Here is a 57,056-nt window from a genome sequence, read left to right on the forward strand (position 1 = left end):
TCACGACGAAGCCCGTAACATCTTTCTGACCTTGCGCGAGAGTTCATCAAGGGTCGCCATAAGCCGGCTCATCTGTGAGATCGAGGCCGTCAGGTCTGGTCGATACCGGATGACGAGATACTCTCTGTTTGAGGAGAGACTGGCCAGGTGCTCCGCCGTGCGCCTGCGCAGAACGAGGCCGGCGTCTACTGCTCTTCGTGTCCGCTCGCCAAGATCGAGCTGCAAGCCATTTACGGTGTCGCGATCGAGGCCCTTGGCAAGCAGGAGAGCATTCAGATGGAGCTCAATGGAATGGAGAGCGAGAAGGCGTCGCGGCGGGTGGCCGGACTTGGACACGCCCTCACCGAGCGTGACGGCCGCGTCTCGGTACTGCGTCGCCAAGGCCAGAATGTCTCGAACCTTTGCTGATTGATCAGGATAGGCCAGGTCCATTCAGCTTGCCTCCAGGCTCGAGCGACAAGCCCGTGTCTCGCCGGCCCGTTCTTCCATGCGCATAAGATCCCTCAGCATGGTCCGCAGCTCTGGCCAGGGTGCCTCTTCGAGCTTTAAGCCCGGATCGTGTGTCACGATCAGGCAATGGAACTTCGCGGTGATTTCGATCAGGCAGGACGGCCTCGTGATCCACATGACACGGCCCAATATTCCGAGATGTCGCGCGAGCTCTTGTTCCAGGGTAACAGCGTCGCTGTAGCCCAGGTGCTTGTCGGCCTTTTTCCATTGTTTCCGGCGCTGACGAAGTTCAGTCCTTGCCCGAGACAGTTGGTCGGTATCCACCTGGTAAGCCAGGCGATTGAGCTCGGCGAAAGAGTGCACCACCACCGGCTGGTCGCTTCCAACAATCTGCAGTTCGGCAACCGGAAAACCGCCGGCCTGCTCCAGCATTTCTGCTTCTAGCTTTTGTCTGAAGCGCGTCGCCTCCAACAGTTGCTTATGACGGGCATACCATCGTGGCCACATTTCGCGGACAGGCGTTGGACCGCTCGCTCTTCGCGGGCCGTTCGGATCGGCAATACGGGCGCTCAGAAAGCGCGCCGCGACCGGCAGAAGGTTTCGGCGGTCGATCACGTACGGCAGCTTTTCGATCGCGCCGTTCTCAAAATTTTCTTCTCTACGGGTGATTGCAGGCAAAGTTCTGCTATTCTCAGAATCAGCCATGATCCGAGCTCCAGCTAGCTAGGTTGTGGTTAGGCTGGCCTCGGTGGTACGAACACCAAGGCCAGCCGATTACAGCTTATAAGGGTACAAGCGGTGACGAAAATGAGCAAGTTAAATCACAACCGTGTTGTGAAATGAACGCTATCCAGTGCAGGCTTGCCCGCGTTGCATTAGGCTGGGGAGTGCGGGAACTGGCTGTCGCGGCAAATGTTTCAACCCAGACAATTAGCCGTTTGGAGAGAGGTGACCAGCTGCGAAGCGGCACTGTTGACGGCATAAGACATGTGCTTGAAGATGCAGGCATCGAGTTCATCCCAGAAAATGGTGGTGGCGTCGGCGTTCGCTTTTCCAAACCAAGAGATTGAGCAAGCGGCATCCACGCAAGCGCCCTGCATCGTCTCAATGAGGATCCAACGGCCGCCAGAGACGGGTATGATCGATACGGAGGTTTCGGTGGTCAGGTCGGGCAAGTGAGGGCAGGGCGCTTTTCAATTGGAGCGGCTTGCCGGGCCTAGGCTTCCCGGATCCCGGCGTTGGCCGTCGCGATGCTGATCCTCCGAGACGAGGCTTTTTNAAGCGGCATCCACGCAAGCGCCCTGCATCGTCTCAATGAGGATCCAACGGCCGCCAGAGACGGGTATGATCGATACGGAGGTTTCGGTGGTCAGGTCGGGCAAGTGAGGGCAGGGCGCTTTTCAATTGGAGCGGCTTGCCGGGCCTAGGCTTCCCGGATCCCGGCGTTGGCCGTCGCGATGCTGATCCTCCGAGACGAGGCTTTTTAACCGGTCAAACCGCGCGCGAACGGGCTCTGTCAGCTGCGCTGCTGGCGCTTCGTACGCTCATTCTTGTTGGTGGCTCGAAGCCGACTAGCTTTTTCGGCCAGATATGCGCGGGGTAAATAGCGCCACCACTCGAACCCAAAGTGCCGCTCTCGTGATTTAGCGCGGCGGATTGCTCCCATTGAGCAGCGTCGCCTGGATCATGTCAGCAGCTCGCGTATCGCACGATCTCTGCGAAGCATCCAGGCGGACTCGCGCGCATTGACGTAGTCGTGAACACAAAAGATCCCATTCCGCACCCATTTCGTTCTTTACAACAGGGCTCTCTGGTCGCTGAAACATATCAGTCTGCCACATCCTGTTCAGCATGCCGCCGCAAAGCCGACGGGTTGGTAACGATTATTGAGCGATAACCGGTTTCAATCCAACCGGCCTCGACGAAACGTTGGATGGCGCTGTTGACTTGCTTGCGGGATGTGTTCGTCAAGATACCGAGATTTTCCTGGGAAACGGAAATAGGAGCATCTGTCGACCAGGACATGCGATGCAGAACTGACGCAATTCTTGAGCTGACACTCTTCTTCTGCAGATCATGTACGATTCTAAGTAGTTTATCCGCCGCCAAGATAGAAATAACGCCGAAAGCCCGAATGTTGTTCGGGTCAGATGCGGCCATCTGCTCCATCGTCTCCAGCGGGACGTGCATCACCCAGGTTTCGCTCCGCGCGAACAGCTCGATCCGTCTTGGCTTGCCGGTCATGAAGCTGTCTTCGCCGGTCCATCCGCCGGGTACGGCGATGTGGATCAGGCGCGGCGTTGAGTCGAGAGGCGCGGTGTCCACGGTCACAGTCCCTGAAACAAGACCATAAATGCCCCCGGCCGGGTCGCCCGGACGGAATATGACCTGACCTGCGTCAAATTTCAGAAGTAGCGCATTTTGCAGCAAGCGTACCCTGAAGGCTTCAGGCATTTGAGCCAGCCACCCAGCCTCGCACATGATGCGTTCCGCATGCGCCCGTGACATACGCGCCATTTTCTTCTCCAGATTGTGCGGTTCGACACAATGTGCCGTTCAAAAGCTCTGTATCAACTTTATGGCGAGAAGAAAGAGGCCGCGACGATCAGGGGTAAGCCGGCTTCTCTACGTGTTTACGGCTGATGCCTGCCCACATCCCCATCGAATTGTTCGGCCACGCGTATGTGGTCGTCTCGAGATCGCATATCCAGGAGCTCTTGCATGCTATCGAAGATCTATCAATTGGCCTTGTGCTCGGTCATCGCACTTGCCGGCCAAGGCATAGAACCGGCCGCGGCAGAAACCGCCGCAAAGCCAGAGATTACGGATCCACATTTCCAGTTGGCTTCGGGCTATCTCAAGCAAAAGGATCTGCCCGATAGCCTTGTGCTGCTTGCCCCGCCGCCGGCCGACGGTACTGCGACGCTTGCGCGTGACGAAGAGTTGAGAGCCGCAACCATACCTCTGCGCGGTACGCCGCGCTGGGATCTGGCGCGCGCAGACGCTGATCTGCAATTCCCGCAGCCGGCGAAAAACTTCTCCTGCGCAATGGGCGTCGATATTGATGAAGAAAAGACCCCTCACCTATATCGCTTGATGCAGAAGGTCCTGACTGATGCAGGCCTGTCGACGTATGGCGTGAAGAACACCTACAATCGCACTCGTCCTTTCGTGGTCCATAACGAAGGCACCTGCTATCCCGATCAGGAGCCGCTGCTGCGAACCGACGGCTCGTATCCTTCAGGCCATACCGCGGCTGGCTGGGCCTGGGCGCTGGTGTTGAGCGAAATCAGCCCGGAACGCGCCGATTTCCTGATGAAACGCGGCATAGAATTCGGCCAGAGCCGCGTAATTTGTGATGCACATTGGCAGAGCGACGTCGATGCGGGACGCATTATGGGTGCGGCGACGGTCGCAAAACTGCATAACAATGCAGAGTTCCTCTCGGATGTCGCGGCGGCACGCGACGAATTGAAGACTGCGGGGGCGGCCGAGGCATCAAGCTGCGTTGCGGAAGAAGCCGCTCTGTCGGCACGATAATATTCTCGGGCTTCTGTACAATTTTCAAGTATTCCACGAGCCGGTTGATCTAGCGTCCGGCTCTGCCCTCAGCAAACAACCGCGACACGGTGGTCCCCCATGCGAGCGAGAAAGCGCCTCCTGCCTCCTCCTGGCTGCAGCGTTTGGAAACCCTCTTCTGCGGGCGGGCTACGCTCACCGGAGAAAGGCGTGCTCTGTGACCGCTACATGTGCGCCGACAATACGGGTGTTTCGCGCCGGTTGACGCAAAAGCACCTTGGTAAGAAGGCTGCAATCAAACGGTTTTCACAGGGTGATTTCGACCAAGCGGAGTTCACTTTCGCCAATGGCATCTTCCGCGACGTCAAAGAGCGGCTATGCCGCGAAGACAGATACTTCGATGCGGACGGCAAGCGAAGTGCCACAATCACCAGGACGTACACGCGTCTCCTATTTCACCGGTAAACATTCCCTCGCCGGCGGACGTCCGAATTTTCGGAGGATGCAGCAAAGTGCGCGGCGGGGATCTGGAAAGCCAACCGACAGAAAATCCCAAAGCTAGGGATTTAAGTAACCTATTGCATTATCGAGGAGATTTTATGCCGTATTTGCCTGTAATCTGCGTTGTCGCCGCGTCTGTGGCGACGCTTGGGAGTGCGAACGCACAGACCCCCTCCACCACCGCAACCCCCGTCGGCGTCGAGAATTTCGTCCGCGCCGAGTCCGACTTGTACATAGGCAAGACGGTGAAGGACGGCGGCTTCGGCCAGTTCGTCCATAGCCGCGAACCGGTCTCCATCGACAACCAGAACGTCATCCGCATGAATCGTGACACGCTCTATTCGGAGGCGGTTTTCGATCTCGACGCCGGCCCCGTCACGGTCACGCTACCCGATGCGGGCCAGCGCTTCATGTCGATGCAGGTAGTCAGCGAGGACCACTATGTGCCGTCGGTCTTCTACGGCGCCGGCAGCTATACGCTGACGAAGGAGAATGTCGGCACGCGTTACGTGTTTGTCGCGATTCGCACGCTGGTCGATCCTGCCGATCCGAAGGACGTAGACCAGGTTCATGAGCTTCAGGACGCGATCAAGGTCAGCTTGGCAGGCGCCGGAAATTTCGAGGTGCCGAACTGGGATCAAGCAAGCCAGACGAAGATGCGCGAAGCCCTGCTCGTGCTCGGTTCGACGATCCCCGACTACAACAACGCCTTCGGCACAAAGGAAGCCATCGATCCGATCCGGCACCTGATCGGCACCGCGACCGGCTGGGGCGGAAATCCCGCCAAAGATGCGACCTACCTCAGCGGGGACGCGCCCAAGAACGATGGAGCTACCGTCTATACGCTCAAGGTTGGAGACGTTCCGGTCGATAGTTTCTGGTCGGTCAGCGTCTACAACGCCGAGGGCTACTTCGAGAAGAACCCATACAACGCCTATTCGCTGAACAACCTGACGGCAAAGAAGAGCGACGATGGCTCGATCACCATCCAGTTCGGCGGCTGCGACGGCAACATCGTCAACTGCCTGCCGACCGTGCCTGGCTGGAATTATACGGTGAGGCTCTATCAGCCGCGTGCCGAGATATTGAGCGGCGAATGGAGTTTCCCGCAGCCACAACCCTTGCCGTAAGACGGCTCATGCGGGCGGGCGGATCGGATTTCGCCCGCACGCGTATCCGGAGTGCCATTCGCTGCGCGGCCTTTTCTGAAACGGAAGCCGTTATCGAGGGGAAAATGAAGTTTTTTTCAGTATGCTCAACTGCATTCGCATCGGTTTTGACGCTTTCGCTTTCGGCGAAGGCTGCGGATAAGCAGTTTCTGCCATTCCAACCCGAAGCCGGCAGCGAGACCTCGTCTGGCTGGCAGTTAAATGCCAGCCCGTATTTCTGGGCTGCTGGCATCGACGGCACCGTCGGGCAGTTTGGCCATCCGCCGGCGAGCTTGAAGTCCGACTTCGGCGATATACTCAAGGATCTGGATTTCGCATTTATGGGCGTGGCAGAGGGTAGATATGACCGTTTCAGCGTTTTCAGCGACGTAATCTACACAAAGCTTTCTGTAAGTGGCCACAGCCCCGCCAGGGTTTTGACGAACAAGATCAGTGTGACGTCCGAGACGTTTTCGGGTCTGGTTGGAGGCGGCTACAGCCTGCTGACGAATGGCCGGGACCATCTGGACGTGATTGCCGGGGCGCGCCTCTGGTACGCGAGCACCAAGGTATCTTTCAGCGGCGGCCTCCTAGATGGCATAAGCCGCGAAGACAGCGCTACCTGGCTCGACGCCGTCGCAGGTTTCCGTGGAACGTATTTCCTCACGGATCAATTCTACCTCACGGGTTGGGGGAATGTCGGCGCCGGGCAAGCCGATCTTGATTGGGATGTCGCAGGTGCCATCGGCTACCAAATCAAGGATAGCATTTCGGCAGTGGCTGGATATCGCGCGATGGGTGTCGATTACAGCTCCGGCGGCTTTGACTATGACGTTGTGCAGAAAGGCCCGATGCTGGGGTTGGTTTTCCATTTCTAGTCGCAACGCAACGACGTCTGCGTGCGAGAACGCATGTCGGTCATCCGGTCGGGATGATGGAACCCGTCGCTCTGGCGGCATCAACACCAAAGACAACGCAGGTCGACATACTTTTGCCGACGACGCATCAGCCGTCCGGGGATCCGGCAACCTTGTTCAAACGCGAGCGCAATCAGGAACTCTCCTTCGCGGAAGTCGCGGTCTCGATCCCGTCGGAACGCGACGCCGGAACTGTGCAAGGCCGAAACGTCTGCCAGCCAACCCCGCCACGGATTTCGCTGGTTCGCGGTCGTCAGTGGAAACGGTCTCGGTGCTGTGGCGGGCCGCAGATTCAATGACACGACCTTGCCCAAGCAAAAGGGCTGAGTCCGGCCTGCGGCAGAACTGATGGCTTCATACCATCATTTGATGTCGAGCGGGCTCTCGGCAAGGAAATCGGGAGTACGACAGCCTATGCCTCATGCGTCGATAAACAAAACGTCAAAAGACGTGGAACAAGCAGCGCCCGCGCGCGCAGATGCTACTAACCGTGGCGATATTTATGCGGACGATCCGCAATCCTCTCAAGCTACAGGTTCCGAAGCCGACCAGACGCCCTGGGATTTCCTCGCGTCGCATGGCGGACCTTTCTACGAGCTTCAACGTCGGTTGAAGCTGCTGCACACACTCGCGCTCAACGCGGGTCGCCGTGCGGTGTTTTTCATCACGATTGCTTGGGCAATTCCGTTCTTTTTGGCTTTGCCCGGTAGCCTGTCAGTCAGCGATGCAGGAGCTTATCTCCGAGATCTCGGCGTTTGGGCCACTTTTTTCGTCGCTATCGGGACGTTCGTTCTTGCCGAGCGACAGGTCGAAGACGGTCTACGCACCAAGCTCCAGCATTTCCTTAGAGCACCGATCATTGCGCCCGTTTCGATGCAGAGCGCCGCGGAGGCGGTCCTTGTGGCGCTCAAACAGCGCGATTCCGGATTGGCCGAGATCATATGCGTGGCGTTGGCGGTCTTTGGCGGACTGTTCTACTGCGCACTTCTCCATCATGCTCCGTTGACGTCCTGGGCCGTCGAGCTTGCGCCGAACGGTAGTGCCATTAGCTTGGCGGGCTGGTGGTCCGTGGCGGTAAGCGTGCCTCTTTTCTGGTTCCTGATGCTGCGTGGGCTGTGGCGTCACTTCGTCTGGTCGCAATTGCTTAGGAAGCTGGCGAGGCTGGAACTGAAGCTGGTCGCAACACATCCCGACGGACAGGGCGGGCTCGCCTTCATCTCCGAATATCCCAATGCCTATATGATGTATATTTTCGGTGTCAGCGCACCTGTGGCGGTAACCCTCGGCAGGCATTTCGATATGGAAACCCTCAATGCGGCCAGCCTTACCGCTACCATGGCCGTATGGCTGGTGCTGGTGCTTGCATTGTTTGCCTACTCACTTTCTGCTTTCTGGAAACCCCTTGCCGACCTGAAGGCCGCCACGATTCTCGCGCTCTCCGTGCAAGCTACCCATTATCAGCGGCTTGCCGAACGCAAGGTTCTTGGCCGTAATGTGGCTGCCCACTGCGATGAGAGATCGGAGAGAAAGGAAGACATCGCCGATCCCTCCAAGCACCACGAGTTGGCGAAAAAGCTTTCGACAGTGCTTCTTAGCCGTAAGGCGGTTTTACCGGTCGGTGCGGCGGCACTCCTGCCATTCGCCATCGAGGGAGCGACCCGGTTGCCCCTGAAGGATGTTCTTTCGATCCTGAAAAAAATGCTGTTGCTCTAGGTTCTGGTGAGGATCGAACGTTTATGGGCATGAACGCTAGCGAAGGTTGCCGTGCGCACTCACCTCGTTAACTTGATGCAGTTTGTGACGATCTCTTCTACCCAGTGTCTTTTCACCGTCACGACAGCAGCCGATTCATCGCGCCGAACTCGTCATGTTCGACCCCGATGAAATTCAGGGCACGGTCAGCCATGTCACTGCCTCCCCGCTGAGACGTTGCAAAAGGCCCTTTCGGGACCGCTTGATCACGATGAAAATTGGACGCTGATGCCGTGCTGCCGTTGTGCCGCGGGCTCCAGCAAATGCATCGCTGGTTTCTCGAACATGTCCTTGTCGAATCCGAGCGGGTCGCTGTAGCCAGTCCAGGGTTGGATGCAGAGAAACGGCGCATCGGTCTTGGCCCAGAGGGCCAGATGCGAGAAGTTTTGCCAGGAAAGTTCGATGGATGATCCAACGGGCGAAACATAGGAGGCCGATGTGCAATCCAGATCGAGCAGGCACAGGGCCCCAGCATAAAAAAGCTCTTCGGTGAGCGCCAGGCGACCGTCTGCTAGGGGGACCTCGTAACGAGCGGGGTCCATCAAGCCGGCCGAGGTCAGCCTAGAACCAGACACCTTTTCCCTCGTGGGCAGGGCCAGGCTGTAGCCGTCTTTGTCACCCTGCGCGAAGGGCCACCGGAAACCCGGGTGGAACCCGATTGCGTATGGCAGTGCATCTTCTCCCGTGTTGATCACGTCGAACGTGATCTGAAGACCTCCAGCCGCCAGGAAATAAGTGACCTTCAGAACGAAGCGGAATGGATAGGATCGCAGGCTCTCGTCATTCTCCGCCCTCACGAGGACGACCTGGTCAGACGCCCGTTTCTCGATTGTAAACTTTGCCTGTCTGGCGAAACCGTGCGGCGGCATGTGATATGGCTTCCCGGCAATCCGAACGACCCCATCGTTCACGCGACCGATGACAGGGAAAAGGATCGGGCTCGTGCCGCTCCAGGAGGCCGCGTCTGCCTCCCACAATAGCTCATGCCCGCCGAGACGTAAGGACAGCAGTTCCGCGCCGAGGAGCGCGATTTCCGCCCGCATGGCGCCAGAAGTGATTGTAACGGTGTCATCCATTGATCCGACTCCTCAAGACGCCGCGTGTTGAAAGATTGCCTGTGCGCCCTTGATGGCCATGTCCCGGCCGGCAGAGACGAGCCTGGCGCCGAAGGCTTCGACAACCACCTCGTAGACATCGACCAGATGGTCATCACCGACGACCGCGATCGGGTCGCCGGGGGAAAACCAGTTCTGCTCGCGCGCTTCCCTGAATTCCCAGCCGACGACCAGTCCCCAGAGGCGGCTGCGCATGTCCTGCTGCTCCAGCTCCCCGGCAAGCCAGGCAGTGCGCAATGAAAACAGACGGGTCAGCAGTCCGCCGGCCCTGCCGCTGTCGTCCATCGCGAGCTTCACGCCATCAAGAAATGCCTGCCCGGTCGCGCTCGCCTCTCCCTTTGCCGCTTTCATCAAAAAGGAATGGTGGGCGACCGTGTTGAACACCTCACTCGTGACGAAGGTGCGGAACCGATGAATTTGGCCGCCGCGCAGCTCCGCCCATTTGGTATGTGTGCCGGGCAGGACGACGACGATGTCGCGCTCCAGTCCAAAACCAACCAGCTGCGTCTCCTCGCCTCGCATGACGTCAGAATGGGGATGGGCCGTGCGGTCGGTCAGGCCGGGCAGCAGGGTGAGTGTGTCGCCATGCGGCAGTTCGATCGTCCGTGCGGCCGCAGCCAGGTCCGCGGCGCTGGCCGGTGTCGGCACATAGGGCATCTCGATCCATCCGTTGCGACTACCGATCATTCCCGACGCGATGATCGACAGTCCGCCGCACCGCGCGCGCCAATCTGCCAGCTCACCGGACAGAACCTTTTCATGCTCGCCATTCGGGACCGATTGAATTCCCAAATCGCCCGTCTTCACCTCGCGAACGCCGCCGCTCTCGTCGAGCAGCGCGGCGGAAAATCCCGTCGTGCCCCAATCGAGGACGACCGTGTGCCGGTATGTCCGATCGCTCACAGCAAACTCCTTCCTACTTCATTGCCGATTGACACCGCTTAACATTTCCGCATAAGGTCCACAATGCAAATTATAAGTCTCACAATATGGACCAAAAGATGCGACTGAGTGGAATATTGCCGGTACTGCCCACACCCTTCGCCGATGATGGCGTCGATCTCGATGCGATGCGTCGGCTTGTACGATTTGCCTTGGAGGGGGGTGTCGACGGCGTCGTCTTTCCGGGCTTCGCAAGCGAGGTCGAGGCGCTGAGTGCAGAGGAGCGGGTAGCCCTCCTGGCAGCCGTGGTGGCTGAGGTCGCCGGCCGGATCCCCGTCGTCGCCGGCGCAAGCGGGGGCACCGTGGCGGAGGTCGTCGCCCATGCGCACCAAGCGGCGGCCCTCGGCATCGATTTGCTGATGATCCAGCCGCCGAAGTCGATTGGCGCGGGTGCCGAGGCCGTCGCGGCATTTCTCGGCGCGGTCGCAGCCCAGGTGCCGAACGCTGAGATCATCCTTCAGAATGCCCCGGCGCCACGCGGATCCGACCTCTCGCCGGAAGCCGTCGTTCATGTCGTCCGCTCGGTTCCGTCGGTGCGTTACGTGAAGGAAGAGACGCTGCCCGCGGGTCCGGCAATCACGGCCATCCTCGCCGAGGCGCCGGAACACCTGCGCGGGGTCATCGGCGGGGGCGGTGCCCGCTACATTCTCGACGAATACGAGCGAGGTGCCTGTGCGGCCATGCCGGCTCTGGAAATCGCGGACCTGCATGTGTCGCTCGATCGCGCTTTCCGCGACGGCCGGAAAAGCGAAGCCCGTGCCCTCTATATCCGTTCGCTGCCGCTTCTTGTTCTGCAGGCCGTCTACCGTATGCGGTTGACCAAGCATATCCTGATGCTGCGTGGTGTCGCCGACAACCGCATCGTGCGCGCGCCGACCCCTGAAATCGACGCACTTGCTCTTCGAGACATCGACGCATCCTATGCGGAATGTGGGCTGGGACGTCCCGGCGAGGGAGAAAACGCATGATCGATCGGGTCAAGTCTGTCGAAACCTTCACGCTGACCATTCCGCGCGAGCGCCCGTACCTTGGAAAGGCGCGCAGCGGAGAGGAGCCGAGCGCACGTGGCTATCTCGTGCGCAAGGGCAACAGGACGGTGTATCCCGTCTTCGATCGCAGCGTCCTGGTGCGCATCGAAACCGTGAATGGCGCAGTCGGCTGGGGGGAAACCTACGGGCTCGTCGCCCCGAAGGCGACGATGGAGATTATCGACGATCTCCTGGCAGACTTCACGATCGGCCGGGATGTCTTCGACGCTGCCGCAATTCACGATGACCTCTATGACCTCATGCGGGTGCGCGGTTATACCGGCGGCTTCTACCTGGATGCGCTGGCGGCCGTCGACATCGCGCTTTGGGATCTGGCGGGCAAGCTCGCGCAACTGCCGCTCTGCAAACTGCTCGGCGGCCAGCGCCGCGAGCGCATCGACGCATATGTCTCCGGATTGCCGGAAGACACGCGCGAAAAGCGGGCCGAGCTGGCGCTTCACTGGCGCGAGAAGGGGTTTTCGTCCTTCAAGTTTGCAGCACCGGTGGCCGACGACGGCGTCGCCCGCGAAATCGAGACATTGAGAGCGCGGCTGGGGCCATCAGCGCGTATCGCCTGCGACATGCACTGGACGCATACGGCCAGCGAGGCGATCGCGCTGATCAAGGCAATGGAACCTCATGGCCTCTGGTTTGCTGAGGCGCCGGTTCGCACGGAGGACATCGATGGTCTGGCGCGCGTGGCAAATGCCGTCGCAAGCGCCATCGCCGTCGGCGAGGAATGGCGAACGGTCCATGACATGGTGCCGAGAGTTGCTGTCCGGGCGATGGCAATCGTCCAGCCCGAGATGGGGCACAAGGGTGTGACCGAGTTCATGCGCATCGGACAATACGCCCAGGCCCATCACATCAAGGTTATTCCGCATGCGACCATCGGCGCCGGCATCTTCCTGGCGGCAAGTCTTCAGGCGAGTGCTGCGCTTGCAATGGTGGATTGTCACGAATTTCAGCATTCGATCTTCGAGCCCAATCGCCGGCTGCTCGAAACGGACATGGATTGCGTGGCGGGAGAATACGTCCTGCCGACGGGAGCCGGCCTCGGGGTGGAGCTCTCACGAGAGGCTTTGTCGCTTCTGAAGAAGCAGTGAATGAACAACGGAGGAGTGGAGGAATGATGAAGAGGATCAAGGACCGGATCGCCGCGGCGACCGTTGCGGGCCTGCTGGCCGGATTTGCGCTGCCCCAGACGGCCGGCGCTGAAACGCTCAAGTTCGTCTCCTGGCAGAAAGACGAACGGGGTATCGGGGACTGGTGGGGCACGGTCATCAAGGAATGGGAGGCGAAGCATCCGGGTGACACCATCGAATGGACGAAGGTGGAGCGAAATGCCTATGCCGATACGATGACAACCCTGTTTGCCGGCGGAACGCCGCCGGACATCGTCCATCTCGCCTCGTTCGAGTTCCAGACCTTCGCGAACAACGGCTGGCTGGAGGATCTCGGCCCCTGGATCGAGAAGGCCGGACTCGATCTGAACGGCTGGAGCGGGCAGAACACCTGCCAGTTCCAGGGCACGACCGTCTGCGTCATGATGCTCTATTACGGCGTTATCTTCGGATACAACGAAGACATGCTCAAGCAAGCGGGCGTGGCGGTACCGAAGAACTACGAAGAGTTCCTCGCCGCTGCACGCGCCACCACCAAGGACCTCAACGGCGACGGTATTCTCGACCAGTTCGGAACCGGCCACGAGACGAGAGGCGGCAGCGGCCAGTACCTGGCGGAAATGGCGAGCTACCTCTTCGATACTGGCGCACGTTTCACTGATGCCGAAGGCAACGTCACGATCGACACGCCCGAGATGGTCGAAGGCCTCAAGCGCTGGAAGACGGTCGTGACGGAAAACCTGACACCGCGCGACCTTTCCGCCGGCGAGGTGCGCAAACTCTTCGCGGACGGCAAGATAGCCCTCAAGATCGACGGCCCCTGGATCTATCAGATCATGCAGGACGGGACAGCGAAGGATAAACTGAAGCTCGCCAGTGTGCCCTTCGATCCGCCTCTCGGCGGCTCCTCGAACGTCCTGGCGATGCCGAGCGAAATCCCGGACGAGAAGAAGCAGCTGGTCTGGGACTTCATAGCCATAGCGACGTCGCACAAATTCCAGGGGAGTTTCGCGACGATGGCCGCCTCGACGCCGCCGGATCCGAATGCTGATCTGACAGAGGCGAAAGCCAAGCTGCCACACTTCGAACTCATGCTTGAATCGCAGCGGGCGGCTGCCAAGAACCGGATCGATCGCATTCCTGTGGGCCTCGAGGTCCAGTTCAACGAGTTTTCGAAGATGGTCCAGGAAGAGGCGCAGCGGATGATCATCGAGGATCTCGATCCGGCTGTCGTTGCGAAGACGATGCAGGAAAAGGCCGAAGCGCTCAACTAGCGCGAGCCTCTCGCCCTAGAGACACACGAACGTCCAGGCGCCCGACGGCGCTTGGCGCTCCCAACCTGAAAGCAACGCCATGAGCCTACGCTTCTTAGACCTGGCAAGGCCCAGCCGTCAGCATTATCTCGGCTATCTGCTACTGCTGCCGGCCGTCGCACTGGTCGCGCTGATTATCATCTATCCCCTGTTCGTCTCCCTGGATCTGTCGTTTCAGAAGGTCGGGATGGCGACGCTCAGCGCGCCGCGAAAGCCGTTTACTCTTCAGAACTACGAGAAGCTGTTCACATCGCCGGAGTTCTGGACAGCCTGCTGGGTGACGATCAAGCTCGTTGTCGTGGTGACGGTCGCCTGCTTTGCCGTGGGGCTTGCAACAGCCCTTCTGGTCAACAATCGCTTCAGGGGACGCAGCCTTGCGAGGCTCTTCGTCGCCTTGCCTTGGGCGGTTCCCGAGGTCATCGCGGTCGTCATCTTTTCCTGGATCTTCGATTCCTCCTTCGGTCTGATGAACTGGCTCCTCATCAAGCTCGGCCTGACCAGCGGCATGATCAACTGGTTCTCTGATCCGACAGCAGCCTTCTGGGTCGTCGCCGTCACGATGATCTGGAAGGGCTATCCGTTCGTCTCGATCATGACGCTCGCCGGTCTTCAGTCTATACCGGACGACTTCTACAATGCCGCGAAGGTCGACGGAGCCAACGCCTTCCAGCGCTTCCGCTACATCACCGTCCCCGTGCTCATGCCGGTACTGGGCGTGACGCTTGTGCTGGTCGTGCTGTGGGTGTTTCGCGATTTCTCCATCATCAAGGTGCTCACGGATGGCGGACCCCTGAAGTCCACGACGACGCTGTCGATCATGACGTACGACCAGGCCTTCGGCTTCTTCAACATGGGTTACGCATCGGCCATCGGCATCGTGACGCTCATCCTTTGCGTAGTGGTCAGCCTATTGATGCTCGGCCGCAAATCGCAAGCAATGTACTAGGGGGCCATCATGAAACGCACAGGGCTACAATCCCTTGCTCTCTATGCCGGTGTAATCGCCGTCTGTGGGATTCTGCTTTTTCCGATCTACTGGCTCTTCGTCACCGCCTTGTCGACGCTTTCCGAAATTCGGTCGTTGCCCCCGTCTTTCTGGCCGGCCGAGCCGCAGTGGAGCACGTTCGCCAAGGTGGCCTCCGAGCGACCGATCCTCTTGTGGCTGATGAACTCGACGCTGGCGGCCGCCGGCTCCGTAGCGCTATCGATGATCGTCTCGGTCTTTGCTGGCTACAGTCTTTCGCGCTTCAGCGTGAAGGGCAGCCGGCCCCTCGGCTTGTTCATCCTCACGGCGAAGATGCTGCCTGCAACGCTTCTTGTGATACCGCTGTTCGGGATCTTCCGGTCGATGGGGCTGATCGGCAGCCTTTGGTCGCTGGTTCTGGCACATTCGACGCTCATCATCCCCTTCACCACATGGATGCTGAAAGGCTATTTCGACACCATTCCGCGCGAACTTGAGCAGGCCGCCATGGTCGACGGCTGCTCGCCGCTCGGTGCGTTGTTCCGGGTCGTGCTTCCCGTGGCAACACCGGGCCTGGCGGCGACGGCACTCTATGCCTTCGTTCTTTCCTGGGCGGATTACGCCTACGCGCGGACGTTCCTGACCAACGCTCAGGGCAACTGGACGGCCAATCTCGGCATCACCACGATGAAGGGCGAATACGTCACGGATTGGAACGAAATCTCGGCCGCCGCCGTGTTTGTGGCCCTGCCCATCGTCGTCATCTACCTATTCCTCGAACGTTACTTAGTCGGTGGGCTCACCGCCGGCGCGGAGAAGTGAAATGGCTGGAATAAGCATTCAAGGCGTGCACAAGAGCTACGGCGCGCTCAACGTATTGAAAGAATTCTCGCTCGAGATCACGGACGGCGAATTCGTTGTGTTGGTCGGCCCGTCCGGCTGCGGCAAGTCGACTATGCTCAAGATTCTCGCGGGGCTCGAGGCTGCAAGCGGAGGCAAGATCCTGATCGGCGACAGGGATGTCACCGATCTCGCACCGGGCGACCGCGATATCGCCATGGTCTTCCAGAACTACGCGCTCTATCCGCATCTGACCGTCGGACAGAACATCGGCTTCGGCCTCAAGATGCGCGGCATGGCAAAGACCGAGATCGACAAGCGCGTGCAGGCGGCAGCCCGAATTCTGGCGGTCGACCATCTGCTTGATCGCCGGCCGAAAGCCCTGTCGGGCGGCCAGCGGCAGCGTGTGGCGCTCGGGCGCGCCATTGTGCGCGAACCCCGCGCCTTTCTGATGGATGAACCGCTGTCGAACCTCGATGCCAAGCTGCGTGTTCACACCCGCGCCGAAATCAGCGCGCTCCACAAGCGCATTGGGGTCACCACCGTCTACGTCACTCATGACCAGATCGAAGCGATGACGATGGCGGATCGGGTGGTCATCATGCGCGACGGCCTCGTCCAGCAGATCGCCGATCCGGATACGCTGTTTCAGAAGCCGATAAATCTCTTCGTTGCCAGTTTCATCGGCTCCCCGGGCATGAATTTCCTTCGAACTCGCATCACGGGCGGACACATCGAGCTGTTCGGCCAGACCTTCGCCGCTCGGCCGGGGGTCGCTGACGGGGAGGTGATTGTCGGCATTCGTCCCGAGCACCTCTCGCTGGGGCAGGGCGGCGTCACCTTCCAGGTGAAGCCGGTGCTCGTCGAAAGCCTGGGATCCGAAAAATACGTCTACTTCGAACCAGGCCAGTACGCCTTCCACCAGGGCCGTGAGGACGAGCGCGGCAAGGGGTTGATCGCCCGCGTTCCCTATTCCGGCACGATCCGGGAGGGCGAAGAGCTCTCGCTGTCTTTCGACCCCTCTCACATCCACCTCTTTGACGCACAAACTGAAAAGGCAATCGACAGATGAAAGTGCTTGTAACTGGCTCGGCGGGCAGAGTCGGATCGTTCGTCATACGGGATTTGCTGGCCGCCGGCCATCGCGTCAGGGGGTTCGATCTGCGACCCGCCGGCATCGAGCAGGACGGCTTTGACGAAGTGGTCGGAGCCTTCGACGACGAAGAAGCGGCGCGCCGCGCTTGCTCGGACATGGACGCCGTATTGCACCTCGGTGCCTTCATGTCGTGGTTGCCGGATGACCGGGAGAAGCTGTTCCGCGCCAACGTGGAGGGCACGCGGGTTGTGCTGGAAGCAGCAGTGGCTGAAAAGGTCGGCCGGTTCGTTTTCGCGAGTTCCGGCGAGGTTTATCCGGAAAACAAGCCGGAGTTCCAGCCGATAACCGAGGCGAATGGCACAAACCCGTTGTCGCCCTACGGGCTGACCAAGCTGCTCGGCGAGGAACTGGTGCGGTTTCAGGGTCGTGTCTCGTCCATGGAAACCGTGATCCTGCGTTTCTCGCACACGCAGAACGCCTCCGAACTCCTGGATGCGACGAGTTTCTTTTCAGGCCCGCGCTTCTTCCTGCAGCCGAAGATCCGCCAGCAGGAAGGTTTCGGCAACAGGGCGGCGGTCGAGGTGCTGCGGGCAGCGGACCCCGGCCGCCCCGCATTGATCCTGTCTCGGAACGAAAACGGGCGCCCCTTCCGCATGCACATCACGGACACGCGCGACATGGCCCAGGGCGTTCTACTAGCGTTGACGCATGAAAAGGCGCCGGGCGGCACGTTCAACCTCGGCTCCAGCGATCCCGTTGACTTTGCTGACGTTCTACCGGTAATGGCGCAAAGGACCGGTTTGCCACTCGTCACCGTGGACCTGCCCGGCCCCGGTGTGTGGTATCACACCTCCAACCAGCATATATGCGACACGCTTGGCTTCGCGCCGCAATGGCCGATCATGCGGATGCTAGATGAGGCGGTAGAAGCATGGAAGAAAATGCCAGCGTAGGCCTGGAGGATCGCGGGGCACCGGCGGGCGCTGCAGCGCTCGCCAAGGGCCTCGCCCTGCTCGACCTCATCGCGGAAGCCACGAAGCCGCTTCGGTTTGCCGATCTGCAAAGGCAGAGCGGCGTCCCGAAGCCGACCCTGGCGCGTATGCTCAAAACCCTGATGGTCTATCGCCTGGTTCGCCAGGATGATGAAAGCGGTGCCTATCTGCTGGGCAACCGCTTTCTCGAACTATCCCATCGCGTCTGGGACAAGTTCGACCTGTTGAGCGCCGCTCTGCCTGAGCTCCAACGGCTGTCCATCGATCTGGGAGAAACCGTCGCGCTATGCCGTCTCGATGGTTCGCGCGTCGTCTATCTGGAGGAGCGGTCGAGCGGCGGACTTGGCGTCCTGATCGAAGTCGGGCGCAGGGTTGCGATCCATTGCTCGGCGGCGGGCAAGGCACTCCTGGCGTTCCAGGAGCCGACGTTTGCACGCAGCCTGATGGCGCAGCTGTCCTACGACCGCTTCACCCCGAAAACGATAACCGATGCGCAGTCGCTCGAGGCGGATCTGGTGCTGACGCGGGCACGGGGATATGCCGTCTCTTACGAGGAGCATCTGGTCGGTGTGAATTCCGTTGCTGCGCCGATTGCCGGGCGGGACGGCGTACCCATCGGTGCTCTCGTCGTCCTCGCCCCGGCCTCGCGCCTCGACAGTTCCGGAATTCACCCGGTGGGCCGGGAGCTCATCGCCTCCGCCCGCCGCATCACCGGAACGGCCGGAACTGTCGCGATCAGTTCGGGCCCGCGGCCGCGAGAGCGGACGTCCACATCCAGTTTTGTGCACTGCGTGCTGCCGTGGGGCGCTCAGCTGGGCGAGGCACCCGTCTGGATCGAGCGGGAAAAGCGGCTGTACTGGGTCGATATTCTTCATCCCGCCGTCCACCGCTTCGACCCGGTGACCGGCAAGAACGAGACCTGCAACGTTTCCAAACTTGTCAGCGCCGTGCTGCCTGCTATCGATGGAAGGCTCGTCGTTGCATCCCAGGACGGAGTGGAGTTTCTGGATTTCGACCGCGGCACCTTCACCCTCTTTGCCGAACCCGAGCCCGGCATGCCGGAAAACCGCCTGAACGACGCAAAGACCGACGCGCGCGGGCGGCTTTGGGTCGGCTCCATGCGCCTCGATGTCAGCCGGCCGACCGGGAACCTCTACCGGATTTCCGGCAGCGGAGAGGTTCACCGGGCCGCGGCCGGATTGACAGTCGCAAACGGGCTTGCATGGAGCTCCGACGGCCGGATCTTCTACTTCGTCGATACAGTGCCGGGCATCATCTACGCGTATGAATTCGACATTGGGGAAGGCCTCATCGGCAATCGCCGGGTGTTCGCCCGAATCCCGGAATCCGAAGGCCGGCCCGATGGCCTGACGGTCGACGCTGAGGGCGGCGTCTGGTGCGCGATTTGGGACGGATGGCGCGTGGTGCGCTACCATCCCGACGGCAAGATCGATCGTGTCGTGGACCTGCCAGTGCCGCGTCCGACGAGTGTCGCCTTCGGCGGCGACGATCTAGCAACCCTTTTCATAACGAGCGCCCGCACGCGTCTGCCCGCTTCGACGCTCACCGAAGCACCGCTATCGGGGGGCATTTTCGCATGTACGCCTGGAGTGCGTGGCTTACCCGCAAACCTCTTTGGTGGATGAAAGGACTTTGATGACATACCAGGACATGTTCTCGATGAAGGGGCGGACGGCACTCGTCACCGGTTCCAGCCGCGGCATCGGTGCGGCAATCGCAAAAGGGTTTGCCGCCTATGGCGCCCGCGTCGTTGTCCATGGACAAACGGAAGGTGCAGCAGCCGACGTCGAGCGTTCCATTCGGGAGGCCGGGGGACAAGCCGTCTCCGTTTACTGTGATCTGTCTAGCAAACGGGCTGGACGCATGCTCATCGAGCGCGCCGAGGCTGCGGCTGGTCCCCTCGACATTTTGGTGATCAACGCGTCCGCACAGATCAATGGCACCTTTGAGGATGTCAAACCCGAGGACCTTGATCTGCAGATCGATGTAAATTTGCGGTCGACCGTCGACATGCTGCAAGCGGTGCTTCCGTCAATGGCGGAACGCGGCTGGGGTCGCGTCATCAACGTCGGTAGCATCAATCAGATACGGCCAAAGGCGATCGTCTCGATCTACGCCGCCACGAAGGCGGCTCAACACAATCTCGTCCAGAGCCTGGCGCGAGACTACGCCGGCAGGGGTGTGCTTCTCAACACACTGGCCCCGGGCTTGATCGATACCGACAGGAATGCGGACAGACGTGACTCGGATCCTGAAGCGTGGGCGGACTACGTCCGCAAGCTGAACTGGATGGGTCGGGCAGGACGACCTGACGAAATGGTTGGTGCGGCGCTATTTCTGGCGTCTGAGGCGAGCAGTTTTGTAACCGGCGAGACACTCATTCTTTCCGGTGGATATTGAGTTAAAGCGCCCTACGGCTAGGGTGACGTCGAGGCCCTAGACCGCCAGTTTGAGGCCGAGCGACCAAAGCAGACGATAGGGGCAGACTCCTTATCCAGCCGCCATCGAGAATGACTAGCCCAGCCAGTTCCATGCGCCATGTTCTGACCAGCCGTTGCATCATTCTGAGGTTCTTTTGCTTGAAGCGAGCTGGATCAATCTCTGCCAGGCGTTGCTGGCCTCTGCAGGAGTCCACTGCGGCGCTTTTCTATAGCTGTCGCCACGGATCGTGATGACATGGCTGTGACGAGCATTGGCACCCATTTCATAGCGCCGGACACGAGCTGGAAGAGCAGATGGGTTGTATTGAGTTTCAACGGAAGATAGCCAAGCTCGTCGATGATGAGCAGCTTGGGAATTGAGATTGCCAGCCGAGCCGACATTCGCCGACTGACGGCGCTTGTGAAAAAAAAGCGAGGGGCAAAGGCCCCTCGCTGCCAGGATAGAGTTCTGCCGGTCTGTTTACCAGCAGACTGTCCCGCTTAACGCGCGGTTGACACGACGCCGCCGCTTTCAGTGCCGCCGCCGCTTTCAGTGCCGCCGCCGCTTTCGCTGCCGCCGCCGCTTTCRCTGCCGCCGCCGCTTTCGCTGCCGCCGCCGCTTTCGCTGCCGCCGCCGCTTTCGCTGCCGCCGCCGCTTTCASTGCCGCCGCCGCTTTCACTGCCACCGCCGCTTTCACTGCCGCCGCCACCTTCACTGCCGCCGCTGCCGCCGTCTCCACCGCCGCTGCTGCCGTTGTCTCCACCGCCGCCGCTACCGCTGTCTCCACCACCGCCGCTGCCGCTATCAGCGCCCGTTCCGCTCGCACCGTCGCTTTTGCCGCCAATTTCGCCGGCTCCGCCGATTTTGCCGCCGTCAGCGAATGCTGGCGCCGTGTAACCCGCCGCAACGATGGCGCAGATAGCAACTGTTTGAAGATACTTTTTCATGCTGGTCTCCCAATGTTGATTCAAGTATTTGCCCAGCCGCCGAGCAATAACTCACTCCTCAACAACGAGGCTAGGCATGTCCTTCCGTGACCTCCACTAAGCATAGGTTGCGTGCACCGCATCCAGAGCCGGAGTTTTGCTGAGGCCGTAACAGAACAAATATCCCGGGACGAAGATAACCCCCTCCGGTGCCACGTTTTTTTCGGGGTCGTCGGAGCCGTCAATTAATCGCTTCGGAAAGCCAATGTTTTTTTCACATTTACTAATAAAATTGCGGGTGACATGACCAAAGCTGCACATTTGAAGCCGATTTCGAACCATAGCGTGTGCAAATAACCCCACCGACGGCGCTGATCCCTGCGAAGCTACAGCATCACCTGAGTGCGTTTCTCGCTTGGCGAAATCATGCGCGGCATTCCCCTGAAACAGGAATCGGATCCAAAAACTGTCGCGCACCTCACCGAATGGTTGTGCGGGCTGCGCCACGACTATGGCGACCGGATGCGTTGAGGGAGGGCACGGCATCGACACGCCATTGGAGCGACAAGGAACTGCAGGCAGCCGGGTGCTCCCGATCGGGTCAATTATCTTCCGGTAATTCATTGGATGCTCCCGTACGGGGCATGGCCAAAACCGGGCCAACGGAAAAGTACCGCCATGGGCCGGGGATTCCGGGCAGGTCGAGCTCCCCGCGTGGATCAAAGGAGAGGTTTGTACCGATGGCGAGATCGCGCACGGTGCGGGAGGCGATGATATCGCCCGGTCTCGCGCAGCCCGCAAGTCCCGCTGCAAGCTGCAGGACCGGGCCGGCATGGCCGTGGTGTCTTCCGCACTCGCCGATGTGGATGGCTGCTTGCACATTCAGGCCGATTTGATTCAGGCGGCTCCGAAGATCGAATGCACAGGCGATCGCCTGGCTGGGTTGCCGGAACACGGCGACAAGCCCGAAATCGTGGAGGTCGATCGCCTCACCGTCGGCAGCATGGGCTGCTGGCCCGGGACACGGCAATGGTCTTCTGTAAGGCTCGGCTGGTGGAGAAGGGTATTCCACCTGAGCAGACATCGTAGTAAGTTGGACTTGGCAATGCGATTATGGCCTCTATTACGGGGGCCGTTTTTTTGACGGGTGCAGCCGCCCCACAGTTAAGCGCGTCGTGCTCGCGAAGCGAGCTGCTATCTGTGAGAAAAGTTTATTCCAGGCGGCCGACAGATGGAGGGAACGACCGCCTGGTCGTCTAGGGGCGCGTAGAGGAACTCTCGACTAGTGCCCACGATTAGATTTTCCCACTGCTCCGAGCTCGGCGACCTTTCGATCGAGGTCGATTTTGTATGGTCCGAATTTCTCAAACAGTTCACGTGCGACAAGGGGCATAAGCCGGTGCGCGCGGATGAACTCTTCCAGGTCGTACCGCTGATTCCAGCCGTGAACCACCTTGCTATACTGTTGTCTGGTGTCTTCGTGTTGCATGGCCGTTTTCTCGACGTTGGCTGTTTCGCAGCGTGACCGGGCTGGCTTAATCAGCAAAAATCGCCTCTCGTGAAAAAAGTTCCAGAGATTCGTGATGTCACTGTGCGTCCTCGGCTATCGGCTTCAATGCATGGTGGCCGCACGCGGCGATTCATTCCAAATCGAGCGACTGCTTCAGTTCGTCGATCTTCTTGGATGCTTCCGCCTTGGTCAGATCCTCAGCATAGGCCTCGGGCTGATGCGCCTGCTCCGACAGGGTCTTCAGATAGGACCGCTGCGCACCGGTCATCGGCTCGTCGCCGCTGACCCAATCGTCGGGGTCTTTCTGTGTGTTGGAAGAAGGATCGGTTTTCGGATTGACAGTCATAACACCCTCCTGAATTCGTTCTCTAAACGTTCCAGGGCGCGTGCGGGTTCCAACCATCTGTCGATCGTCGCCTGTATCGTCGGCCCTTCATTAGAAGTGAGCGCCGCACCCGGTAGAGAGCCCGTTCAGAGTATACCGGCGACCATTAGATGATCCGCACGCGGCGACCAGGTCCTGGGCTCCTCTCTCAGCCAAACGGTTCACGATCTGCAAGCGTGAACGATTTAGGCTGCCCGCCGTCCGGTATGGCAGTCGGAGATCGAAAGCCGGATCTCGACGGAAGTTGTCGTCCGCTCGCCACATCGATTTGCGGAATCGATCGCAGCGTTTCCGCCTGGCGAGAGAAAGCGCATCGCCGGGGCCCTCGTAAGCATGCGCCCTGCATCGTCTCAATGATGATCCAGCGGCCGCCAGAGACGGGTATCATCGATACGCAGGTTTGCTGGTCAGGTCGGGCAGGTGAAGGCAGGGCGCTTTTCAATTGGAGCGGCTTGCCGGGCCTAGGCTTCCCGGATCCCGGCGTTGGCCGTCGCGATGCTGATCCTCCGAGACGAGGCTTTTTAGCTGCGCTGCCGGCGCCTGGTACGCTCATTCTCGCTGGCGCTCGAAGCCGACTACCTTCATCGGCACGCGCGGCGACTAAGACATTTTCCGCGGGCGAGCAGCCGCTGCTGCTCGATGCCGCTCGCCCTGATTTAACCCGGCGGATTGTCCCGATTGAACAGAGCAGCGCGGGATCATGTCAGCCTTCGAAAGTGGGATGGATCGGACAACCGCAGGTGCCGCTGCCTTTCGGGCTTCATCGCGCTTTCTCAAGCTTTCAATTTTTTGCTCGGCCGCCAGCCCGTCTGTGTCCGATACTAGGCCTATCGCTGTGCCGTTTATATCGTGGCGGACGGAGCCTAGCTGCGCGATCGCTAGATGGTATCTCTTTGAGTGGAGAAAGGTTCCGGTCGCGCGGCGCAGGGTCGAGACGCTAAGGCCAGGCCGCAGAAGGGGTCTGATTTCAGGCCAGAGTCCGAGCCCGAAGGGTCGGATTGGATCGCCGGGCTTCATGGGAAGAATGGCAATCGGCTGTGTGAGTAGCGCATTGATTGCCTGCGCTTTCAACACATCCGTGTCCCGTGCAGCAACTGGGCCAAGTTTGTCTCTCGACGATTTGCTCATGGAAGGTTTCTCATGCGTTATTTCAAATACCGTTGGCCTGTAGCAACTCATGCCTGATCAAAGGCGCCTCTGAATCCCGGATCGTGCATTTTCGTCTCAGTTAGGCTGAGGGAATACCGCGTATGGCGACGTTCGCCGGTTCGCACAAGTGCGCCTTTTTCCACCAAGTCGTGAAGATCACGAGTGGCGGTCGCTCGCGAGGTTTGTGTGATCGCGATGTAGTTCTCGGCGCTCAGCCCGCCTCTAAATCCCGAAGGGCCTTCACGGAACATGCGGGCGACCGCCTTTTCCTGCCGCTCGTTGAACTGCCCGCGAAACCTATCATAGAATTGCGCCTTGTCGAGGTAAAAGTCGATCCGACGCAATGTCGTCTGTTGCGCTTCCAGGATGGTCTGCGCGAAGTAGATCAGCCATTCGGTGATATCCAACGTGCGCTGGTTTTTCTCCAACTGGCTGTAGTATTCCTTTCGGGCAAGCTCAATCGTGAAGGCGAGTGCAATGAGACTTGGTTGTCCAATATTCTGTGCAAGTGATTTTTCGGAAATCGCTCGACCGAGCCTACCGTTGCCATCTTCGAAAGGATGGATGCTCTCGAAATAAATATGGCCGATACCAGCACGTGTCAAAGCGGGGAGGGGGGCTTCACCGTGAGTTGCGGATTTGTTGAACCAATCCACGTAGGCGGCCATCTCGTCCGGTATTCGTACTGACGGTGGCGCTTCAAAGTGGATGATAGGTTTATCGTGGCGACCAGATACGATCTGCATGGCATCTTCGTGTATTCGGTATGTACCAATCGTTCCCATATGACGGTTTCCCGTCATCAACATTCCATGCCACCGAAAGAGCGTTTCATGGTCCAGAGGCCGCGACCAAGTGCCATAGACGTCGGCCATCATTTCTGCGATCCCGCGTTCCTGCGGCTTGATCGGCCGGCTGTCTGCTTCTAGACCGAACTGTCGGCGCAAAGAGGATTGGACGCTCAAACGATCGAGCATTTCTCCCTCGATTTGCGATGTCTTCACCGCCTCTTCGCTGATCAACTCTATGCGTAGTTGATCGCGTTCATTGTCGCTGACGTGGCGGATTGCGCCGATGACCTCACCAGATGACAAAAGGAATTGCCGTTCAAGCGGCTCAAGCCGGGAAGCGTCAAAACTGAATTCGGGCCAGCCTTGCTGTGTCCAGTTCCATTTCATGAGCTATAGACTTCCTTTTCTATACCTCATTTTTGCCGGAAATCATGAGCGATAGCAACCGCGCCTATAACCCAATCCGGCCAAGTGGGCCTATCGGAGCCCCAAGGCCGATTCCATCTCTCTGCCTTGGGTGGCAGGGAGGAGGGGCGTTAAAGGGACGGTCCTCAAATCAGCGCGATCGCCCATTTTGAGAGGCGGTTGATATCGGACCGAACGGAGGATGGCATTGCCGAGGCGGGCCCGCGCTGTATGAGCGGGTCGAGGGTCTGGGCAGTAACGTTTCTGGCGAGACCTGTGATCTCCACGAGTTGCGCAAGCGTGGTCGGCGATCCGGTGGCATGCAGCTTTTCGACCACAATCACGGTCATGGGGCAACCTGTTTGAGGCGATCGTGGTGAGCAGGGCAGGTTCAAGCTCCATCGAACGCTCCCTTGAATTCTGGGTCAGCATAATAGGCGAGCTTTGCGGCGACGACCGGTCGCTGGCCTGCAAGAAACAGCAACTGAGCATGGCCGGGAAGGTTTCGTACCTCGTCTGGCGTGAGCAGTGGGCGGCCGTGTGCTGCTGGCTGTAGGAGATCCCCGACTTCTCGGAATCAAGCGCGCGGGCCATAGTCTGGAAGACGACAGTTTCCTGTCCGAGCAGATCAGAGACGAGGCGCGCGCTGTCGTGGTCGTTGACGCCGAACACCTGCAGCACGCCGGCATTCGAGAGGAAGGTTCCGGCGCGCTGTCCGTAGGTCGCACGAAGCTGGTGGAGATCCTGCAGGATCGGCCAGAGCTGGACACCGTAACCCGCCATCATCAGCCCTCAGCCACTGACGAGGTGCAGCGAAGCGGACAAGGTGTGGAGAGGCCGGCGGAAAAAGTTGAGCCGCTTGTGCCGGCGCTGACAAAACATTCTCGCACCATCGAGGACGTCGCTCGTTAGAAGGCGAAACCCGACCTCGAGCGGGCCATGGCAACGGTGCGTTCCGTAGGCTGCAATGTCTATGTCGATCCGGAGGGTGTCGCCTTTAAGGTCAAGGTCGCCTTAGTGGACAAGGGTATAGACGGTGAGGCTTTGGCGAGGTCGGTCGCTGAACGCCCGAAACGTTCGCGGAGCTGCGCGGCAAGGCTGGCTGTTCGGCGACAACAAGGAGCGCAAGGTCGCCCGCCATTACGCCAGGGCGCTCAGCCATCACGGCGCATCGGCCGGCCGTAGGTGGTGCCGGCGACTTGAAGCAGAGCGTCAGTCGGAGAGTTGGACGCGCGAGAAGCAGGATGTGATCGTGGTTCCCGGGGCGCGTCGCCGTTGCGCGCGCGCTGACAGGGGAAACTTGTTTTGACCTTAGATCGGCTGTCCCCGGTGTTCCTGTCGAACACCAACCGCGAGGGTGCGGCTCGATTAGCGTTATGATCCGCTCGATAGACATCGGCCGAAGCAGACTCCTCCTTATCCGGCCGGTCGAGAACATCGGTCCGTTCGGCTGCCACTCAAGATCGCATAATCAATCGTGAGGGTACTAGCTTCGATTGTTGACGGTCCATTGCTGGATCATCCACTTGCGGCGGTGCTGGCGGAAAGGCTCAATCGGCGCAAGCGCGCCGTCACCGGCAGATGGGTGCTCTAATATCTCTGGCAACCTGCAATTTGTGTCATTGACCAAACCGATTGGTCGGCTGCCCACAAACACCTGCCCGCATCCCGAACACAGCTCCCTCGTACGGATTGTCGGCAAGGTGCGCGTCGGTCATCGTGAAGCGTGCTGAGGTAACGAACAGCGTTTCAAGTCCAGGCCCGCCAAAAGCACAGCTGGTTGGCCACGAACAGGGCAGATCGACAATGCGATCTATTATACCGCTCGGCGTGAAACGAACCACGCAACCGCCACCGGCGACGCGACAATTCCAGATGAAACCTTCCGCATCGACGCAAGATCCGTCTGGAAGACCACGACTGAAGCCAGAAAGGATCCTCCGCCGGTCATGAAGAGACCAGGATTTGTTATCCAAGGCGTAACTGTAGATCGTGTTGTCTTCGGTGTCGGCCGTAATGAGCCGATCGTCTTCAGTCCATATCAGTGTGTTGGTGATGCCAAAGTGGTCATCCGAAACCGAGCATAGCTCTCCGCCCGCATAACGATACAGCCTTCCCGTCTTTGCCGTTATCGCCTGCGGCGTGCCATCGAGACCGATATTGTCCTGCATGGTGCCAACCCAGAATGCGCCATCTGGCCCGACAACGCCTTCGTTCAGGCGATTTCGCGGAAGCTCCGATTCAACCTCTGCTATGGCGCGGAGTTGGCCGCCGAAGTCCCATAGCGCAATTGACTTCCTCAATCCGACAATGGCGCCTCCGTCCTTACGAAGGCCAATTGAAGTCACGAGATCATGGAAGTTCCACTTTTCGTGCTTGCCCGAGTTCGGGCGTAAGCGATGGATCGATTTCCCGACGATGTCGACCCAGCATAGCGCATGTTCTCGTTCGTCCCATACGGCACTTTCTCCGACGACGTTTTTCGCGGCGAGAACAACGTCAACCTCAACTCCCATGGAATTCCCCTTTTGGTCTTCGAATTCAATCTTGACATACAGCTTATGCGTAAACTATGAATCGGATCAAGTAAACCTGTCCGACAGGTTTTGGCATTTCGGGAGGCGATGTATGAATCTGCGGCCAGTTGAAGATGAGCAACATATAGCCGGCAGCCTGGTCGGCACCGCGATCGGCGCGATCACCCAGCACATCCGGACAAATGAACTCGGCCCCGGCGATCGGCTGCCGAGTGAGGCAACCTTATCGAAGGAACTCAGCGTATCTCGATCGGTGGTCCGCGAGGCGTTCAGGTCGCTCGCCACGATGCGCTTGATTGATCTCAGTGCGGGTAAGCGCGCCACCGTGGCGCAGCTCGATCACGGAGCAATGTCCTTGATGATCGAGCACGGCGTACACACTGCCCAGATCAACATCAATCAGGTCTACGACGTGCGCCGAACCATAGAGACCCGTACAGCGACGCTCGCCGCACTGAGGCGGACGGACGCGGAAGCGCGCACCATTCTCGGACTTGCGAAGGCAATGGAGGACAATTTTGTAGACGCGGAGAAAGTAATGGAGAGCGACCTCGCGTTTCATCTCGAGATCGCCCGCGCTTCAAAGAATCCGATCTTCTCGATGATTGTCGGCGCCTTCCAGGGCGTGTCGCGGCAGACTTGGCCGATCGGTTGGCGTAGCCGCGCCTCGGACGCAGAGCGGCACGCAATGAACGCAATCCATATCGAGTTGGCGCAAGCGATTGCTGCGGGCGATCCGCAAGCAGCCAGTCAGCTCATGGCCCGGCATTTCGACGAGAGCGTCAAGGCGCTTCTTGCCGCCGGCATCGCATAGGAAGCAGCCTTATGAAAATAACGAAACTGGAAACGGTCCGCGTCGCGGAGCGCCCGAACCTTCTCTGGCTCCTGGTCCATACGGATGAGGGGCTGACCGGGCTCGGGGAGACGTTCTTCGGCGCCGAGACCGTCGAAACCTATATTCATGAATATGTCGCGCCTCGGGTCATCGGCCGCGACCCCTTGCAGATCGACCTCCTCGCCGCCGATCTCGTGGGGTACCTCGGGTTTCGCTCCTCCGGAGCTGAAGTGCGAGGCAACTCGGCCTTTGACATCGCGCTGTGGGACATCTTCGGCAAGGCAACGAACCAGCCGATCGCCCAGTTGCTCGGCGGTTTCAGTCGCAAGGAAATCCGGACCTACAACACATGCGCGGGCACTGAGTACATCAAGAAGGCGACCGGCCAGACGACAGCGAACTATGATCTGTCCTCGTCGTCCGCGCGCAATTACGACGACCTCAATGGCTTCCTGAACAGCGCCGACGAACTTGCCCATTCCCTGCTTGAAGAGGGCATCACGGCGATGAAGATCTGGCCGTTCGATATCTCTGCGGAAAAGACGCGCGGCCAATATATCTCACTGCCCGATCTTAAGTCGGCGCTTAAGCCCTTCGAGAAGATCCGTTCGGCGGTCGGCGACCGGATGGATATCATGGTCGAGTTCCATTCGATGTGGCAGCTGTTGCCAGCAATGCAGATCGCCAAAGCACTCGCGCCATACCAAACATTCTGGCACGAGGATCCCATCAAAATGGACAGCCTCTCGAGCCTCAAGCGCTACGCGGCCGTCTCGCCGGCACCGATCTCAGCCTCGGAAACGTTGGGCTCGCGCTGGGCCTTTCGCGACCTTCTGGAAACCGACGCTGCCGGCGTGGTCATGCTCGACATCAGCTGGTGCGGCGGATTGTCGGAAGCACGCAAGATCGCCGCTATGGCGGAGGCATGGCACTTGCCCGTCGCGCCGCATGACTGCACTGGCCCGGTCGTCCTTTGCGCATCGACGCATCTGTCGCTAAACGCGCCCAATGCGCTGGTGCAGGAGAGCGTCCGCGCCTTCTACAAGACCTGGTACCGCGACCTCGTTACGGCGTTGCCCGAAGTCAAGAACGGCATGATCACGGTACCGCCAGGCGCCGGACTGGGCATGGAACTCAATCCGGACCTCGATAAGGCATTCACCGTATTTCGCCGCAGCTCGGATACGAACTGACACGGACCTTCAGCTGCAATCAAAATGAACCAAGGGAGGAGTAAGCATGAGAAGGTTTTTGACTGGGTGCGCTTTGAGCATAGCGCTTTTGGGCTCCACAGCGCTCGGGGCATCCGCGGAGCCGCTAAACATCGTCTTCACGCACCATTCGTCGGCGTCGAATACGTTTTGGCAGGCGGTGAAGAAGGGCTTTGACGACGCCTGCGAGAAGATCGCAGCCAACTGCCAGATGGTCTTTACGCAGAACGAAGGCTCCGTCGAGCAGCAGCTTTCAAACATGGAAGCGGCCCTAGCGCGCAAGCCTGATGCCCTTCTAACTTCGATCGTCGACGACAAGGCGTTCGACGACGTCATCGCCCGCGCCACGAAGGACAACGTCGTCGTGATCGGGGTCAACGTGGATGACAGTCAGGGCGCACAAGGAAACATGCGCGCTGCTTTTGTCGGCCAGGGATTCCGACCAGCCGGCCACTCGCTCGGTCAGGCCATGGCGCAGAATTTCCCGAAGGAGGGGCCGATTAAGGTACTGGTCGGAGTTTCGGCTCCAGGCCAGAACTGGTCTGAGGCACGCGGGCAGGGCGTCATGGATTTCCTGGAGGAATACAAGGCCGCCAATCCCAACCGAGAGGTTTCTTGGGAGCGAATCGATAGCGGCACTGATCTTGCGATTACGGCCGATCGTGTTGGCGCCTATCTTAATGCCCACCCCGACACCACGGCCTATTTCGACACTGGCTTTTGGCATGCTGCGGTCGCACGGGTGCTGAAGGATCGCGGCGTCGAGCCGGGCAAGGTGCTGCTAGGCGGCTTCGACCTCGTGCCGGAAGTCGTCCAGCAGATGCAGACCGGCTACGTCCAGGTTCAGGTCGATCAGCAGCCGTACATGCAGGGCTTCATGCCAGTCATGCAAGTCTATCTCGCCAAGACTTTCGGACTTGCCCCGTCCGACATTGACACGGGGCAGGGCATTGTTCGCCCGGCCGATGCCGAGACGATCATGGAGTTCTCCGCCAAGGGGCTTCGCTAACGCACGTCCCCGGGGGGCCGGAGCGAAGAGACAAACTAGCCTGTTCAGGGCGTTAGAGTGTGCTTTGCGCGTTAAGTTGAACGCGCAGAGCGCCAAATTTGGCCGAGAGGGTACGGCGAGCACATCGCCGCCCTCTCGCACTGGAGCCGCATGCAATGAAACGTTTTTTGAAAATCTACATGGATAAGCCCGAACTGGCCGCGCTTATCCTTCTCCTGCTTCTCATGGGTATCTTCCAGAGCCAGTCTGAAGGCGTGTTCTTGAGTCTTGACAATTTGCGCGGCGTTTTGGGGATCCTGCCCGAGATGGCATTGGTCGCGATTGGTGTGACGGTTCTCATGATCTGCGGTGAATTCGACCTTTCAGTGGGAGCCGTATTCGCCCTGATGCCGATGTCGATGGCGGTGCTGATGGTTACAGGGATTTCGTTCCCACTGGCACTGATCGCCGGCCTTCTTGTGTGCGTCGCTATCGGTCTTTTGAACGGCTTTCTGACCATTCGCTTCGCAATACCAAGTTTCATCACCACGCTTGGCATGATGTTTGTCGCCAGATCCCTGACTGTCGTGATCTCCGGCGGATTTCCGCCGCTTCTACCGGCCGATCTCCCCACGTGGCTCTTCACTAGCTTCGTCGGGCCGGGCGAACTGGTGAGAATGTCATTCATCTGGTTTCTGGCCATCGCTGGTCTTGTGTCGTTGCTCCTTAGCCGTACAAACTTAGGCAACTGGATCCGAGCAACCGGCGGATTCCTGCCTGCGGCAGCGGCACTCGGCATCCCGACAGCGCGCGTCAAGATCGCCTGTTTCATTCTCTGCTCGGTACTGAGCGGATTTGCCGGATTGATCCAGGTGCTGCGCCTCGGTTCGCCCCTGCCGTCAATCGGCGAGGGAATGGAGCTTCAGGCCGTGGCGGCGGCGGTCATCGGCGGCACTGCACTGACCGGTGGGGTCGGCGCCGTTTTGGGCGGCATCGTGGGCGTTGCGCTGATCCGCGTGATCGACAATGGTCTCGTTCTCAGCCAGGTCGACGCCAACTGGTTCAAGTTCGCCATCGGCTCGTTGACCATCTTTGCGGTGGTCGCCAACTCTTGGCTGCGCAAGCGCGCAAAGTCCATCAAAGTGGAGGTCTGATCCATGAAGGATACCATCGTTTCCGTCAAAAACCTCCACAAGTGGTATTCGGGCGTGCATGCGCTGAAAGGCGTCTCGGTCGATTTCGCCCGCAACGAAGCAGTGGGCCTCATCGGTGATAACGGTGCCGGCAAATCCACACTGATCAATATCCTCTCCGGTGTGCAGAAGCAGGATGAGGGCGACATCTATATCGAATCCGAGAAAGTCGCGATCTGCAGCCCGCGCGATTCCATGCGTCTCGGCATCGAGACGATCTACCAGTACAACTCCATGGTTCCAACCATGTCGATTGCGCGGAATTTGTTCATCGGTCGAGAGCCGCTGAAATACTCGGTGTTTGGCATCGGCGTTATGGATCTACGAAAAATGCGCGAGGAAAGTGTCCGGGCGATCGCAGATGTCGATCTGCATCTCCGCTCGCCTGATGCGCTGGTTGGTGAGCTTTCCGGGGGGCAGCGGCAGGGTGTCGCCATCGCCCGAGCCATGCACTTTAAATCCAAGGTGATGATCCTCGATGAGCCGACTAACCATCTTTCGGTCAAGGAGACCAACAAGGTCATCGGTTTCGTTCGTTCGCTGAAGGAGCAGAACGTCACGGGGATCTTCATTAGCCACAATATGCATCATGTCTTTGACTGCTGTGACCGTGTGGTCGCGATGGCGCGTGGACAGATCGTGCTCGACAAGCGTGTCGCCGACACGTCGATTGACGAAGTGCAGTCGGTGCTTTGAAGGGAACGCAAATGGAGACGCTTCAAGGAAAAGTGGCACTCGTCACCGGAGGCCTCGGCACGCTCGGTCGGGCGCAGGCGAGGAAGCTCAACAAGGAAGGCGCGACCGTCGTTATACTCGATCGTCCCGAGCTGGAGGATGCGCAAACGCTGGCACGAAGCCTCGGCGAAAACGTGCGCTTTCTTGGTTGTGATCTGAACGATCTCGCCACATCGGAAAGGGTCATTCGGCAGGAGGCGGAGGCCTCCGGTGGCATCGACATCCTGATCAACAACGCCGCGCTCATCATCAACAAGCCGTTTCAAGAATTCAGCCTGGAGGAGTACGAAGATCAGATCCGGGTCAACTCCTCAGCTGCCTTTGCTGCTGTCAGAGGCTGTGCGGATTTGATGACGCGCAAGGGGGCCGGCAAGATTGTCAACTTTGCTTCCATCACGCTCAATGGCCAATGGGAAGGCTACGTACCATATGTGGCGTCAAAAGGTGCGATGGTCGGTCTCACGAAGTCGCTGGCCCGTGAGCTTGGTCCCCATGGCATCAACGTCAATGCGGTTTCGCCAGGCGCGATTGTTTCCCAAGCGGAAGACCGGGTCTTTGCAGATAGGCTTCAGGAATACAACGATTGGATCCTGACGCGGCAATGCCTCAAAAAACGCATCCAGCCCGAGGATGTCGCCGAACTCGTTTTCTTCCTCGTCTCGCCGGCCTCGGACATGATTTCTGGGCAGATCTTCGCGATCGACGGCGGCTGGTAGATGGTGGCCGACCGGATTATCCTGGACAATGGCAACGCGCGCCTCGAACTCGTGCCGGCGCTCGGAGGGGGGATTGCGCGGCTTGATGTGCGACACCCGGACGGCGCGTTGCTTCCCGTGTTGAGGCCGTGGAACGGTCGGATGGAGGATGGACCCCTCGCACTCGGCTGCAATGTCCTTGTCCCGTTTTCCAATCGCATTTCCGGGGGCGGCTTCGAACATGATGGTGCGTTCCATCCTGTTCCTGCCAACTTTTGTGGCGAGCCATTGCCCATTCATGGGGACGGCTTTCAGCGGTGTTGGCGCACGCTTGCTCAGCGCTCAGAGTCCCTTGAAGTAGAATGTGACGGGGAGATCGGTCCATTCCGCTACCGGGCACGGCAAATCATCACGCTCGCCATGGGCAAACTGATCGTAGAGCTCGAAGTTGAAAACTTGTCGGGGCAAGCATTGCCGTTCGGCGTGGGGTTCCATCCGTGGTTTCCCAGAAATGTGGACACTCGGCTGCAATTTCGTGCCGCGGAGATATGGCTGGAGGACGAGCGTCATCTTCCCGCCGGGCGGCAAGAGATCGGTGACGCTTCAGACTGGAACTTCGATGGCGGGCGGATCTTGCCCGACGGCTGGATCAACAATGCCTTCGGCGAGTGGGGTGGAGAAGCCGTGATCACGCAAGGCGAGAGGGCCGTCTCTCTCAGGCTCTCCGCTTCGGATAACCTCGCATATGCGTTGGTCTTCTCGCCGGGGTCGAAGGCCGACTTCTTTTGTTTTGAGCCGGTCTCCCACCCCGTCGACGCGCATAATCTTGAGGGTCACCCCGGCCTTCAGGTGCTCGAACACCGTCAAAAACTGACTGCTTCAATGACGTTGGAATGGGATGAACGATATGGAACTCAGTAAGAACGGCACCTTCGTAGGTCGCGTTTGGCTGCCGCAAGAAGAGGGGCCGGCGCTGGTGGCTGTTAGGGCCGGCGTTCTCTTCGATATTACCTCGAAAGATGCGCCAACGATGCGCGATCTCGCCGAGATGGACGATGCAGTCGGGTTTGTTCGTGCCCAAGAGGGAAAAGCGATCTGCAATCTCGACGATGTTTTGTCCGGCAGGGCCGCTAACCCGAGCATACCCCGGCTGCTCGCCCCATGCGATCTTCACGCGATCAAGGCCTGCGGAGTGACCTTTGCACGCTCGATGCTCGAGCGGGTGATCGAGGAGCGCGCGGCAGGAAATCCCGACCTCGCCTCCAAAATCCGCGAACGCGTGACGGCGGTCGTCGGAGACAGCCTGCGCAATCTCAAGGCCGGTTCGCTGGAAGCGGCGAAGGTCAAGGAGGCACTGATCGAGGAGGGCGTCTGGTCTCAATATCTCGAAGTCGGAATTGGTCCCGACGCCGAAGTCTTCACAAAGGGACAGATCATGTCGGCGGTCGGCTATGGGGACGAGGTGGGGCTCCACCCGATCTCGAGATGGAACAACCCTGAACCGGAGGTGGTGCTGGTTGTCGACAGCCAGGGCCGGGTGAAGGGGGCGACGCTCGGCAACGATGTGAACCTGCGCGATGTCGAAGGGCGCTCGGCGCTGTTGCTCGGCAAAGCCAAGGACAACAACGCCTCCTGCGCACTCGGTCCGTTCATTCGACTGTTCGACGAAAGCTATTCGATCGATGACGTTCGCGACGCCGAACTCGATCTGAGGATTGAGGGCGAAGATGGCTATGTCCTGACCGGCCGCAGCTCGATGAAGGAGATCAGCCGCGATCCACTCGACCTAGTGGCACAGACCATCGGTCCCCATCACCAATATCCCGATGGCTTGATGTTGTTCATGGGCACGCTGTTCGCTCCAGTCGAAGATCGCGACGTCCCCGGTCAGGGCTTCACACACAAGATCGGCGATGTCGTGACGATTTCCAACGCCAAGCTCGGCGCTCTCGTCAACACGGTGAGGCTATCTACCGAGTGCCCTCCCTGGACCTTCGGCGCGTCCCATCTCATGCGCAACCTCGCCGCACGCCAGCTAATCTAGGAACCCCATTATGGCTTTGCACCAGAACCTGATTGCCGGCGAATGGGTTGGCGGTGATGGCGTTGCCAATATCAATCCGTCCGACACCAACGACGTGATCGGGGAATATGCGCGCGCCTCGGCCGAGGATGCGAAGGCGGCGATCGCCGCGGCCAAGGCTGCGTTTCCGGCCTGGTCGCGCTCCGGCATTCTCGAGCCTCATGCAATCCTTCGAAAGACCGCCGACGAGCACGCAGTCGGATGCGCGCCGAGTCCAACTTAACGCCGCTGCCAAACAAATTTGCCAGCACCACGTGTTTACCATTTACTTACGATAGAATTACGCGGAAAATTAGCGTCGTGGGAGGAAGGCATTCGGCCCTCACGATCAGCGCGCCCGAACGGCTTCTGCCCCTTTCAAGGGAGGACCAGTCATGAGGCGTATTTTGTTGCACGCGGCAGCATCGGTCGCGGCGCTCTCGCTTGGCGTCTCGTATGCATCCGCGCAATCAGGCAGTGTCGAGAAGGCGGTCGGCGGCTACAGTTTCGAGGAGGCCGCAAAAGAAGCGCCCGGTACCAAGGACTTTCATTCGGCCGACGGCCACCTCACCTTTGGTATCGTGACGCACACCGCCGGGAACGGTTTTTTCGATCCCGTCTATGTTGGCGCCACTGTGGCTGGCAACATGATCGGCGCCAAGATCCTGCTGCTTGGCTCGGAATCGCCGGTGGATGATCCGGCCCGCGAGATCGAAATCCTTAATCAGATCGTTCAGGATCCGACGATCGACGGTATCATCATGACGACACCGCAGGTCGGCGCCTACAACGACATCGTCAAGGCCGCCGAGGCAAAGGGAATTCCCGTCGCTACGACAAATTCCTTTGACGGGACGCTGCTCAATCGCAGTAGCATCAGTCATACCGGCCAGGACGCATCCGCGGCTGCGATCGGCGGCGAAGCACTTGCCAAATGCGTGCTCGACAGCGGCAAGACGAGCGGCTCGATCCTGCTGCCGTCCTCGACCGCGATGGGCAATATCGAAGTGAACAACCGGGTGACCTCGGCCTTTAATGCGATCGTCAAGACACTGAAGGACGCCGGAAAGCTTGAAAACTTCAAGGTGGACGCCGGGCCGGAGAATGTCGGCATCGACACGAACCCGAACGACCCCGTGAACGCGCTCGTGTCGCTCTTCGAGTCGCGTGGTGACGTCGTCGGGGCCTTCACCGCAAACAACGTCTTCACACCGCCACTCGTAAAGGCAGTCGCGCAAATGGGATGGACCGGTAAGTTCTGTGCCTTCGGCTTCGATCTGGGGCCGGCGCAGCAAGAGGGCATCACCGCGGGCAACCTAACGGGCTCGCTGGGACAACAGCCGTTTCTGCAAGGCTTCTGGCCGGTCATGCAGCTCTACCTGCAGATCGACCGCGGCATTTCGGCCGCCAATCTCGACACACGGGCCCAGCTGGTGACGAAGGAGACCGTCGCCAATGTCGGCAAGCGCTTCGAGAACTGATTTCGCACGAGCCGCCTGACATATACGGGCGGGAGGGCCGTTCCTGCCGCCTGCGCAAGTGCAAAGTTTTACCGGACAAACCCATGGCGCCTGTGGAGACGACATCGCTCGGCCGTGCGCCTCCGCAGCTCGCCGGCGGCTGGGAGGCCGGTCTCATACTGTTCCTAGTCCTGCTCTATGTCGGCGGCGTGTTCGCCAATCCGACCTTCTTCGCCTCGACGGACGCGCTTCACGCCCTGCTTCGCGATACCTCCCGCGTGGGGATCATCGCCGTGGGGATGACCTTCGTTATCGTCAACAAGGACCTCGATCTGTCGGTAGGGTCCACCTACGGCCTCGTCGCGGTGGCGTTCGCCCGGCTTTTTTCACCGAGCTTTCTCGATCTCGAAATCACGGCCTCAGTCATTCTTTGTCTGCTGCTGGGGACGGCGATCGGGTTACTCAACGGCGTGCTCGTGACCATCTTAAGGGCGCCGGCATTCATCGCGACTCTGACGATCCTTTTCATCGGCCGCGGTTTCGTGCTGGCGCTGACGCACGGCCAGGCGATCTATTATTCCGGCAAGGCGGATGAATTTCCGCTGTTCTTCCACCTCGGCGAAACCAATGTCCTCGGCTTCAACAACCAGATCATCGTCTTCGCCTGCGTTGTCGCGCTCGGAGCCGTTGTGCTTGCCAAAACCCGCTGGGGCTACGAGACACTCGCCACCGGTGGGAACGAACAGGCGGCAGTCTATGCCGGTATTCCCGCACGCTGGGTGCGCATCCGCGCCTACCTGATCTCGTCGCTCTGTGCGACCCTTGCGGCTCTCCTGTCGGCGGCACAGGATAAGGGCGTAACCCCCCTTTATGGTGTCAGCTGGGAACTCACCGTCATCGCATCCGTGGTCATCGGCGGCGCGTCGATCCTGGGCGGTCGCGGTCGCGTGATCGGCTCTTGCCTGGGAGCCGCGGTCGTCGTGCTGGTCGACAAGGTCTTGCGCGAAGGATGGCCAATCACGCGCATTGTCGTCATCGACGGCGAGAATATTGCGGTCAACGCCAGGTTCACCCTACCCGCGGGCGCGGTACTTGTTTTCCTCGGCCTCCTTCTCGTCATTGCGGTGCTGATAGAGCCCTATCTCATCCGCCGCCAAGTCGCGGGCCGCTTCTGGGCCTGGCTGCGCGGCCGCCCGCCGCCACCCGCCTATGAGATGGGCGGCGTGGCTCTCGAGGGCGTCCAGACCAAGGGAGCGATGGCGAGCGACCGGGAGCTGACGGCTACCGGGTTCGGCAAGTTTCTCGCACGCCGCGACGCGCTTGCCGTTATCCTGACAATCCTGTTGTGGCTGACGGGGCTCACCCTCAGGCCCGACTACTGGTGGAACCTCTCCAATACGTTCGCGATCCTGCTCAACTACACAGAACTTGCTCTCATCGCGGTCGGGCTCACCTATGTCATCGCAGCCGGCGATATCGATCTCTCCGTCGGGGCGGTACTTGCGCTTTCGGGCAGCACCGCGGCCTATTTTCTGAAGGTGCTGGGCGCCGACCCGATGACCGCCGTGGCGATGGGCCTGATTGTCGGAATGCTCGCCGGACTCGTCAACGCCACCGTCACAGTCGGTTTCAAGCTGCCGGCCTTCATCGCTACGCTGGGCATGTTCTACATCGCCCGCGGTCTTGCCGCCTGGTTCGTCGCCGGCCAGCAACTGACGGGCTGGCCCGAAGGCTACAACCTGCTCGGCCGCAAGGCGAACGACGTCCTCCTACATTTCGGCTTTTCGCTGCCGCCCGGCTTTCTTCGGACTGTCGCAGAAGTCGTCAGCGTGCAGACGATCTGGATGTTCTTTGTCGCCCTGGTGGCTGGCCTCGTGCTCGCTTACTCGCCGTTCGGACTGAAGGTCCTGTCCACCGGCGGCAACCTCCGCGCCTCGGCTTACGCGGGCATCAACACGAACCGCGTGCGTTTCCTCGCGCTCTTGTTGTCAGCGCTCTGCGCCTCCATGGCCGGGATCATCAACGTCGCCTACTTTCGCAGTTTCAACCCCGTCGCCGGCCAGTTCCGCGAACTGGACGCCATCGCCTCGGTCATCATCGGCGGCGGATCGATCTTCGGCGGTTACGGCACCATCATCGGCTCGCTTGCCGGCGCCGCGGCGATCACGCTCGTGCGGGCGCTGCTGCAATTGAACGTCCAGGGGTTCACCATGCCGCAGCACTGGATCAATGTCTTTATCGGCGTCATCCTTATCGTGGCCGTGCTCGTCGACATTTGGGTTCGCCAAGCCAATATCTTCGGACGCATGCGCTCCTTTTTGGCGCAACGCGGACAAAGATCGGAGACCAGTCATGGCCGCTGATACCCAAGGTACACCGATCGTGGAAATGCGGAGCATCGAAAAGGTGTTCGGTGCGGTCCAGGCGCTACGCTCGGTCGACTTGGTGCTCCATCCCGGCGAGATCCTCGGTCTCGTTGGCGACAATTCCGCCGGCAAATCAACGCTAATGAAAATCCTGACCGGCGCCTACCAGCGCGATGCTGGCGAGATATTCGTCGCCGGACACCCGGTGCATTTCAGGAGCCCGCATGAGAGCCGCGACGTCGGTATCGAGATGATCTACCAGGATTTCGCGTTGTGCGGGAACATGGACGTCGGGCAGAACATATTTCTGGGCCGCTGGCCGCTCAAGGGCCCGTTCGTCGATCGGCGGAAGATGTATGCGGAAGCCGACAAGGTGTTGAAACGGCTCAAGGTCGACGTCAACTCCGTCTACCAGAAGGTTGAAAGCCTGTCGGGCGGCCGCCAGCAATCGGTGGCGATTGCCCGCGCCATCTCGTTCGAGCCGCAGGTCGTAATCCTCGATGAACCGACCGCCAATCTTTCGGTGATGGCGACCGAACGCCTGCTTGAAACGATGCTGGAATTGAAGAGACAGGGTGTAGCCCAGATTATCATCTCTCATCGGCTGGTAGATATCTTTGCCGTCGGCGATCGCGTGATGGTGCTGAAGCGCGGCGAGTATGTCGGCGACCGCTATATCAAGCACACTGACGAACACGAGATTCTTGAGATCATTGTTTCCGGAACCCGCGAACGGGCACTCACGGCGGAGCAGGCGGTGCGTTGACCAGGCACCGGCAAAATCCGCAGTACCATCGGCATATTGGGCGATAACGACATCGGGTAGCCGATCCACGAGAGCGCGGTCGCGCCGGCTATCGCTCGATCTTCTCAGGAGGGAGGGAAGTTCAGGATTAGCCGCAAGGATAGCCGGGACCAGCGGAGTCACAATCTTCACGCCGAATACGACTGGCCATCATTGGCCTATGTTATCCGACGAGCCCGCGGGACGAGAAATCCGGCACTCGACACCTTGATCGTGCAGATTGAAAAAGAGATCAGCCGCCATGGAGGTCCAACGTTGGCGTTCATTCCCCAGAGGGACGACAGGGAACGTGGGTCACGTCGCGAATTTAGGTTATTTCGGGACTGTCCGATCACGATGGACGCCCCGAATTGAGACCTACCATCGCTCCTCGGCTGGTATCTGGTAGCGTGCGTCCGCCGTGCTCAGCATCAAATGCAAAAGCAGCGAACCGGTCGATGTGCTCGGGCGAAGGGGGCGGCCTCCGTATGGTTTTGCGCGTTTAGGATCGCATACTATATCGACGGGAACTCACGACCTAGCACCCGCGATGAGGTGCAAGGCAGAGTTGCCCTGTGCCCGCTGCTACTGTTTGCTTGCGCCCGGATCGATCAACGCGATCAGGAGATTAACGCCGAGCAGGAAAGTCACGGCAGTCCGTCACGCAAGGTGTTGACGATTTCGAGGGCAACTGGCGGGGTATCCGGTCGTGACGTCAGAAGAGGAATTCCATTGCGCTCGTTACCGCTGCGGGGCCGGCGCAAAGAACGCCTTGCCAGCTCGGAAATGACCTCGCCAAGGCTCCGATGCTGCTGAGCTGCCATGGCCTTGGCTGCAATCAGGACATCGTCATCGATCGCAAGTGTCGTTCTCAAATCTGCCTCATCGCGCATCAGTCATCACACATCATATAGGGCAAGAGGTTGAATTTCCCAAGACTGATACAGAAGAGCGTCGCAGCCGTTCAGCCTGCCTCCCGCCGGAGGGCGGCCAGGATGACGTCGACTTGCGCCTCAACGTTGCGGCACACCGCCGCATAGATGAACGATAGGAGTCGCCGTGTCTTCTCCCAACGAATATCAAATGATTGATCCGATATCCGTTCAAGTGGTCCAGTACCGAACCGACTGCTCTGATATTGGATCAGTTCGTGTCGAGGCCGATCCACAGGCCGTTGAGAATGATGTCGCTGTGCTGGCGCGCAAGATTGCCTTACGGGCAATATCTGCTGCCGCTAATTCAATGTATAAAGCTGGTGAGCCGCGATATCCCGCCGCAGAGGTCACTTTGGCGGGCCCAATCTTCACGACGCCCCAACTGATCTTCGCTGGCACGGTCTCCGTCTCGGCGTATCGACATCCAATTTTTGCGCGCCGGAGCACAGTAGGAGCGCGCGTCCAAGTCCGAATATCTTTTGAAGAGTTTAAGACTTGGACGAGGCGCGCAATGCCGAAGCGGGATAGCGCAAGGTCGGATCGAACGGGTTGAGCTTGTTGCTGATCGCCTGCGCTTCCGATTTCAGCAGATCGGTGATCGTGCCGCTGCGCATTTCGGTCAGCCTCGATGCCAGGGTCCCGATGCTTAAGGAGGCGACGGCAATGCCGTTTCGATCGAGAACCGGAACGCCCAAGCCGGCCATGCCTTCAATCATCTCGAAATTCATCTGCGCAGCGCCGATGCGGCGCACCTCCTCGATCTTGATGCGCAGATCAACTTCATCGATCGCCGCACGATCCATGATGCGGGGCATGTTGAACTTGATGATGGCCTCGCGCTCCTCCTCCGGCAGGTAGGAGAGAATGGCGATGCTGCCCTGGCCGATGCCCAATGGCACCTTGCCGCCGATGTCGCCGGTAAACGAGCGGATGGGGAACGGCCCCTCGACGCGGTCGAGGCAAATTGCATCGAAGTTGCTGCGCACCAGCAGAAACACTGTGTCGTTGAAGGTCGCCGAAAGTCGCAGCAGGGATGGGCGGGCGATATCAAGGATGCCCTCGCGCCGCCTCGCCTGCGAGGCGATGGAAAAGAACTCCAGCGACAGACGGTAGGATTTGCTGTCCGGCATCTGCTCAACCATGTCCTCGGCGATAAGGGTCTTCAGCAGACGATGTGCCGACGGTTGGCTCAGATTCAACCTGCGCGCAAGGTCGATCAACCGCACACCTTCCACCGACTGCGCCGCCAGATCTTTCAGGATGTGGATTGCCTTCGAGAGGCTGGAGTTGCCAACGGCTTCTGATTCCGAAATCTGCACCATAAATTTATAGATCCCCTATCAATATTCCGAATTATGGACTTTTTTCATAAAAAATTTCAACATAGAAAATTCGGTTTGTGTTTTTTGTCAAACTCCGGAAATTAACCGGCGAGCCCTTCTCAAGGTGGCGGATGGAAAACGTGGACGGACTGCCGTTCGTCCCGGCCGGGAAAACGTGCGGCCCGGTCGTGACGGCCGCAGTTGTTGACTTCGGCATCTGTCTGAGCGGGCCCAATGGATTTTGACGACGTGTCGTTGCCGCATGGATCGCTGACAAGAAAATCAGGGCAGGCGATCTCTCCAGGCAATTGAATGACGGGAGAGCGAGCATGAGTTTCCTCAGCCTAAAACAGGTTTCCAGATTCTACGGATCGGTTGCCGCTGTTCACAATTTCGACCTTGGTGTGGAGAAGGGCGAGTTCATCTCGCTTCTGGGACCATCCGGTTGCGGCAAGACGACAACGCTGCAAATGATCGCGGGTCTCGTGCGCCCCTCCTCGGGCACGATCATGATGGGCGGCCGCGACATCACCTACATGCCGCCGCCGCAACGGCAGCTCGGCGTGGTCTTTCAAAGCTACGCGCTCTTCCCGCACATGACGGTTGCGCAAAATGTCAGCTTCGGCCTCGAGATGCGCAAGGTTGCGAAGGCCGAGCGCGAAACGCGCATCAAGGACATTCTTGCTCTCGTCCACCTCTCGGCGCTCGCCGATCGATATCCGCGCGAGATGTCCGGCGGCCAGCGCCAGCGTGTGGCGATCGCCCGTGCGCTGGTCATCAATCCGCCGGTTCTGCTGCTGGATGAGCCGCTGTCCAACCTCGATGCCCAGCTTCGCGAAGAAATGCAGTTCGAATTGCGTCGCATCCAACAGGCCGTCGGCATCACCACCATCATGGTTACGCACGACCAGGCCGAGGCGCTCTCCATCAGCGACCGCGTCGTGGTCATGGAGAAGGGCAAGATCACTCAGGTCGACACGCCCTACGAACTCTATGAACACCCGCGCAACGATTTCATTTCTTCCTTTGTCGGAAAGTCGAACTTCATGCCGGCGACTGCGGTCGCAAACGGTGCGGGCACCACAATCTCGATTGGTAGTACCGACATAACCTTCGAAACGGACGCCAAGACGGCAAGCAAGGATGTTTCCGTATTCATCCGCCCGGAAAAGCTGCGTCTGACGACACCATCCAACGGGCAGCTTCAGGGAACCGTGACCACCCGCTACTTCATGGGCAGCCAGTGGCTGGTCAGCGCTGCGACCCCGGCCGGCGTTCTGGCCGTCGCCGTTCCCAATCTTGGCGCACCGCCGCCGCTGGAAGGCGAAAATGTGGGCCTGTCCTGGCAGCATGGCGACTGTCGCGTTCTCGCTGCGGGAGCTGCCGAGTGATGGGCGCGGCGACCCCTGCGGCGGCGCCGCGCGCTTTCGCCCCGTTGTTCCTTTCGGCTCCGGCAACGCTGTTTTTCATTGGGCTTGTTCTGCTGCCACTGGCGCTAACGATCATCCTGTCGTTCAACAGCTACGACTATACCGCCGGCATTCAGAATGACTTCTCGCTCGCAAACTATCTGACCGTTCTGCAGGACGAGTATTACCTCTCGACCTTCTGGCGTACGCTGCGCCTGGCGCTGCTGACCACTGTGATCGCCGTGCTGATCGGTGTTCCGGAAGCCTACATCCTCTCCAACATGCGCAAGCCCTGGCGGTCGATCTTCCTGCTCGTCATCATCGGCCCGTTGCTGGTCTCGGTGGTCGTGCGCACCTTTGGCTGGAGCATGCTGCTAGGCAAGAACGGGCTGGTGAACGGCGCGCTTGCCGCCGTCGGCCTCGAGCCGGTGCAACTGCTCTACACCGAAGCGGCGATCGTCATCGGCCTCGTCCACATCATGCTGCCGTTCATGGTCATCCCGGTTTGGACGGTGCTTCAGAAGCTGGATCCGACCGTCGAGGCGGCGGCGCTCACGCTCGGCGCATCCCGCTTCACCGCCCTGCGCCGGATCGTCTTTCCGCAGGCCGCCCTTGGCATTCTCTCCGGCAGCCTGATCGTCTTCGCGCTGTCGGCGAGTTCCTTCGCCATCCCCGGCCTTCTCGGTGGGAGGCGGCTGAAGATGGCGGCGACGCTCGTCTACGACGAGTTCCTGATCGAACTCAATTGGCCGCTCGGCGCTACCATCGCCATCATCGTCCTCGTCGCCAACCTCGTGATCATGCTCGCCTATAACAGGCTCATCGAGCAGCAGGCCAAACGGAAGCTGGGTTGAAATCATGCAGAGAAACGGTCCTGTCGCGCTGGTCTTTCACAGCCTCATCGTCGTGTTCATGCTGGCTCCCATGGTCGTGGTGTGCCTCGTGGCCTTCACCCCTGAAAACACTTTGGCCATGCCATGGAACGGCCTGTCGCTGCGCTGGTTCGAGGCAGTCTTCCGCCACAACGACTTCATGTCGTCATTCGGCAACAGCATTCGATTGGCCCTCCTTTCGGCAACGATTTCGACACTGCTTGCTGTCCCGGCCGCCCTTGCCATCACGCGCTACGAGTTCCGCGGCCGTGATGTGCTGAACGCATTGTTCCTGTCGCCGCTGATCATCCCACATCTGGTTCTTGGCGTTGCCTTTCTCCGGTTGTTTTCGCTGATGAGCATGACCGGCTCCTTCACCTGGCTGGTGGCCACGCATGCAATCATCATCACGCCCTATACGCTGAGGCTCATCCTCGCGTCGTTGACGAGCATGGATCGCAACGCCGAGAACGCGGCCCGCACCCTTGGAGCGGCCGAGTGGACGGTGTTCAAGCGCATCACCTTGCCGTTGCTGCTGCCGGGGATCAGCGGCGGCTGGCTGCTTGCCTTCATCAACAGCTTCGATGAACTGACGATGTCTATCTTCGTCACATCGCCTTCGACCGTGACCTTGCCGGTTCGCATGTACATGTATGCCAGCGAATCCATCGATCCGATGATGGCCGCGGTTTCCACGCTGATGATCGCGCTTGCGACCGTGACCATGATCGTCCTCGACCGGATGTTTGGGCTCGATCGTCTTCTTGTCGGAAAAGGCTGAGAACGGCGATGTCGAGACAAGCCCTGTTCAAGCGCCGATATCGCCGGGACGAGGAAGCAATCCCGTTCCTGCTAAACGGCTTGCCCGAAATCGGACGACGTGGCGACACGGTCATGACGGCCATCCTTTCGCTCGGATCCAGCCTTCGCCGCACCGAATTCACCGGCGAGAACCGCGCAGGTTTCTGCCTGATCGGTGCCTGCCAGGATTGCTTCGTGATGACGGCGGACGGTAGCCGCGTGCGTGCCTGCAGCACGGCGCTGAAACCCGGCATGGCTTTTTTCACGACCACGATGGAGCGCGTCGAGCATGACTGATGCTCTGCCGATCGTGATCGTCGGTGCCGGTCCGGCCGGCATCCGCGCCGCCGAACAAATGGTCGAAGCCGGTATCCGGCCGATTGTTCTCGATGAGGGATTGCGCGCCGGCGGGCAGATCTACCGGCGCCCGATGATCGACGACGGCCGTTCCTACCGCAACCGGTACGGCTCCGAGGCGAGAAAGGCCGAGCAGTTGCACGCGGCCTTCGAGCGGCTCCGCCCGGCAATCGAGTATCGGCCGGAAACACTTGCCTGGAACGTCAGCGGCCAGGAGCGCGGCGGTCACCTCGATATGATGACTGACGGCGTGCATAACCAGATTGCCTTTTCCAAGCTGCTTTTGTGCACCGGCGCCACGGACCGCGTGCTGCCATTTCCCGGTTGGACGAGGCCGGGCGTATTCACGCTCGGTGCCGCCCAGACGGCTTTGAAGGCGCAAGGCTGCACGGTTGGCGACCGACTGGTATTCATGGGGTCCGGCCCGCTGCTTTATCTTGTTGCGTGGCAATACATGAAGGCGGGAGCGACAGTCGCCGCCGTGCTCGATACAGCGCCGTTGCGATCGAAAATTCATCTGGTGTCGCTGTTCGCCCGAGCGCCGCGCATCGTCGCGCTCGGCCTGTTCTATGGCGCTCAGCTCCAACTGTCGGGCGTCAAGATCCGATATGGTGTTCGGCCCGAATCGGTCATCGGCGCAGACCGGGTCGAGGGCATCCGCTTTCAGGCGAGTGGCTGCACACAAGAGCTAGAATGCGACGCGATTGCCTACGGGTTTGCGCTGCGCCCGGAAACGCAGCTGGCCGACCTCGCCGGATGTCGCTTCCGCTTCGAGGATCGCGACCGGACATGGTTGCCGGAACGCGACGCCCTGGGCCGCACGAGCCGCAAGGATGTCTACGTCTCCGGCGACGGCAGCGGTATTGCTGGTGCCGATGCCGCCGAGATCGACGGCCAGCTAGCGGCATTGGCAATCCTCAATGATGTGGGCAAGACGGTCGAGGGCGATCGTCTCCGGCAATTGATGGCTGCCCGGGCACGGATCCTGCGCCAGCGCGAAATTCTCGAAAACGCGTTTCCCTTCCCGCGCGACTGGTTCGAGACGGTGCCGGCCAAGACGACGCTTTGCCGGTGCGAGGAAATCAGCATCGGCGAGATCCGCCGCGCGGTCGAGGCCGGGAACATCGGCGAGATCAATCGGATGAAGGCTTTGAGCCGCGTCGGCATGGGGCGTTGCCAGGGGCGGATGTGTTCGGCCGCCGCAACTGAGGTGCTTCGCAGCATCCGCAATGTCGAGCCGCAGGAAACCGGCCGTCTGCGGGCGCAGGCGCCGGTGAAGCCAATTCCGCTCGGCTTCGGCGGTCCGCTCGACAGGGAGGCAGGCCGATGATCCAGCGCATTTCGGCGGATGTGACCATCATCGGCGGCGGGCTTGTCGGCAGTTCAGCAGCGCTGGCGATGCGCAAGGCCGGACTTGCCGTTGTGCTGATCGATAAGGGCTTCTGCGGCGCCCAGGCCAGCGGTGTCAACTATGGCGGCGTGCGCCGGCAAGGACGGCCTCCCGAGCAATTGCCGCTGTCCCAGCGGGCACACGGCATCTGGCCACGACTGAAGGCACTGGTCGGCATTGACGGAGAATACGTGCCGTCCGGCCATCTGAAGCTAGCGCGCACTGAGGCGGATTTTGCCAAGCTGGAAGCCTATGCCGAGATAGCCAAGCCCTACGGGCTCGATCTCGAGTTGGTTGGGGCTGCCGCATTGAAGACGCGTTTCCCCTGGTTGTCGGCGGCAGGCGCAGGCGCATCGCTTTGCCCAGGCGACGGTCATGCCAATCCCAGGCTGGTCTCGCCCGCCTTCGCGCGTGCGGCGGAACGCGCGGGCGTGAAGGTCTTCGAACAGACCCCTGTGCATGATGTGCGTGCGACCGGCAGCGGATTTGCCGTGCTTGCGGGAGAGAATATCGAAATTCGCAGCCGTCAGATTGTCAACAGCGCCGGTGCCTGGTCCGATATGTTTGCCGCGCAGTTCGGCGAACGCGTTCCACTGATCCGCATCTATCCCTCGATGGTCGTCACCGAGCCGCTGCCGATGCGATTGCCGGTCAGCATGGGCGAGCAGGGCGGCAGTTTTTACGGACGGCAGGTTGCGCGCGGTAACTATGTGATGGGTGGCGGGCGCGGAGCAGCACTTGCCGATCCCGATTTCTCGCGGCCGTCGGTAACGGCGGCTTCATCTGTCATGCAGCGCGCCATAGCGCTCTTTCCGCATCTGGCCACTGCCCAGGTCATCCGGTTCTGGTCCGGTACGGAAGCAGAGATGCCTGACGGCAATCCGGTCATCGGCGCAAGCCAGACGACGCCCGGCCTCTTCCACGCCTTCGGGTTCTGCGGCGCCGGGTTCCAGATCGCGCCTGCCGTCGGCGAAGTGCTCTTGGAGCTCGTCGCCACCGGGCAAAGCACCACGCCTATCGATGCCTTTTCCATCGGCCGCTTCAGTCAAGTAGCGGCTCAAACTGCAGTCTCGTTGTAAACAGAAAGGGGAATACCATGATTGACCAACGCCTTATGAGAACTTCGGCCCTCGCGCTGCTCGCGCTCGCCGTTCAGCAGACCACCGCCCAGGCGGAAACCAAGACGCTTTACATCGGCATGAATGGCGGCAATTTCGAGCGCGCCTACACCGAGCACGTGTTGCCTCCCTTCGAGAACGCCAATGACGTCAAAGTCGTCATCGTTCCCGGCACCTCCGCCGACATTCTCGCGAAGGCCACGGCTGCCAAGGACAATCCGCAGATGCATGTCATGCTGCTCGACGACGGCGTCATGGTGCGCGCCATTGGCGCCGGGCTTTGCCAGAAGATCGCCGACGATCCTGTGCTTGCTGAAATCCAGCCGGCTGCGCGCCTAAAGGATGACATGGCAATCGGCGTCGACATGGGCATGACGGGCCTTGCCTACAACAAGAAGCTCTTTGACGAAAAGGGCTGGCCGGCACCGAGCTCCTGGATGGATATGGCCGATCCGAAGTTCGAAAATGCGGTGGTGTTCCAGTCCGCTTCCGCCTCCAGTTTCGGCCTGCATGCCTTCCTGATGTTCAACCGCATCCAGGGCGGCGACGAGACCAATGTCGAACCCGGTTTCGAGAAGTTTTCCGATATGATCGGCAAGAACGTCATCGAGTTCATTCCAAGCTCTGCCAAGATCTCGGAGATGGTCCAGACCGGCGAAGCGGCGATCTTCCCGCTGACGCCGACGGCGGTAAACAACCTGAAGGACAAGGGTATACCGGTGGAATACGCCCAGCCGAAGGAAGGCTCAGTCGTTCTCGCCGTAACCGAATGCGTCATCGCCAACAACAGCGAGCCGGAACTCAGCCAGAAGCTTGCCCATTACCTGCTGTCGGCAGAGGCTCAGAGCCTGGCGCTGGACAATGGCAACATCATTCCGTCCAACAGGAACGCCAAGGCCGGTACGGCTGCGGCCAATGAGAAGCTGGCGACCTTCAAGACCAACATGGAAACCGCGAAGGTTCTGGATTGGGATGCAATCAACAAGAGCCGTCAGGACTGGAACAAGCGCTGGAACCGCATGATCGAGCGCTAATGCGCTGAAAATCTCTCCTCGCCAGTTCGGCCTGAGATTAAGCGCCTTCCGCTTCCCGGCGGAGGGCGCAGCCGTTTGCGGAACTGTTAGCGCAACACGCCTGAGATCAAGGCGCTTCATGCCTTGGCCTGACCAATTGTATTTGCATGAGCATGCTTTAGAACGCAGGGATGATCGCTCTCACGAAGATACGCGAGTTAGATATTTCACCGGCTGACGCCGGGATCGGGCCTTTGCATCTAAGTGCTGCGAGCGGGCTCGTGTGCCTGGATTCGATCATCTGCGTCATTGCCGATGATGAGCTTCACCTAGGCGTGTTTTCCTTGATCAACGGGAAGCCCGGTCATCTGATCCGCCTGTTTGATGGCGTGTTGCCCCAGGCCAAGGCTGCCCGCAAGCGGCAAAAACCCGATCTCGAAGTGCTCGCACGCCTTCCCGCCTTCCGGAATTTTCCTCATGGCGCGCTATTGGCATTTGGCTCAGGCTCCAGACCCAACCGCCGCAGGGGCGTTCTGCTTGGACTAGGTCCCGATGTCGAGATGCTGATGCCGCCCCGAACCGTGGATCTTTCACCCATTCTTGTTCCGCTCAACGAGGAATTCTCCGAGGTCAATATTGAAGGCGCGGTCGTGGTTGGCGATGAACTGCGCTTGTTCCAGCGCGGCAACAAGAGCCAAGCCGACAACGCGATCATCCGGTTCCCGCTTTCAACAGTACTGGATGCATTGCAGGCCGGGTCTGTCGAAGCCATCAAGCCATCTTCTATCCGTCGGCTAGACTTGGGGGTTCTCCACGGTGTGCCATTCTCCTTCACGGACGCGGCCGTTTTGAGCAACGGCGATATGGTTTTCAGCGCCGTTGCAGAAGATACCGAAGATGCATTCCGTGATGGACCCTGCATCGGCGCTGCAATTGGAATAGCTGACAATAATGGTAACTTGCGTTCGGTGCGTCGCCTTGAGCGACCACACAAGATAGAGGGTATCCACGCTCGATCGGATGGAAGCCGTCTGGACCTCCTGCTTGTCACTGACGCGGACAACCCAGAGATACCGTCAGTGCTTTTTTCCACCACGATGGAAATCTAAGATCCTAAAAATAGGAAGAGAGCCGGGCGGTGCGAAGACCCGACAAGGACGCTGGATCTGCCGGGTTTTGCGTTCACGGTCGCATAATGTATCGTCGGGAGGCGCGATCCATCTCCGCATCGTGCAGGTTCTTGAAATGATCATGAGCAGTTCTAGCGGAGCAATGTGTCTTCAGGGTCGGTACCGATCGCCTTGCAGGCCGCAACTTGCGGTTTGGCGCAGGGCAACCCCGCCCTAGTATGGAGGTTCCCAGTGCCTCTTTTCATCGTGCACCATCAGCATTCGCCCCAAACCTGCCCCGCACGCGATCCGGCCAAGGGCGCGATGCTGCTGAACCATTTGAGCCGGCCTAGCGCCGCTCGCCATGGCGTGGTCATCAAGGGCGAAGCCGTCGTTCGCGGTTCCCATTCACTGTTCTTCATTGCCGAAGCGGCGGATGAGACGGTCCTCCAAGCGTTCTTGACGCCGTTCCTTCAAGCCGGCGAGGTCGAAGTGATGGCGGCGTCGACCTGCGCCGGGGTCGTGGCGAGCGGCGGCTGCGATGCACGCCCGGCCGACGTTTCCGCCGCGGTGCTCGACCCGGCGGACGCTTGCCAGGACGCCGTTGAGGCGGGGCTCCTAATTCATAGCGTCTATCCGCTGAACGGCGAGACGTCGGTGCAGGACCTCGCGGGCGGGGCAGTCGTGCCCAATGGTCGGTTCTACTTGCGCAATCACTTCGATATTCCGAACCTCGATGGCGAGAGCTATCGGCTCTCCGTCAACGGGCTGGTCGAAAGGTCTTTGAGTCTGAGCATGAGGGACCTTCACAATCTCTACGCTGAGAGCCTCGTGGTAACCCTCGAATGCGCTGGCAACGGCCGCAGCCTGTTCGATCCGGCCGTGCCCGGCGAAGCCTGGGGCCTGGGCGCCGTCAGCACCGCCGAATGGACCGGCGTTCCCTTGAGCAAAGTGATCGAACGGGCAGGCCCGCGGTCCGGCGCGACGGAACTTACGTTCCGCGGTGCGGACGGCGGGCTCGTCGAGGGTCACGATGCGCCGATTCGTTTCGAGCGTGGCCTCAGCTTCGACCAGATTCGCGAAACGGACGCGCTTCTCGCCTACGAGATGAACGGCGAGCCGCTGTCGTCAACTCATGGCTATCCGCTGCGGCTGATCGTGCCCGGTTGGTATGCGGTGGCGTCCGTCAAGTGGCTGACCGAGATCGTCGTTACCGACAAGCCCTGCGAGACCCACTATCAAACGGAGAAGTACTGGTACCAGTGGGTGCGGAACGGGCGCGACGAGCGCGCGCCGGTGACGCTCATGAGTGTGCGGGCGCTGATCTCTTCGCCCGATCAGGGGGAGAGCCTACCGCGCGGCGAGACCGCAATCCGTGGCGTCGCGTGGTCTGGCGCCGGGAGCATATCCAGGGTCGATGTCAGCCTAAACGACGGCCCGTGGCGCGAGGCGCGGCTCGTCGGCGAACCGCGGCGCTCTGCCTGGCAATGGTGGGAGCTGATCACGCGACTTGAGCAGACGGGGCCGCTCGCCGTGCGGGCGCGCGCCACCGACATGGCCGGCCGGACTCAGCCTGAGCGCGCCGAGTGGAACCGTCTGGGCTACGGTAACAACTCGATCCACTCTGTGACCGCACAGGTGATCTGAAGCCGAGAGAGCGAGCACACGACGAGACGTCTGGTCAGCAAAACGTCGCCGCGGCGGATGCAGTCGGATGGCCAAGTGCATTTGCAGCGATCCTACAGCGCCGCGCTACTTCTGCGCCTGCCCCGCCGGCATCGGCTTGACTGGCGCGCCGGGGAAGATCTTCTGCAGATTTCCGGCGATCACCTGGTCGCCTTCCGAAACACCCGAGGCCAACCCAATGAGATCGCCGCTGGTCGGGCCGAGGGTGACGAGCCGCTGCTCGACCGTATCGTCCTTGCCGACGACATAGACATATTTGCCGAGCTGGCTCGATCCGAGCGCTGTCTCCGGCACCATCATCACGTTCGGTTCATCCCTGATCTTCAGGCGCACGCGGACATACTGGCCGGGAAGCAGGGTCAGATCGGCATTGTCGATCGTGGCGCGCGCTACCACCGTTCCGGTATTGCCCTCGACCGTGTTGTTTATGAAGCTGAGATCGCCGCGGTAACGCGGTTCCTTGTCGCCGGGCAGAAGCACCTCTGCCTCTACTTTGCCCTTTGTCCGGGCCTTCCGGATGTCGGCGAGTTCGGTTTCGCTCGGGTTGAACGAGACATAGATCGGCGAAAGCTGCACAAGGTTGTTGAGCGGGGTTCCGGTCGTGCTGCTGACCAGTGTTCCCTCCGGCGCCAGGTTGCGCCCAAGCTGCCCGGCAAAGGGGGCGCGGATTTCGGTGTAGTCGAGGTTGATCTCAGCGGTGCGCACCGCTGCCCGCGACATGGCAAGTGCAGCCTCCGCCTGACGCACTGCGCTCTGACGCTGGTCGAAACTGTCCTTGTCCAGATATCCTGTCGTGGCAAGCTCGTTGCCGCGCGTGAGATTGGATCGGAGATAGGCGAGTGACGCTTCGTCCCTTTCGACCTGGGCCTTTGCCTGATCCAGTTCCGCCCGATAGTCGCGTGCGTCGATCCGATAGAGGAGATCGCCGCCCTGAACATCCGAACCGTCCGCAACCGCCTGTGACTCGATATAGCCGGTGATCTTGGCGCGAAGCGTCACGTTGCGGATCGCCTCGGTCCGTGCGGAATAGTCAAGATATATGGGGATCGTTTTCTTGACGACAACCGCGACGGGAACGGGCATGGCCTGTTGCGCTGGAGCCGGGGCGGCCCCGGCATCGCCGCCTTTGATCTCGAACCCGCCATTCCTGTAGTGGTAGGCCGCAGCGAGGGCGGCGATTATGACCACTGCGGCAAGGACCAGTCTCGAACCACGCATGTTAGGCTCCAATCCTTATTCCGCCGCCTCCGGCTCGTGGCTCTGGCCGACGGGCTTTGAGGAAAGTCCCTCCCGCCATTGTTCGATGACCGCGTAGAAGACCGGGACGAAAATGAGTGTGAGAACGGTCGCCGCGAGCATGCCGCCGAACACGGTGGTGCCGATCGACTGGCGGCTGGCAGCACCGGCGCCCTTGGCGTACATCAGCGGCAGCACGCCGAGGATGAAGGCAAAGGCTGTCATCAGAATCGGGCGCAAGCGCAGGCGCGCCGCTTCCGCTGCTGCTGCCACCACATCCAGCCCTTCCTCGCGCCGGCGGCGCGCGAACTCGACGATCAGGATGGCGTTCTTGGCGGCAAGTCCAACCAGCATCACGAAACCGATCTGCGAATAGACGTCGATCTGCATTCCGCGAAGCCACAGTGCCGACAGCGCGCCCAGAAGCGCGAGCGGTACCGAGAGCAGCACCATGAACGGCATCGACCAGCTTTCGTACTGGGCGGCCAGGATCAGGAAGCAGAAAACAAGCGCGAGCGCAAAGACGAGCGCGGCGATCGAACCTGCGCGGATCTCCTGATAGGTAATGCCGGTCCATTCGAATGTGTAGTCCCGCGGCAGCGTCGTACGGGCGACCCGCTCCATTGCCGCTGCCGCCTGGCTTGAACTGAAGCCGGGTGCTGCCGCGCCGTTGATCAGCGCAGAGGGATAGTTGTTGTAGTGGGTGATGGTCTCTGGTCCGACCGTCGACTTGAACGAGCCGAGCGTGTTGAGCGGCACCATTTCGCCCTGGCTGTTGCGCACATAGAACCGTGAAAGATCGGTGGCCGAGGCCCGCGCAGCCTGATCGGCCTGCAGCGTCACGCGGAAGGTGCGACCGAACAGGTTGAAGTCGTTGACATAGAGCGAGCCGAAATAGATCTGCAGCGTGCTGAAGATATCCGGCAGGTTGAGGCCGAGCAGTTTCGCCTTGTCACGGTCGAGATCGTAGTCGAATTGCGGGCTCGACGTGCTGAAGGTGGTGAAGAGCTGGTAGGGATTGATCTCCGGCTGTTTGCGCGCCTCGGCAATCAGCGCCTGGGTTGTGTCGCTGAGCGCCTGTGCACTGCGCCCGGCGAGATCTTCGACCTGAAACTCGAAGCCACCGGTCGCGCCGAGCCCCTGGATCGACGGGGGATCAAAGGCGAGCACAAGCGCGTCCGGGATCTGCAGCAATTGCGGCTGCACCGCCTCGCGCAGCGCCGAAGCGCCTTGTGCCGCGGGACGTTCATCCCATGGCTTCAGAACCGCGAATTGCACGGCGGAATTCGACTGGGCGGCGAAGGACAGGAAATTGAAGCCGACGACGGAGCCGACGAAATCGACACCTGACGTGCCGCGAAGGATCTCCTCGGATCGCCGCGCGACGGCCTGGGTGCGTTCGAGCGAGGCGCCGTCGGGAAGCTGGATGACGACGAAGAAGTAACCCTGGTCTTCGACCGGCAGGAAGGTCGACGGCGTGCGCTGCCACAGCGCGTAGGTCGAGCCGATGGCGATGAGGAAGAGCGCAAACAGCGCCCAGCGCCAGCGCACGAGCCCGGCTATGCTGCGTGCATAACCATCCGACAGTGCGTGAAAGCCGGTGTTGAACCAACGGAAGAGCGCAAAGCGCGGCTCGCCGCGATAACGCAGGAAGGCGGCGCTGAGCGCCGGGCTGAGGGTCAGCGAGTTGAAGGCGGAAAAGGCGACCGAGATCGCGACCGTCAGGGCGAACTGGTTGTAAAGGCTGCCGGCAACGCCCGGGATGAAGGCGACCGGAATGAAGACCGCAAGCAAAACTGCGGTGGTCGCGATGATCGGGCCTGTCACTTCCTGCATCGCCTTGCGCGTAGCGGCAAGTGGCGGCAGGCCGGCCTCAAGCTGACGTTCGACGTTCTCGACGACGACGATCGCGTCGTCGACCACGAGGCCGATGGCGAGCACCATGCCGAGCAGGCTCAGCATGTTCAGCGAAAAGCCGAACAGATACATGACGACCAGTGTCGCGATCAGCGACACCGGGATGGCGATCGTCGGAATGATCGTGGTGCGCAGGTTCTGCAGGAAGATGAAGACGACGAAGACGACGAGGGCGAGCGCCTCGAGCAACGTAAACACCACATCCTCCATCGCCGCCGAGACGAAGCGGGTGGTGTCGTAAAACATGTGGTAGGCGATGCCTGCGGGGAAGCGCTGCGACAGTTCATCCATTTTGGCCTGGACGCGGCTTTGCAGGTCGAGCGCATTGGAACCGGGCGCCTGGAATACGGCGAGTACGACACTTTCCTTGCCGTTGAAGGTGACCGACGACGAATAGAGCAGTGCCCCGAGTTCGATGCGCGCCACATCGCGCAGCCGCGTCGTCGCCCCGGTCGTCTGGTCGGCCCGAAGCACGATATCGCCGAACTGCGCCGGATCGCTCAACCGACCGAGCGCGTTGATCTGCATCTCGAAGGGTGTCCCGGCTGGTGCCGGCGATTGCCCGATCTTGCCGCCTGCGACCTGGATGTTCTGTTCGGCGATGACGTTCTGCACGTCGACGGCGGTGATGCCGAGATTGGCAAGACGGTCGGGATCGAGCCAGACGCGCATCGAATAGCGACGCTCGCCAAAGAGCTGGACGTCGCCGACCCCAGGCAGGCGCTTCAATGGATCGAGGATCTGCAGGTAGGCGTAGTTGCTGACGGAGGCGAAATCGATCGAATTGTCAGGCGAATCCAGGCTCACCAGCACGGTGAAGTTCGGGATTTGCTTGGCAATGGTCACGCCGGTCTGGTTGACGAGCGCGGGAAGCGAGGATGCTGCCTGCGAAACTCGGTTCTGGACGTCGAGTGCGGCGACGTCGATCGGATAGCCCACTTCGAAGGAAATGATGATCCGCGACGAGCCGTCATTCGAACTCGTCGAGGTCATATAGAGCATGCCCGGCACGCCGTTGATCTGCTGTTCGAGCGGCGTCGTCACCGTATCGGCGACGACTTGGGCACTGGCGCCAGGGTAGTTGGCAGCGACGACGATCTGTGGCGGCGTCACGTCGGGAAACTGCGAGATCGGCAGCAGGAAATAGCAGATGCCGCCGGCAAGCGTCATGATGATCGCGATCGCCGATGCGAAGATCGGCCGGTGAATGAAGAAGTCGATCATGGCGGGATCGATCCTTGCAAGGCGCCGCCGTGAACGGTCCACAGGGCGCCGTTGTGGTAAAGTGCCCCGCGATTGGAGCGTTCGTCGGGCAGAATGTTTGCGGCAGGGATGCAGGCGGCATTTCGGGAGATCCCGATAACGGGTAGGCAGACGTCTGCCACGCGGACCTTGCGGTCAGCGGTGCGGTTCTTCGCCTTCGGCCCATCCAGCATGCGCATCGTAAGGCTCCAGCACGAGATCACGATGGGCCGGAGCGACCCAAATCTTGAACGTGATCGAAACTTACAAGTCTGTGCGGTGTGCACTCTGGCTAAAAGACGCCCGACGACCGCGCCCACCGACATTACGCTAGAAATTTTTCTGCAGTTACCGCTGTGTCCCGGAAGCCCTCGCGACAAACGGCATTCCTCGATGCGCCGCTGGCGAAAATGTTACTGGTCGGTAACATCGTCGCATGTTATCTGTCGCCAACGGGTCGTCAAGGGGCAAGTT

Annotated in this window: 51 protein-coding genes and 5 pseudogenes; 37 read left to right on the forward strand and 19 right to left on the reverse strand. The window is 60.1% G+C overall.

What is annotated here, in order from left to right:
- A complete protein-coding gene (locus ASD00_RS41610; protein ID WP_057206647.1) occupies positions 1 to 432 on the reverse strand; it encodes a hypothetical protein in 432 nt (143 codons plus the stop codon).
- Positions 433 to 1,155, reverse strand: a complete 723-nt coding sequence (locus ASD00_RS41615) for a hypothetical protein (protein ID WP_244496036.1) — start codon at positions 1,153 to 1,155, stop codon at positions 433 to 435.
- A gap of 134 nt (positions 1,156 to 1,289) precedes the next feature.
- On the opposite strand from ASD00_RS41615, the gene ASD00_RS38625 reads away from it, so the two are divergent.
- Positions 1,290 to 1,520 carry a helix-turn-helix transcriptional regulator gene (locus tag ASD00_RS38625; RefSeq protein WP_082523522.1) on the forward strand — a complete coding sequence of 77 codons (231 nt, stop codon included), beginning with the start codon at positions 1,290 to 1,292 and terminating at the stop codon, positions 1,518 to 1,520.
- 757 nt (positions 1,521 to 2,277) lie between these two features.
- On the opposite strand, the gene ASD00_RS11995 is transcribed toward ASD00_RS38625, so the two are convergent.
- A complete protein-coding gene (locus tag ASD00_RS11995) occupies positions 2,278 to 2,967 on the reverse strand; it encodes a Crp/Fnr family transcriptional regulator (protein ID WP_057206664.1) in 690 nt (229 codons plus the stop codon).
- Between the two features lie 324 nt (positions 2,968 to 3,291).
- Between ASD00_RS11995 and ASD00_RS12000 the strand changes: the two genes are divergently transcribed.
- From ASD00_RS12000 to ASD00_RS12020, 4 genes are all read left to right on the forward strand, one after another.
- A complete protein-coding gene (locus ASD00_RS12000) occupies positions 3,292 to 3,990 on the forward strand; it encodes a phosphatase PAP2 family protein (RefSeq protein ID WP_225906363.1) in 699 nt (232 codons plus the stop codon).
- 578 nt (positions 3,991 to 4,568) lie between these two features.
- On the forward strand, positions 4,569 to 5,600 hold the full coding sequence (locus ASD00_RS12010; protein WP_057206670.1) for a DUF1254 domain-containing protein: 1,032 nt from the start codon (positions 4,569 to 4,571) through the stop codon (positions 5,598 to 5,600).
- Complete coding sequence (locus ASD00_RS12015; RefSeq protein WP_156408045.1) at positions 5,567 to 6,496, forward strand: hypothetical protein; 930 nt, start codon at positions 5,567 to 5,569, stop codon at positions 6,494 to 6,496. The genes ASD00_RS12010 and ASD00_RS12015 overlap by 34 nt, the downstream gene beginning before the upstream one ends.
- A 453-nt stretch (positions 6,497 to 6,949) precedes the next feature.
- Entirely contained in the window at positions 6,950 to 8,248 is a 1,299-nt protein-coding gene (locus ASD00_RS12020) for a hypothetical protein (protein ID WP_156585539.1), read from the forward strand.
- Positions 8,249 to 8,493: 245 nt separating this feature from the next.
- On the opposite strand, the gene ASD00_RS12025 is transcribed toward ASD00_RS12020, so the two are convergent.
- Positions 8,494 to 9,363, reverse strand: coding sequence for an aldose 1-epimerase family protein (locus ASD00_RS12025; RefSeq protein WP_057206672.1), 870 nt, complete (start codon positions 9,361 to 9,363; stop codon positions 8,494 to 8,496).
- A gap of 12 nt (positions 9,364 to 9,375) precedes the next feature.
- Positions 9,376 to 10,305, reverse strand: coding sequence for a 2-dehydro-3-deoxygalactonokinase (locus ASD00_RS12030; RefSeq protein WP_057206674.1), 930 nt, complete (start codon positions 10,303 to 10,305; stop codon positions 9,376 to 9,378).
- An 86-nt stretch (positions 10,306 to 10,391) separates the two neighbouring features.
- On the opposite strand from ASD00_RS12030, the gene ASD00_RS12035 reads away from it, so the two are divergent.
- From ASD00_RS12035 to ASD00_RS12075, 9 genes are all read left to right on the forward strand, one after another.
- The gene (locus tag ASD00_RS12035) at positions 10,392 to 11,312 is read left to right on the forward strand and encodes a dihydrodipicolinate synthase family protein (protein ID WP_057206676.1); all 921 of its coding nucleotides are present in this window, start codon (positions 10,392 to 10,394) and stop codon (positions 11,310 to 11,312) included.
- Positions 11,309 to 12,478 carry a mandelate racemase/muconate lactonizing enzyme family protein gene (locus ASD00_RS12040; protein ID WP_057206677.1) on the forward strand — a complete coding sequence of 390 codons (1,170 nt, stop codon included), beginning with the start codon at positions 11,309 to 11,311 and terminating at the stop codon, positions 12,476 to 12,478. The genes ASD00_RS12035 and ASD00_RS12040 overlap by 4 nt, the downstream gene beginning before the upstream one ends.
- A 26-nt stretch (positions 12,479 to 12,504) precedes the next feature.
- Entirely contained in the window at positions 12,505 to 13,770 is a 1,266-nt protein-coding gene (locus ASD00_RS12045; RefSeq protein WP_057207301.1) for a sugar ABC transporter substrate-binding protein, read from the forward strand.
- A gap of 79 nt (positions 13,771 to 13,849) precedes the next feature.
- Entirely contained in the window at positions 13,850 to 14,755 is a 906-nt protein-coding gene (locus ASD00_RS12050; RefSeq protein ID WP_025430908.1) for a sugar ABC transporter permease, read from the forward strand.
- Between the two features lie 9 nt (positions 14,756 to 14,764).
- Positions 14,765 to 15,595, forward strand: coding sequence for a carbohydrate ABC transporter permease (locus ASD00_RS12055; protein ID WP_057206679.1), 831 nt, complete (start codon positions 14,765 to 14,767; stop codon positions 15,593 to 15,595).
- 1 nt (position 15,596) lies between these two features.
- Complete coding sequence (locus ASD00_RS12060; protein WP_057206681.1) at positions 15,597 to 16,685, forward strand: ABC transporter ATP-binding protein; 1,089 nt, start codon at positions 15,597 to 15,599, stop codon at positions 16,683 to 16,685.
- Positions 16,682 to 17,662 (forward strand): NAD(P)-dependent oxidoreductase, encoded by a 981-nt coding sequence (locus ASD00_RS12065; protein ID WP_057206683.1) that lies wholly within the window; start codon positions 16,682 to 16,684, stop codon positions 17,660 to 17,662. Before ASD00_RS12060 ends, ASD00_RS12065 begins: the two co-directional genes overlap by 4 nt.
- Complete coding sequence (locus ASD00_RS12070) at positions 17,641 to 19,347, forward strand: SMP-30/gluconolactonase/LRE family protein (RefSeq protein WP_057206685.1); 1,707 nt, start codon at positions 17,641 to 17,643, stop codon at positions 19,345 to 19,347. Before ASD00_RS12065 ends, ASD00_RS12070 begins: the two co-directional genes overlap by 22 nt.
- A gap of 10 nt (positions 19,348 to 19,357) precedes the next feature.
- Positions 19,358 to 20,122: an SDR family oxidoreductase gene (locus ASD00_RS12075; RefSeq protein ID WP_082523524.1), complete on the forward strand. Its 765-nt coding sequence runs from the start codon at positions 19,358 to 19,360 to the stop codon at positions 20,120 to 20,122.
- 194 nt (positions 20,123 to 20,316) lie between these two features.
- On the opposite strand, the pseudogene ASD00_RS38635 reads toward ASD00_RS12075, so the two are convergent.
- A pseudogene (locus ASD00_RS38635) lies at positions 20,317 to 20,535 on the reverse strand (ATP-binding protein); the annotation flags it as partial.
- Between the two features lie 108 nt (positions 20,536 to 20,643).
- Complete coding sequence (locus ASD00_RS39930; protein ID WP_057206689.1) at positions 20,644 to 21,090, reverse strand: hypothetical protein; 447 nt, start codon at positions 21,088 to 21,090, stop codon at positions 20,644 to 20,646.
- Positions 21,091 to 21,480: 390 nt separating this feature from the next.
- Between ASD00_RS39930 and ASD00_RS41620 the strand changes: the two are divergent.
- Positions 21,481 to 21,594, forward strand: a pseudogene (locus ASD00_RS41620) (type II toxin-antitoxin system VapC family toxin); the annotation flags it as partial.
- 76 nt (positions 21,595 to 21,670) lie between these two features.
- On the opposite strand, the gene ASD00_RS41625 reads toward ASD00_RS41620, so the two are convergent.
- The 7 genes and pseudogenes from ASD00_RS41625 to ASD00_RS12120 all read right to left on the reverse strand — a co-directional run bounded on the left by ASD00_RS41625 (position 21,671) and on the right by ASD00_RS12120 (position 27,825).
- Positions 21,671 to 22,024 carry a hypothetical protein gene (locus tag ASD00_RS41625; RefSeq protein ID WP_156408456.1) on the reverse strand — a complete coding sequence of 118 codons (354 nt, stop codon included), beginning with the start codon at positions 22,022 to 22,024 and terminating at the stop codon, positions 21,671 to 21,673.
- A gap of 685 nt (positions 22,025 to 22,709) precedes the next feature.
- Positions 22,710 to 22,925: a DUF3072 domain-containing protein gene (locus tag ASD00_RS12095; protein WP_057206695.1), complete on the reverse strand. Its 216-nt coding sequence runs from the start codon at positions 22,923 to 22,925 to the stop codon at positions 22,710 to 22,712.
- Positions 22,926 to 23,564: 639 nt separating this feature from the next.
- Entirely contained in the window at positions 23,565 to 24,143 is a 579-nt protein-coding gene (locus tag ASD00_RS12100) for a ProQ/FINO family protein (protein ID WP_337797698.1), read from the reverse strand.
- Positions 24,140 to 25,291, reverse strand: coding sequence for a Fic family protein (locus ASD00_RS12105; protein ID WP_057206699.1), 1,152 nt, complete (start codon positions 25,289 to 25,291; stop codon positions 24,140 to 24,142). Before ASD00_RS12105 ends, ASD00_RS12100 begins: the two co-directional genes overlap by 4 nt.
- A gap of 164 nt (positions 25,292 to 25,455) precedes the next feature.
- A complete protein-coding gene (locus ASD00_RS12110; RefSeq protein WP_057206701.1) occupies positions 25,456 to 25,659 on the reverse strand; it encodes a hypothetical protein in 204 nt (67 codons plus the stop codon).
- 41 nt (positions 25,660 to 25,700) lie between these two features.
- Positions 25,701 to 26,095, reverse strand: a pseudogene (locus tag ASD00_RS38650) (type IV secretory system conjugative DNA transfer family protein); the annotation flags it as partial.
- An 833-nt stretch (positions 26,096 to 26,928) separates the two neighbouring features.
- Positions 26,929 to 27,825: an SMP-30/gluconolactonase/LRE family protein gene (locus ASD00_RS12120; protein ID WP_057206706.1), complete on the reverse strand. Its 897-nt coding sequence runs from the start codon at positions 27,823 to 27,825 to the stop codon at positions 26,929 to 26,931.
- 112 nt (positions 27,826 to 27,937) lie between these two features.
- On the opposite strand from ASD00_RS12120, the gene ASD00_RS12125 reads away from it, so the two are divergent.
- The 13 genes and pseudogenes from ASD00_RS12125 to ASD00_RS41630 form a co-directional block, all read left to right on the forward strand.
- Positions 27,938 to 28,660, forward strand: a complete 723-nt coding sequence (locus tag ASD00_RS12125) for a FadR/GntR family transcriptional regulator (RefSeq protein ID WP_025430665.1) — start codon at positions 27,938 to 27,940, stop codon at positions 28,658 to 28,660.
- 11 nt (positions 28,661 to 28,671) lie between these two features.
- Positions 28,672 to 29,874 carry a mandelate racemase/muconate lactonizing enzyme family protein gene (locus ASD00_RS12130; protein ID WP_057206708.1) on the forward strand — a complete coding sequence of 401 codons (1,203 nt, stop codon included), beginning with the start codon at positions 28,672 to 28,674 and terminating at the stop codon, positions 29,872 to 29,874.
- 46 nt (positions 29,875 to 29,920) lie between these two features.
- A complete protein-coding gene (locus tag ASD00_RS12135) occupies positions 29,921 to 30,901 on the forward strand; it encodes a sugar ABC transporter substrate-binding protein (RefSeq protein ID WP_057206710.1) in 981 nt (326 codons plus the stop codon).
- 155 nt (positions 30,902 to 31,056) lie between these two features.
- Positions 31,057 to 32,034: an ABC transporter permease gene (locus ASD00_RS12140; RefSeq protein WP_057206712.1), complete on the forward strand. Its 978-nt coding sequence runs from the start codon at positions 31,057 to 31,059 to the stop codon at positions 32,032 to 32,034.
- A 3-nt stretch (positions 32,035 to 32,037) separates the two neighbouring features.
- A complete protein-coding gene (locus ASD00_RS12145; protein ID WP_057206714.1) occupies positions 32,038 to 32,769 on the forward strand; it encodes an ATP-binding cassette domain-containing protein in 732 nt (243 codons plus the stop codon).
- 11 nt (positions 32,770 to 32,780) lie between these two features.
- The gene (locus ASD00_RS12150) at positions 32,781 to 33,524 is read left to right on the forward strand and encodes an SDR family oxidoreductase (protein ID WP_057206716.1); all 744 of its coding nucleotides are present in this window, start codon (positions 32,781 to 32,783) and stop codon (positions 33,522 to 33,524) included.
- Positions 33,525 to 34,424: an aldose 1-epimerase gene (locus tag ASD00_RS12155; RefSeq protein ID WP_057206718.1), complete on the forward strand. Its 900-nt coding sequence runs from the start codon at positions 33,525 to 33,527 to the stop codon at positions 34,422 to 34,424. It begins immediately after the preceding gene.
- Complete coding sequence (locus tag ASD00_RS12160) at positions 34,411 to 35,547, forward strand: fumarylacetoacetate hydrolase family protein (protein ID WP_156408048.1); 1,137 nt, start codon at positions 34,411 to 34,413, stop codon at positions 35,545 to 35,547. Before ASD00_RS12155 ends, ASD00_RS12160 begins: the two co-directional genes overlap by 14 nt.
- Positions 35,548 to 35,557: 10 nt before the next feature.
- Positions 35,558 to 35,776, forward strand: a pseudogene (locus ASD00_RS12165) (aldehyde dehydrogenase family protein); the annotation flags it as partial.
- Positions 35,777 to 35,960: 184 nt separating this feature from the next.
- Positions 35,961 to 37,046 (forward strand): substrate-binding domain-containing protein, encoded by a 1,086-nt coding sequence (locus ASD00_RS12170; protein WP_057206724.1) that lies wholly within the window; start codon positions 35,961 to 35,963, stop codon positions 37,044 to 37,046.
- Between the two features lie 83 nt (positions 37,047 to 37,129).
- Positions 37,130 to 39,388 carry a sugar ABC transporter permease gene (locus ASD00_RS12175; RefSeq protein ID WP_057206726.1) on the forward strand — a complete coding sequence of 753 codons (2,259 nt, stop codon included), beginning with the start codon at positions 37,130 to 37,132 and terminating at the stop codon, positions 39,386 to 39,388.
- A complete protein-coding gene (locus tag ASD00_RS12180) occupies positions 39,378 to 40,157 on the forward strand; it encodes an ATP-binding cassette domain-containing protein (RefSeq protein WP_057206728.1) in 780 nt (259 codons plus the stop codon). The genes ASD00_RS12175 and ASD00_RS12180 overlap by 11 nt, the downstream gene beginning before the upstream one ends.
- Before the next feature lie 186 nt (positions 40,158 to 40,343).
- Positions 40,344 to 40,457, forward strand: a pseudogene (locus ASD00_RS41630) (LysR family transcriptional regulator); the annotation flags it as partial.
- Between the two features lie 365 nt (positions 40,458 to 40,822).
- On the opposite strand, the gene ASD00_RS12185 reads toward ASD00_RS41630, so the two are convergent.
- A complete protein-coding gene (locus ASD00_RS12185; RefSeq protein ID WP_156585541.1) occupies positions 40,823 to 41,050 on the reverse strand; it encodes a CopG family transcriptional regulator in 228 nt (75 codons plus the stop codon).
- Positions 41,051 to 41,598: 548 nt separating this feature from the next.
- A complete protein-coding gene (locus ASD00_RS12190) occupies positions 41,599 to 42,432 on the reverse strand; it encodes an IclR family transcriptional regulator (protein WP_057206732.1) in 834 nt (277 codons plus the stop codon).
- 329 nt (positions 42,433 to 42,761) lie between these two features.
- Here ASD00_RS12190 and ASD00_RS12195 point away from each other — a divergent pair, with 329 nt between their 5' ends.
- From ASD00_RS12195 to ASD00_RS12235, 9 genes are all read left to right on the forward strand, one after another.
- Positions 42,762 to 43,823, forward strand: a complete 1,062-nt coding sequence (locus ASD00_RS12195) for an ABC transporter ATP-binding protein (protein WP_057206734.1) — start codon at positions 42,762 to 42,764, stop codon at positions 43,821 to 43,823.
- Positions 43,823 to 44,695 (forward strand): ABC transporter permease, encoded by an 873-nt coding sequence (locus ASD00_RS12200; protein WP_057206736.1) that lies wholly within the window; start codon positions 43,823 to 43,825, stop codon positions 44,693 to 44,695. The genes ASD00_RS12195 and ASD00_RS12200 overlap by 1 nt, the downstream gene beginning before the upstream one ends.
- A gap of 4 nt (positions 44,696 to 44,699) precedes the next feature.
- Entirely contained in the window at positions 44,700 to 45,494 is a 795-nt protein-coding gene (locus ASD00_RS12205) for an ABC transporter permease (RefSeq protein ID WP_057206737.1), read from the forward strand.
- An 8-nt stretch (positions 45,495 to 45,502) separates the two neighbouring features.
- Positions 45,503 to 45,811, forward strand: coding sequence for a (2Fe-2S)-binding protein (locus tag ASD00_RS12210; RefSeq protein ID WP_057206739.1), 309 nt, complete (start codon positions 45,503 to 45,505; stop codon positions 45,809 to 45,811).
- A complete protein-coding gene (locus ASD00_RS12215; RefSeq protein WP_057206741.1) occupies positions 45,804 to 47,201 on the forward strand; it encodes an FAD/NAD(P)-binding oxidoreductase in 1,398 nt (465 codons plus the stop codon). Before ASD00_RS12210 ends, ASD00_RS12215 begins: the two co-directional genes overlap by 8 nt.
- Positions 47,198 to 48,340, forward strand: coding sequence for an FAD-dependent oxidoreductase (locus ASD00_RS12220; RefSeq protein ID WP_057206743.1), 1,143 nt, complete (start codon positions 47,198 to 47,200; stop codon positions 48,338 to 48,340). The genes ASD00_RS12215 and ASD00_RS12220 overlap by 4 nt, the downstream gene beginning before the upstream one ends.
- A 17-nt stretch (positions 48,341 to 48,357) precedes the next feature.
- Entirely contained in the window at positions 48,358 to 49,413 is a 1,056-nt protein-coding gene (locus ASD00_RS12225; RefSeq protein WP_057206745.1) for an ABC transporter substrate-binding protein, read from the forward strand.
- Positions 49,414 to 49,583: 170 nt separating this feature from the next.
- Positions 49,584 to 50,501: a hypothetical protein gene (locus tag ASD00_RS12230; RefSeq protein ID WP_057206746.1), complete on the forward strand. Its 918-nt coding sequence runs from the start codon at positions 49,584 to 49,586 to the stop codon at positions 50,499 to 50,501.
- A 252-nt stretch (positions 50,502 to 50,753) separates the two neighbouring features.
- A complete protein-coding gene (locus ASD00_RS12235) occupies positions 50,754 to 52,148 on the forward strand; it encodes a sulfite oxidase (protein ID WP_057206748.1) in 1,395 nt (464 codons plus the stop codon).
- Between the two features lie 105 nt (positions 52,149 to 52,253).
- Here the strand turns inward: ASD00_RS12235 and ASD00_RS12240 are convergent, their stop codons facing one another.
- The 3 genes from ASD00_RS12240 to ASD00_RS12250 are packed head-to-tail and all read right to left on the reverse strand — an operon-like array spanning position 52,254 to position 56,782.
- Positions 52,254 to 53,405, reverse strand: a complete 1,152-nt coding sequence (locus tag ASD00_RS12240; RefSeq protein WP_057206750.1) for an efflux RND transporter periplasmic adaptor subunit — start codon at positions 53,403 to 53,405, stop codon at positions 52,254 to 52,256.
- Between the two features lie 15 nt (positions 53,406 to 53,420).
- On the reverse strand, positions 53,421 to 56,564 hold the full coding sequence (locus ASD00_RS12245; protein WP_057206751.1) for a multidrug efflux RND transporter permease subunit: 3,144 nt from the start codon (positions 56,562 to 56,564) through the stop codon (positions 53,421 to 53,423).
- Entirely contained in the window at positions 56,561 to 56,782 is a 222-nt protein-coding gene (locus ASD00_RS12250) for a hypothetical protein (protein WP_057206753.1), read from the reverse strand. The genes ASD00_RS12245 and ASD00_RS12250 overlap by 4 nt, the downstream gene beginning before the upstream one ends.
- Positions 56,783 to 57,056: the final 274 nt, after the last annotated feature.

Origin of the sequence: Ensifer sp. Root31, assembly GCF_001424825.1 — a bacterium.
Classification (GTDB): domain Bacteria; phylum Pseudomonadota; class Alphaproteobacteria; order Rhizobiales; family Rhizobiaceae; genus Ensifer; species Ensifer canadensis.

Excerpts from the sequence above, each read along its gene's own strand:
- ASD00_RS12035 (WP_057206676.1), top strand. The coding sequence starts at position 10,392 with ATGGACCAAAAGATGCGACTGAGTGGAATATTGCCGGTACTGCCCACA.
- ASD00_RS12175 (WP_057206726.1), top strand. The coding sequence starts at position 37,130 with ATGGCGCCTGTGGAGACGACATCGCTCGGCCGTGCGCCTCCGCAGCTC.
- ASD00_RS12095 (WP_057206695.1), bottom strand. The coding sequence starts at position 22,925 with ATGACTGTCAATCCGAAAACCGATCCTTCTTCCAACACACAGAAAGAC.
- ASD00_RS38625 (WP_082523522.1), top strand. The coding sequence starts at position 1,290 with ATGAACGCTATCCAGTGCAGGCTTGCCCGCGTTGCATTAGGCTGGGGA.
- ASD00_RS41615 (WP_244496036.1), bottom strand. The coding sequence starts at position 1,155 with ATGGCTGATTCTGAGAATAGCAGAACTTTGCCTGCAATCACCCGTAGA.
- ASD00_RS12225 (WP_057206745.1), top strand. The coding sequence starts at position 48,358 with ATGATTGACCAACGCCTTATGAGAACTTCGGCCCTCGCGCTGCTCGCG.
- ASD00_RS12215 (WP_057206741.1), top strand. The coding sequence starts at position 45,804 with ATGACTGATGCTCTGCCGATCGTGATCGTCGGTGCCGGTCCGGCCGGC.
- ASD00_RS12210 (WP_057206739.1), top strand. The coding sequence starts at position 45,503 with ATGTCGAGACAAGCCCTGTTCAAGCGCCGATATCGCCGGGACGAGGAA.
- ASD00_RS12025 (WP_057206672.1), bottom strand. The coding sequence starts at position 9,363 with ATGGATGACACCGTTACAATCACTTCTGGCGCCATGCGGGCGGAAATC.
- ASD00_RS12100 (WP_337797698.1), bottom strand. The coding sequence starts at position 24,143 with ATGAGTTGCTACAGGCCAACGGTATTTGAAATAACGCATGAGAAACCT.
- ASD00_RS41610 (WP_057206647.1), bottom strand. The coding sequence starts at position 432 with ATGGACCTGGCCTATCCTGATCAATCAGCAAAGGTTCGAGACATTCTG.
- ASD00_RS12070 (WP_057206685.1), top strand. The coding sequence starts at position 17,641 with ATGGAAGAAAATGCCAGCGTAGGCCTGGAGGATCGCGGGGCACCGGCG.
- ASD00_RS12130 (WP_057206708.1), top strand. The coding sequence starts at position 28,672 with ATGAAAATAACGAAACTGGAAACGGTCCGCGTCGCGGAGCGCCCGAAC.
- ASD00_RS12250 (WP_057206753.1), bottom strand. The coding sequence starts at position 56,782 with ATGCGCATGCTGGATGGGCCGAAGGCGAAGAACCGCACCGCTGACCGC.
- ASD00_RS12045 (WP_057207301.1), top strand. The coding sequence starts at position 12,505 with ATGAAGAGGATCAAGGACCGGATCGCCGCGGCGACCGTTGCGGGCCTG.
- ASD00_RS12155 (WP_057206718.1), top strand. The coding sequence starts at position 33,525 with ATGGTGGCCGACCGGATTATCCTGGACAATGGCAACGCGCGCCTCGAA.
- ASD00_RS12125 (WP_025430665.1), top strand. The coding sequence starts at position 27,938 with ATGAATCTGCGGCCAGTTGAAGATGAGCAACATATAGCCGGCAGCCTG.
- ASD00_RS12205 (WP_057206737.1), top strand. The coding sequence starts at position 44,700 with ATGCAGAGAAACGGTCCTGTCGCGCTGGTCTTTCACAGCCTCATCGTC.
- ASD00_RS12020 (WP_156585539.1), top strand. The coding sequence starts at position 6,950 with ATGCCTCATGCGTCGATAAACAAAACGTCAAAAGACGTGGAACAAGCA.
- ASD00_RS12120 (WP_057206706.1), bottom strand. The coding sequence starts at position 27,825 with ATGGGAGTTGAGGTTGACGTTGTTCTCGCCGCGAAAAACGTCGTCGGA.
- ASD00_RS12040 (WP_057206677.1), top strand. The coding sequence starts at position 11,309 with ATGATCGATCGGGTCAAGTCTGTCGAAACCTTCACGCTGACCATTCCG.
- ASD00_RS12075 (WP_082523524.1), top strand. The coding sequence starts at position 19,358 with ATGACATACCAGGACATGTTCTCGATGAAGGGGCGGACGGCACTCGTC.
- ASD00_RS12240 (WP_057206750.1), bottom strand. The coding sequence starts at position 53,405 with ATGCGTGGTTCGAGACTGGTCCTTGCCGCAGTGGTCATAATCGCCGCC.
- ASD00_RS12050 (WP_025430908.1), top strand. The coding sequence starts at position 13,850 with ATGAGCCTACGCTTCTTAGACCTGGCAAGGCCCAGCCGTCAGCATTAT.
- ASD00_RS12105 (WP_057206699.1), bottom strand. The coding sequence starts at position 25,291 with ATGAAATGGAACTGGACACAGCAAGGCTGGCCCGAATTCAGTTTTGAC.
- ASD00_RS12195 (WP_057206734.1), top strand. The coding sequence starts at position 42,762 with ATGAGTTTCCTCAGCCTAAAACAGGTTTCCAGATTCTACGGATCGGTT.
- ASD00_RS12110 (WP_057206701.1), bottom strand. The coding sequence starts at position 25,659 with ATGACCGTGATTGTGGTCGAAAAGCTGCATGCCACCGGATCGCCGACC.
- ASD00_RS12170 (WP_057206724.1), top strand. The coding sequence starts at position 35,961 with ATGAGGCGTATTTTGTTGCACGCGGCAGCATCGGTCGCGGCGCTCTCG.
- ASD00_RS11995 (WP_057206664.1), bottom strand. The coding sequence starts at position 2,967 with ATGGCGCGTATGTCACGGGCGCATGCGGAACGCATCATGTGCGAGGCT.
- ASD00_RS12010 (WP_057206670.1), top strand. The coding sequence starts at position 4,569 with ATGCCGTATTTGCCTGTAATCTGCGTTGTCGCCGCGTCTGTGGCGACG.
- ASD00_RS12150 (WP_057206716.1), top strand. The coding sequence starts at position 32,781 with ATGGAGACGCTTCAAGGAAAAGTGGCACTCGTCACCGGAGGCCTCGGC.
- ASD00_RS12060 (WP_057206681.1), top strand. The coding sequence starts at position 15,597 with ATGGCTGGAATAAGCATTCAAGGCGTGCACAAGAGCTACGGCGCGCTC.
- ASD00_RS12200 (WP_057206736.1), top strand. The coding sequence starts at position 43,823 with ATGGGCGCGGCGACCCCTGCGGCGGCGCCGCGCGCTTTCGCCCCGTTG.
- ASD00_RS12230 (WP_057206746.1), top strand. The coding sequence starts at position 49,584 with ATGATCGCTCTCACGAAGATACGCGAGTTAGATATTTCACCGGCTGAC.
- ASD00_RS12160 (WP_156408048.1), top strand. The coding sequence starts at position 34,411 with ATGGAACTCAGTAAGAACGGCACCTTCGTAGGTCGCGTTTGGCTGCCG.
- ASD00_RS12135 (WP_057206710.1), top strand. The coding sequence starts at position 29,921 with ATGAGAAGGTTTTTGACTGGGTGCGCTTTGAGCATAGCGCTTTTGGGC.
- ASD00_RS12190 (WP_057206732.1), bottom strand. The coding sequence starts at position 42,432 with ATGGTGCAGATTTCGGAATCAGAAGCCGTTGGCAACTCCAGCCTCTCG.
- ASD00_RS12055 (WP_057206679.1), top strand. The coding sequence starts at position 14,765 with ATGAAACGCACAGGGCTACAATCCCTTGCTCTCTATGCCGGTGTAATC.
- ASD00_RS12245 (WP_057206751.1), bottom strand. The coding sequence starts at position 56,564 with ATGATCGACTTCTTCATTCACCGGCCGATCTTCGCATCGGCGATCGCG.
- ASD00_RS12140 (WP_057206712.1), top strand. The coding sequence starts at position 31,057 with ATGAAACGTTTTTTGAAAATCTACATGGATAAGCCCGAACTGGCCGCG.
- ASD00_RS12015 (WP_156408045.1), top strand. The coding sequence starts at position 5,567 with ATGGAGTTTCCCGCAGCCACAACCCTTGCCGTAAGACGGCTCATGCGG.
- ASD00_RS12065 (WP_057206683.1), top strand. The coding sequence starts at position 16,682 with ATGAAAGTGCTTGTAACTGGCTCGGCGGGCAGAGTCGGATCGTTCGTC.
- ASD00_RS12145 (WP_057206714.1), top strand. The coding sequence starts at position 32,038 with ATGAAGGATACCATCGTTTCCGTCAAAAACCTCCACAAGTGGTATTCG.
- ASD00_RS12180 (WP_057206728.1), top strand. The coding sequence starts at position 39,378 with ATGGCCGCTGATACCCAAGGTACACCGATCGTGGAAATGCGGAGCATC.
- ASD00_RS12220 (WP_057206743.1), top strand. The coding sequence starts at position 47,198 with ATGATCCAGCGCATTTCGGCGGATGTGACCATCATCGGCGGCGGGCTT.